Genomic DNA, 57,671 nt, shown 5'->3' with positions numbered 1-57,671 from the left:
ACACGGTGGCTTCATAACCCAATAGCCCCAGACCGTTAAGCGAGAACATCACCTCAATAAGCAGCGAACCGGTAAAAAACATACTGATGAACGTGGCAGGAAATCCGGCAATCACCAGCAGCATGGCGTTGCGGAACACGTGCTTCCACATGATCTGTTTTTCACCCACGCCCTTCGCGCGGGCGGTGACGACATACTGTTTGCGGATTTCATCAAGAAAGGCGTTTTTGGTCAGCATGGTCAGGGCGGCAAATCCGCCAATCACCGTTGCCAGCACCGGCAGCGTGATATGCCAGAGATAGTCGGTGATTTTCTGATACCACGGCAGGGTGCTGAAATCGGCGGATACCAGCCCCCGCAGCGGGAAGAGATCGAAATAGCTGCCGCCGGCAAAAAAGACAATCAGCAGCACAGCGAACAGAAACGCCGGAATGGCATAGCCGATGATAATGAACGTGCTGCTCCAGATATCAAAACGGCTGCCGTTGTAGACCGCTTTGCGGATCCCAAGCGGAATGGAAACCAGGTAGATAATCAGCGTTCCCCACAGTCCCAGGGTGATCGACACCGGCAGGCTTTGTTTGATCAGGGTTAAGACCGAGGCACTGCGGAACAGGCTATCACCAAAATCAAACCGGACGTAATCCCACAGCATTTTGAAATAGCGCTCGTGAATCGGTTTATCAAAACCATAGCGATGGGTGATCTCGGCAATCACCTCCGGATCCAGCCCGCGGCCGCCGCGATAATGGCTTTCGCTGATATTCCCCACGCCCGTTTTGGCATGGCTTGCGCCCATTCCTTCTCCGCCACCGCCGGGCATCCCGCCGCTGGTGCCAAATTCAATCGCCGCAATCGCCTGATCGACCGGCCCGCCGGGGGCGATTTGCACAATAAAAAAGTTAATAGTGATGATGGCCCACAGGGTTGGGATGATCAGCAGGAGACGGCGGATTAGATACGCACCCATGATGATTCCTTATCGCCGCTCAGCTGGGAGTCTGGCGGCTTTGTTAACGTCATACCACCAGGTATCGAAGCCCAGCGAATAGATCGGGCGCACGGCAGGCAGCGAAAATTTGTCCCAGCGGGCAAGACGATCTTCACCCATATACCACATGGGCAGCATGTAGTAGTTCCAGGTTAACACTCTGTCGAGGGCGCGTCCTAATGGCAGGAGCTTCTGTTTATCGCCCTGTGCCGCCACGATCTTTGCAATTAGCGCGTCAACGACCGGGCTTTTTACCCCCGGCGCATTGTACGAGGAGTCGATGTAACTGGACGCCCAGGAAATCTGCAGGTCGGAGCTTGGCCAGGGCTGCGCGGGCCACAGGCTCTGCATCATATCGTAATCCCGGCTGCGCTTGCGGTTGGTCAGCTGGGCGATATCCACCTGGCGTATGTTCATTGTGATCCCCAGCCGGGCCAGGTTGTGCTTAAACGGCAAAACCCACTGATCGTTTGCCCCTGACGCGATCAGTAGCTCGAAGCTCAACGGTTTTCCCGTTTGGGCATTGACCCGTTTTTGATTTTTCAGGACCCAACCGGCCTCATCCAGCAGTTTGCTGGCTTTCAGCAAATTGTCACGATCAAAGCCGTTGCCATCGGAGGTGGGGGGATCAAACACGGTGGTAAACACTTCCGGCGGCAATTGTGCTTTGAAGGGGGCCAGCAGCGTCAACTCGTCGGCATTGGGGTAAGCGCGCGCCGCGTATTCGGTATTCTGAAAATAGCTGTTAGCGCGGCTGTAGGCGCCATAAAACAGCGCCTTGTTCATCCACTCAAAGTCAAAGGCCAGGGTAATGGCCTGACGTACCCGGCGGTCGTTAAATACCGGACGCTGAATATTAAACGCCAGCCAGCGCGTGTCCTGGGCAGAGCTATTTTTTTGCTCGTCCTTGACGATGTAGCCTTTGGCAAAGTTTTTACCGATATAGCGCGTGGCCCAGTTTTTAGCGCTGCTCTCCAGGCGTAAATCGAAGGCTCCGGCCTTAAAGGCCTCAAAAGCCACGTTATCGTCCAGGTAGTAATCATAGCGAAGGGTGTCGAAATTCCAGCGCCCCCGGTTTACCGGCAGGTTGGCGGCCCAGTAGTCTTTTACACGGGAGTAGACCACATACTGCCCCATGCGCCAGTCGGTGATGCGGTACGGGCCGCCTGCCAGCGGCGGTGTGGAGAGAGGGTCGCTCAGCTTATGGGCTTTCCAGAACGATTCAGGCATTACGGGCAGGGAGAACAGGCTCAGCATATTCTCTTTATTCGGCTCGCTCAGCTCAATGCGCACGGTGAGCGGTGCGATGGCCCTGACCGACGCGCCTTTGTAGACAATACGGAACTGAGGAACGCCTTCAGTCATAAATTTATGAAACGTAAAGGCGACATCGCTTGCCCTGACCGGCGAACCGTCATGAAAACGCGCCCGCGGGTTAAGCGAAATTTCCGCCCAGGCAAAATTATCCGCATACCGCACGTTTTCGGCGATCAGCGGATAGTAGCTTCCGGGCTCATCATCAGACGTGACAAACAGGGTATCGTAGAGAGATTCTGTGCGCGCCGCGGCCACACCGCGCAGGGCAAAGCGGTTGAAGTTATCGAACGTGCCGGTGGCGGAGAGCGTCACATTCCCGCCTTTCGGCGCGGCAGGGTTGACGTAATCATAATGGGTGAAATTCACCGCGTATTTCGGTTCACCAATCACCGCAAACGCAACGTCTTCTTTGATGGTTTGCGCCTGGCTGGACAGGGCCGTCAGTGCCAACAGCAACAGTATGAAGCGCATAAACATCTCGCGACAGCTCCCTCTTTAACAGACCGGCTCAGTTAAGCTGAATAATAAGTGACGTCACGGGCAATGTGAAATTATTCGCCAGCGTGCGTCAGGTCGGGCCGCCACTCACGGAACTGCTCCAGCGGCATCGGACGGCTAATCCAGTATCCCTGCAGGAAGTTAACGCCATGTTCGCGCAGCCAGGCCGCCTGTTCCGGCGTTTCCACGCCCTCTGCGACGGTGGACATGTTCAGCCGTCTTGCCAGCATCAGTACGGCATCAAGCACCGGTGAGGTGACGGTTTCTGTCCCGATGGCGTTAACAAAACCCCGGTCGATTTTGATGTAATCCATGGTGAAATGTTCAAGATAGATCAGCGCACTGTGGCCGGTACCAAAATCATCGATCGCTATCTCAAACCCTTCGTTGTGCAGCCATTCGAACAGGTTGTTGGCTTCACGGTGGTTGAGCATGTCGCGCTCGGTAATTTCCAGCACCAGCTGGAAGTGATCCGGCGGCAGTAACTCTTTAAACGTGCGCATATCATCTTTAAAGCTGTCGGCGTGCAGATGCCCGGGCGCAATGTTGATACCGAGTTTTGCGCCCGGCGGCAGTTGGGTCTGTAATACCGGTGCATCGTGAATGATAAGGTCAAACAGATGTAGCGTGAGCGGAACAATCAGCTGCTGCGCTTCAGCAAAATTGATAAACGCATCAGGGGGGATCTCACCCATGGTGGGGTGCTTCCAGCGCATCAGGACCTCAACCCCCCGCATTTGCAGATCTTTTGCATCCACCACGGGCTGATAGACCACATAAAACTGGCCGCGTTTAATGGCGCTAAGGATCTCTTTGCCGGGATTAACGCGGATGGTGAGGATATAGAAATTCAGCGATCCTGCCGCAATGCCGCACACCAGCCCAAAGAAGAGGGCGTAAAGGATTTCGTCGCTTGTCCACTTTTCAGCGTACAGCTTAATGGTCAGCGGCACGGCCTTAAGCGTGGCGGTACGCTCGGGCACGGCATGTAAATCTTGCGCCCTGACCAGGGTACTGGACATGGTGGACAGCGCCATATCACCGATGATGATGGCAATCCCTGCGAAGTCGTCCTGGCGCGCGGTATAAAGCAGGTACGGGGTCAGATTGAGATTAACTGACGTAAACACCCCGCCGTCTTTAACCAGAGGGTTTCGGTACCAGATGGCAATGGCGGGCTTATTCGGCAGCATAGGCGTGCCCGGCAGTAATGCCATATCAATCTTCTTGTTGATGTGCAGCTCAGGTATTAGAGCTTCCATCGGCGTATCCATCGGCCCGGTGGCCGACGAGCAGAAGGCGATTTTGTCCCTGACCAGCAAGAACGCGCGCACATTGAGGCTGAAGGCCGCGCGCGACGTCAGCTCGGCATTGACGTCATGGCAGCTGTTCAGCGTGAGGGGCTGAAGAACATCGATAGAGGTTTTCAACTCTTCGAAATAGCTCTCCATGTAGAGGCTCACATCGGTAATAAGGGTGTCGAACCGGACTTCCCGCTTGTGGTAACTCCAGAAAAATTGCAATGAACCCAAAAGCAGGGCCGTGACCAGACCTGTAATAATACTGAGGAACAGTATCTTGCGATGACTGGAAAAGTAGCGGGTGAACATAGACGTCGTGATTCCTGAATTGCCGCTGGATGTATTCAGTGTAACGGGCAAAAAAAAACACCGCCGAAGCAGTGTCTTTTTTTCATCATATCGCCAGCCAAGGGATAACCAACGATACAATCATCATATTAACTGCGGGTCAGTACGCGACGCGCTTCGTTGTAGCGCTTCTTCCAGTATGGCTCGTTCATGCTGGAAATGGTCACACCGCTGCTGGTGGAGGCATGCACAAACTGGTCATTACCAATATAGATGCCGACATGTCGACCCGTTGAACCGGCACGGAACAGAACTAAATCACCGGTGCGCAGTTTTGTACGTGAAATCGACTTACCCACTTCCTGCTGTTCGTAAGTTGAACGCGGCAGGTCTAACCCAAACTGCTCACGGAAGGTACGCTGTACAAAGCTGGAACAATCGATACCTTTTTTGGTGCTGCCGCCCAGACGATAACGCACGCCTTTCCAGTCAGCATACTGGTCCATAATACGGGACTTCACGTCCAGATTACGTACCATATTTTCAAATTCATCCTGAGAGGCTTGCAGTGACGAGGAATCTTCCATTCCCACAACACGCGTCTCAGGATGCATATTCTTTGCGGTGTTCGATGTACTACATGCAGACAACAGTACCGCAACTGCTATCGCCGGGATCCCCCGCAAGATATATCTCAAAATCGGTTGAGATTTGACCATTTTGTTTATTTTCCCTTGAAGTCCTTAACGACAAATATCGTTATAAAAATGCCAAACGTGACGAGACTAATTATCTGTTCACAATGAGACAATTCTTTCTGGTCACATTTGTGGCGCAGTGCACAAATTTATTCACCAAGGAAATAATTATCTCTATGGGGCAAAACGAGTTCGAGATTAACCGATTGCCAGGGCTATTGCGAGTAAAAAAAGCCTTTTTTTTATAAGAAATTGTGATACAGAAAGTAAAAATCCGGCATTGCTTAAAATGCAGTCAGATCCGGCGCTTTATCACGCAATTGATTCATTTTTATCATGAAAGAGATGACGGGAAGATGACAGTGCGAAACGATCGTGGCGGGAGATCTATCAGGGATCGCAATGATCCCTGATAGCGGACGTTAATTTTGGTTAATTATTTGTTTAATGCTTGTTGCTTTTTACCCGGCAGATAGCGATCAAACAGGGCTATTATCCGGTCGCTCAGCGGTGTCATCAGGCACCACGGTAACGCGACCAGCGCAACAGAGAGCGAGCCCACGGCAATATCGGTGAACCAGTGTGCGCCAATCATTACGCGAGGGAAGGCGAAAACCACAAAAATAATCAGGGCTATGGCGAACGCCTTCCTGCCGAAATAGCGCAGCATGACTGCACAAAAAATAAGCAGCATCATGCCGTGATCGCCAGGGAAACTGGCCTTCGAGGCATCTTTCGTTGGAATATGCAGCAATTCGCTGACGCGATAAATATCGGTAAAGAACAGCGTTGGGCTTGAGCGCTTGACCGGAATAATCGCCGTAGCAAGTTGGTTAATGGCTACAGCCAGCAGCAGCATCATCAGACCAATAATCATAATGCGGCGACGCCCGGTTTTGTCCTCTTTCAGCCAGAAAGAGAGCATCAGGCAGCCCATCGCCACCAGCGAACAGCCGTCAAACGCGCGGTTGTTGGTAATCGCCACCAGCCACAGGAAGGCATCACTCTTCACCAGAGCCTGGTTAAAGAAATGGAAGATGGCAGAATCCAGCGGAAACCAGAAACCATGATCCACCGGGATATACCAGGAGAAAAAGAGCGCCAGTCCGGCGACATTGAGCAGCAAAATCAGGGGAATTCGAGTTGTCATAACATTCAGCATACAGGGAAATCAGGGGCAACGTTAGCCGCCCGAACTTAAACGAAGCTTCAACAGGCTGGACTGCAGGGCATTCCAGTCGGCGTTAACCGCACTAATTAACTCTATTCGGCTATCCGGGGGCGCAACATTCTGCGTTTCAATAAAGAAATCTTCACCCTGACGGTTGATGCGCACCAGGCCGTCGGGGGTGCGCATAATCCCCTTAACGCGATCGACCGGCGCCAGTCTTGCCCACTCAAGCACGCCTATGGTGTCGAATACGGTGTCGGCATCAAAGATCCACCCGCAGGCCTGATGACCCTGACCGCTGTTGAGATTACGTCGCCAGCGCTGGTGTTCCGGCAGGCTCAACGCCGCCAGACCCTGCTTTGCGGGATGACTATGCGCATGCTCCGCACTGGCTGGCAGCTCGGTGAGGTTCAGGCGAGGCAGGTCGAGCAGGGCGACATCTATCTTCCCCTGAGTGGTTTGTACCCGCTGACGGTTGCCCCCGAAATGTTGCCACCAGGCATCGAATGCCGCCTGGCTTTCAGCCGTGGCCCGATCTTCTTTATTTGCGACGATAATATCTGCGCAGGCGAGCTGATCGCGGAAGTTGTCGTTGGCCACCGCTTTTTCATCCAGCAGCTGTCGCGGGTCGAGCAGGCAAAGCGTGGCGCGTAAGTCTATCCACGGCTCGTAAACCGGCGCGGTGAGTAAATCAAGAATTTGCTTCGGGTGGCCAAGCCCCGTCGGTTCAATCAGCAGGCGGTCGGGTTTACCCTGACGCAGCAGCGTGTTCAGCCCCACCTGCATGGGCAGGCCATTCACACAGCACATGCATCCGCCCGGGATCTCTTTGATCATGGCGCCGCTGTCAGACAGTAACGCGCCATCAATACCCACTTCGCCGAATTCGTTGACCAGCACGGCCCATTTTTCTGCCGGATCTTTATTGGCCAGCAGGTGGAGAATTGAGGTGGTTTTCCCGCTACCGAGAAAACCGGTAATAAGGTTGGTCCTGGTCACGTGCGCTCCGGTAGATAATTGTGATGATGTAACAATTATCTCTCATCCTGACGAAAAAAGGGCGCAATGAGAAGAGGAAGGGCAAACGGAGCGCATGTCCGTTCGCCTTAAGCGCAATAAACGTTAAAGATTTAACGTTTCGATAACAGCCTGGCGCGCCCCGAGGCGGGCAATACGTTGGTATGCCTGGTTCACCGCCTCGACAAAAACGTGGTTTTGTGCGAGATCGTGACCAAAGACTTCGCTCAGCGTCAGCAGAGCGTTAACGCGGTTTGCGTCATTGGTGGCTTCAACCTTCGCATGGATTTTGTCGCTGAGCGGATCGCGGACATCAATCGTATTGCCTTGTTCATCTGTACCGCTGACGTAGCGGATCCAGCCCGCCACACCCAGCGCCAGCAGGGGCCACGCGCTTTGACGCTCCAGATGAATACGGATCCCATCCAGCATGCGTTGGGGCAACTTTTGACTGCCGTCCATCGCAATTTGCCAGGTACGGTGCTGCAGTGCCGGGTTGGCAAAACGGTCGAGCAGGCTGTCGGCGTAAGCCGTTAGATCAACGTCGGTGATACGCAGCGTAGGGGCCTGTTCATCCAGCATTAACCGCCGCGCGGCCTGACGAAACGCCTCATCCTCCATACATTCATTAATGTGCGCATACCCGGCGAGATAGCCCAGATACGCCAGGAAGGAGTGGCTGCCGTTCAGCATACGTAATTTCATCTGTTCCCACGGCAGAACGTCCTGCACCATCTGCACGCCTGCCACTTCCCACTCCGGGCGTCCGGCGACAAAGTTATCTTCCACGACCCACTGAATAAAGGGCTCGCAACTGATGGCGCAAGGATCTTCCACACCGAGTTCCTGCGCGACCTCCGCCAGCGAGGCATCGGTGGCGGCGGGCACAATCCTGTCAACCATTGTGCCCGGGAAACTCACATGGGTATCAATCCATCCGGCCAGGTCTTCAGAGCGTTTCTGCGCCATGCCGAGCACGGCATTTTTCACCACGTGGCCGTTATCCGGGATGTTATCGCAGGAAAGCACCGTAAAGGCGGGTAAGCCGCGTTCACGGCGGCGGTGGAGCGCTTCGACTATGATCCCTGGGGCGGAATGGGGCTCCGTCGGGTTTTCCAGATCGTGAACGATCCGGGTGTTTTGCAAATCGAGTTTCCCGGTTGCGGGGTCGATGCAATAGCCTTTTTCAGTAATGGTGAGGGAAACAATTGCCACCTGCGGCTCGCAAAATTTCTCAATGATGGCGGCCAGCGAGTCCAGTTTTGCGTTCAGGCATTCATGCACGGCTCCAGTGATAATCGGCTGGTTGCCCTCCGCGCCTTTCTCCAGCACGGTGAAGAGGTGATCCTGCGCCCGCAGCTGGCTCATCAACACGTCGCCGCTGAACAGGCTGATCTCACAAATGCCCCAGTCGCCTCCTTTGGCATTCAGCACCCGATGGGTTAATAACGCCTGATGCGCACGGTGAAAAGCACCAAAGCCGAAGTGGACGATGCGCGAGCGCAGAAGCGAGCGATCGTAGCGCGGTTGCTGAACATGGGCAGGAAGCGAGGTGGAGGCAATTGTCTTCATGAAATACACACCTGATTAACCATTAATTAACAATGCCAGTGTAAAGTTATATGACAGCAAAGAGAATTGGTAAGCCGTAAATATCGCCGTTCTGTGAGTTCGATCAATCAATCTGTGGCGCTGTGTTGACCCTCTTCATTAAACATGTATGGTAGTCGTCATCGCAGTAACACATATTGGTATAACAACTTTGGAGGGTGGGCAATGGAACAAACCTGGCGTTGGTACGGGCCGAACGATCCAGTTTCTCTAGATGATGTGCGTCAGGCTGGCGCAACGGGTGTCGTCACGGCGCTGCATCATATTCCGAATGGCCAGGTGTGGCCGGTAGAGGAGATTAAACAGCGTCAGGCGCTGCTGACAGAAAAAGGCTTAACCTGGTCTGTCGTGGAAAGTATTCCCGTTCACGAAGATATCAAAACCCATTCTGGGGAGTATCAGACCTGGATTGCTAACTATCAGCAGAGCATCCGCAACCTGGCGGCCTGCGGCATCGATACCGTTTGCTATAACTTCATGCCTGTTCTTGACTGGACGCGTACTGACCTTGAGTATCAGCTGCCAGACGGTTCCCGAGCGTTGCGTTTTGATCAGATCGCCTTCGCGGCATTTGAGTTACACATTCTGAAACGCCCTGGCGCGGAAGCCGATTACACGGCCGACGAGCAGCAGCAGGCGCGCGAATGGTTTAACGCAGCAAGCGAAGCAGACATTGAAAAGCTGACCCGCAATATCATCGCGGGCCTGCCGGGTGCAGAAGAGGGCTACACGCTGGATCAGTTCCGCGCCCGTCTGGCAGAGTACGGCGGCATTGATAAAAATCAGCTGCGCGAAAACATGGCGTACTTCCTGCGCGCGATTGTGCCGGTCGCGGAAGAGGCGGGCGTGCGTCTGGCCGTACACCCGGACGATCCTCCGCGTCCCATCCTCGGCCTGCCGCGTATCGTCTCAACCATTGAAGATATGCAGTGGCTGAAAGAGACGGTCGATAGCATCTATAACGGCTTTACCATGTGCACGGGCTCGTACGGCGTGCGTGCGGATAATGACCTGGTGCGGATGATTGAAACCTTTGGCGATCGTATTCATTTCACGCATCTGCGTGCAACCTGCCGTGAAGAGAACCCGAAAACCTTCCACGAAGCGGCGCACCTGAGCGGTGATGTGAATATGGTGGCGGTGGTGGATGCCATTCTGGCGGAAGAGGCACGTCGTAAACAGGCTGGCGATTTACGTCCTATTCCGTTCCGCCCGGATCACGGACACCAGATGCTGGACGATCTGCGTAAGAAAACGAACCCGGGCTATTCGGCGATTGGCCGCCTGAAAGGGATGGCAGAAGTGCGCGGCGTAGAGCTGGCGCTGAAGATGACGAAGTATCCTGAGCTTCTGTAAGTGCTGTTGCCCGGTGGCGCTACGCTTACCGGGCCTACAAAAAACCGGCCTGAGAGCCGGTTTTTGTGTTTTTGTAGATCGGGTAAGGCGAAGCCGCCACCCGACAAAAGCCGCACTCAGTCAGCACGACCCATATAGCGTTTTTCTTCGATATGGATGCGGATTTTCTCACCCGCGGACAGGTATTCAGGCACCTGTACCACCAGACCGGTGGTCAGCGTCGCGGGTTTGTTACGCGCACTGGCGGACGCGCCTTTGATGCCCGGTGCCGTTTCAACGATTTCCAGATCAACCGTCTGCGGCAGTTCCAGCGCCAGCAGCACGCCGTCCCAGGTCAGAACCTGCATATCCGGCATACCGCCTTCAGGAATGAACAGCAGCTCTTCTTCAATCTGATCTTTGGTGAAGATATACGGGGTGTAATCTTCTTTATCCATGAATACATACTCGTTGCCGTCGATATAGGAGAAATCAACATAGCGACGGGTCAGAGTGACGGTATCAACGATATCGTCACCTTTGAAACGTTCTTCCACTTTAAGGCCGGTACGTACATCGGCGAAACGCATTTTGTACAGCGTTGCTGCACCACGGGCGCTCGGGGCCTGAATATCGATATCTTTCACAATCAGCAGTTTGCCGTTGTAATTCAGTACCATACCTTTCTTAATTTCGTTCGCTCTTGGCATTGCAGTAATCCTGTCTACGGGAGGTAAAAAATATCGCGCCAAATTACTCGTGCGCGGCCTTTCAGGCAAGCGGAATTCGTGGCTTTTGCTATCAATACACAAAAGGTGTTACTGTGCGCCCGATACCCGACTGCGCGGGTCTTTCACCGATAGAGAGCATTTATGGATTGTCGTCCCGATTGCGGCGCGTGCTGTACCGCACCGTCCATTTCCAGCCCCATTCCAGGAATGCCGGAGGGCAAGCCTGCGAATACCCGCTGCGTTCAGCTCTCTGAAACCAACCTGTGCATGATCTTTGGCTCGCCTCTGCGCCCGAAGGTCTGCTCCGGGCTGCAGCCCTCCGCCGAGATGTGCGGCAACACGCGCGCGCAGGCGATGACGTACCTGCTTAATCTGGAAGCACTCACCGCACCTTAAACGTCTTTAATTCTTGTCAGGCACGCTATCGTCAGGGTGCACATCACCAGCGCAATCCAGAACACCGTGTGATAGTTCCAGATTTCAGCCACCACGCCTGCCATTGAGCCTGCGATGATCCAGCCCACGCGGGTGGTATTAGTATAAAGGGTGGTGGCGGAGCCTGCCTGGCCCGGCATCAGATCCTGGAAATAGAGCATGCCAATTCCGGCGAGTATGCCGATATAGATGGCGTTCAGCAGCTGTAAAGCCAGCAGCAGCCCCGGCGTATGAACCGTCAGCATTCCAACATAGAACAGTAGCCCGGCGACGGCGGCGATACGCATCAGAAAACGTTTCCCGAAACGCTTCGCGTAATAGCCAGCAATCAGCATGGTGGGGATTTCAAGCCCGGCCGCGGTCCCCATCATGATGCCAGCAAGCTTCTCGGGCAGATGCAGCTCATCAATAATAAACAGCGGCATATTAATGATATACAGGCTGTTTGTGCCCCACATCAGCGTACAGATAATAAAGAGGAGCAGGGCGTCACGACGGTTACGACGCGGTGCCTCCAGCACGCCTGTTGCAACTTTTGGCTCTTTACGCATCGACGGCAGAAAGAACCACACCATGGCGCCACACACCACAAAGGCCACTGCCGCACTCAGGTACATCACCGTAAAGCCAAACCCCATCGCCAGCGCGTAAGCCAGCGGCGGGCCAATAACCCACGCCAGCGATACTTGCGCACGCAGAATAGAGCTGAACATCACCGCTTCTCGCCCGGTATGGTCGGCATGCTCACGGGCAAGGGCGAACATCTGCGGATTCGCCGTTGAACCGAAACTGCTCAGAAACACCCCGATAAACAGCAGAACAAAATAGTTGCGGTTCCAGGCAAACAGGACGCAGGCGAACACCCCCAGCAGACAGCAAAAGACGATCAGGCTTTTACGATCGCCTTTTTTATCTGAACGCCCCGCCAGAAACTGGCTCACCAGAATGCCGATAATGGCGCTTCCGGTAAAGAAGAAGCCCACCATCGCCGGACGCGCATGGACTTCATTGGTCAGGAACAGGCTCAGCGTAGGGGTCTGCAGCGCACCGGCGATGCCGGTCAGGAAGGCAACAATTAAAAATGCCGTTGAGGTGAAATCAAAGGGCTTCGGCGAGACGGCGGCGGGCGTGTTATGCATGTTTCACAGTCGGTGAGTTTCCAGGAGACGCGGAGTGTACGTCGCGAGTCAGAAAATAAACAGAGGGTGAGGTCAATTTCGCCACGAATAATCAAAATGGCATTTCATATTCGCGTGCAGCTGACCTTAGCTGAAACTGATTTGCTGACCGTCAGCAAAATTCAGCTGAACGAGGAAGAAATGTGCTGCATCTCTAAATTCTGCAATCAGAAATGTAACTTTCCTTGCAACGTCTTGCAGAAAGCGCAAGACTTTTTGAAACGTTTCAGCGCTATCTTGTTTTAACAAACGGAGCAGGCTAGCGCATTTTTTCTCAGTGAAGCTGAAACGATTCACTTTCAGCAGGAGAGGAGAACCATGTTCCAGTTATCTGTACAGGATATCCACCCGGGCGCTCAGGCCGGGAACAAAGAAGAGGCCATTCGTCAGGTTGCCGCTGCCCTTGTGCAGGCCGGCAATGTGGCTGAAGGCTACGTCAACGGCATGCTGGCGCGTGAGCAGCAGACCTCGACCTTCCTCGGCAATGGCATCGCCATTCCGCACGGCACCACAGACACCCGCGATCAGGTGCTGAAAACCGGCGTTAAGGTTTATCAGTTCCCGCAGGGCGTTGTGTGGGGCGAGGGGCAGGTGGCTTACGTGGCCATCGGTATCGCGGCCAGCAGCGACGAGCACTTAGGTTTGCTGCGTCAGCTGACGCATGTGCTGAGCGATGACGCCGTGGCCGAGCAGTTGAAATCTGCCACCACCGCTGAAGAGCTGCGTGCTCTGCTGATGGGCGAAAAACAGAGCGAAGCGCTGAAACTGGATAACGACACGCTGACGCTGGACGTTGCCGCGACCGATCTGGTGACGCTGCAGGCCCTGAATGCCGGACGCCTGAAAGAAGCCGGGGCAGCAGACGCTACCTTTGTTACCCGCGTCATTAACGATAAGCCTCTCAATCTGGGCCAGGGTATCTGGCTGAACGACAGTGCTGAAGGCAACCTGCGGAGCGCTATCGCGGTGAGCCGTGCCGCAAACGCCTTTGACGTAGACGGTGAAAGCGCTGCACTGCTGGTGACCGTCGCCATGACCGATGACCAGCCGGTTGCCGTGCTGAAACGTCTGGGCGATCTGCTGCTGAACAACAAAGCTGAAAAACTGCTGAACGCGGATGCCGCCACCGTGCTGGCTCTGCTGACCAGTGATGATGCGCTGACGGATGACGTGCTGAGCGCAGAGTTCGTTGTACGTAACGAGCACGGCCTGCATGCCCGTCCGGGCACCATGCTGGTGAATACCATTAAACAATTTGAAAGTGAGATCACCGTGGCTAACCTGGATGGCACGGGCAAAGCGGCCAATGGTCGTAGTCTGATGAAAGTTGTCGCGCTGGGCGTGAAGAAGGGTCACCGTCTGCGTTTCACCGCGCAGGGTGCGGATGCTGAACAGGCGCTGAAAGCGATTGGCGATGCCATCGCGGCGGGTCTGGGGGAGGGCGCATAATGAGCAGACGTGTTGCGACTATTACGCTGAACCCGGCTTATGACCTGGTGGGGTTTTGCCCGGAGATTGAGCGCGGCGAAGTAAACCTCGTGCGTACCACTGGCCTGCATGCTGCGGGCAAAGGGATTAACGTCGCGAAAGTGCTCAAGGATCTCGGTATCGATGTCACCGTGGGGGGATTCCTCGGTAAAGATAACCAGGATGGTTTCCAGCAGCTGTTCAGCGAGCTGGGCATTGCTAACCGTTTCCAGGTCGTTCAGGGCCGTACCCGTATCAACGTCAAACTGACGGAGAAAGACGGGGAAGTGACCGATCTGAATTTCTCTGGCTTTGAAGTGACGCCGTCTGACTGGGAGCGTTTTGTTAACGATTCTCTGACCTGGCTGGGCCAGTTCGACATGGTGTGCGTCAGCGGCAGTCTGCCATCTGGCGTAAGCCCGGAAGCCTTCACCGACTGGATGACGCGCCTGCGCAGCCAGTGCCCGTGCATCATCTTTGACAGCAGCCGTGATGCGCTGGTCGCCGGCCTGAAAGCGTCCCCGTGGCTGGTGAAGCCTAATCGCCGTGAACTTGAGATCTGGGCTGGCCGGAAGCTGCCAGAATTAAAAGATGTGATTGACGCTGCCCATGCGCTGCGCGAGCAGGGTATCGCTCACGTGGTGATTTCGCTTGGTGCAGAAGGGGCGTTGTGGGTTAACGCGTCTGGCGAATGGATCGCCAAACCGCCGTCGGTTGACGTTGTCAGCACCGTTGGCGCCGGGGATTCGATGGTTGGCGGTCTGATCTATGGCCTGCTGATGCGCGAATCCAGTGAACATACTTTACGTCTTGCCACCGCCGTTGCAGCCCTGGCCGTGAGTCAGAGCAATGTCGGCATTACCGATCGTACCCAGTTAGCCGCGATGATGGCGCGCGTTGACTTAAAACCTTTTAACTAACAGCAGGAGAGGAATAATGAAAACGCTGCTGATTATTGACTCCGGTCTCGGACAGGCTCGCGCCTATATGGCGAAGACCCTGCTGGGAGCGGCGGCGAACAAAGCACATCTGGAAATGACCGATAACCCGGGCGACGCTGAACTGGCGATTGTGCTGGGTGATAAGGTCCCGGCTGACAGCGCACTGAACGGCAAAAAAGTGTGGCTGGGCGATATTAATCGCGCGGTGGCACATCCGGAACTGTTCCTGAGCGAAGCGAAAGGCCACGCGTCAGTCTACAGCGCACCGGCTGCGGCAGCACCGGTTGCTGCCACGGGCCCGAAACGCATTGTGGCGGTGACAGCTTGTCCGACGGGCGTCGCGCATACCTTTATGGCGGCTGAAGCGATTGAAACCGAAGCGAAAAAACGCGGCTGGTGGGTAAAAGTTGAAACCCGTGGCTCGGTGGGTGCGGGCAATGCCATCACCCCGGAAGAAGTGGCGGAAGCCGATCTGGTGATCGTTGCGGCGGATATCGAAGTGGATCTGGCGAAATTCGCGGGTAAACCGATGTACCGCACCTCTACCGGCCTGGCGCTGAAAAAGACCGCGCAGGAGTTTGATAAAGCGCTGGTGGAAGCCCAGCCTTATCAGGCAACCGGTGCGGCTAAACCGGCTACCGAAGGGAAAAAAGAATCTGCGGGCGCCTATCGTCACCTGCTGACCGGTGTGTCTTATATGCTGCCGATGGTGGTGGCCGGCGGTCTGTGTATCGCACTGTCATTCGCGTTTGGTATCACCGCATTTAAAGAAGAAGGGACGCTGGCTGCGGCGTTAATGCAGATTGGTGGCGGCTCCGCGTTCGCGCTGATGGTGCCGGTGCTGGCAGGCTTTATCGCCTTCTCCATCGCTGACCGTCCGGGTCTGACGCCGGGTCTTATCGGCGGTATGCTGGCCGTGAGCACCGGTTCCGGCTTTATTGGCGGTATCATCGCCGGTTTCCTGGCGGGTTACGTCGCGAAGCTTATCAGCTCGAAGCTGAAGCTGCCGCAAAGTATGGAAGCCCTGAAACCGATTCTGATCATCCCGCTGATTTCCAGCCTGGTGGTCGGTCTGGCGATGATTTACCTGATTGGTAAGCCGGTGGCGGGTATCCTGGCGGGTCTGACCCACTGGCTGCAAACCATGGGCACGGCAAACGCGGTGCTGTTGGGGGCTATCCTCGGTGGCATGATGTGTACCGACATGGGTGGTCCGGTAAACAAAGCGGCCTATGCATTCGGTGTTGGCCTGCTGAGTACCCAGACCTACGCGCCAATGGCAGCCATTATGGCAGCCGGTATGGTGCCACCGCTGGCGCTCGGCCTGGCAACGATTATTGCGCGTCGTAAATTCGACAAAGCGCAGCAGGAAGGCGGCAAAGCGGCGCTGGTACTGGGCCTGTGCTTTATCACCGAAGGGGCGATTCCGTTCGCTGCCCGTGACCCAATGCGTGTTCTGCCTTGCTGTATCGTTGGCGGCGCGGTGACCGGGGCTATCTCAATGGCGATTGGCGCGAAGCTGATGGCACCGCACGGTGGTCTGTTCGTTCTGCTGATCCCTGGCGCTATCACCCCGGTACTGGGTTACCTGCTGGCGATTGTTGCTGGTACGCTGGTGGCGGGGCTCTCTTACGCGGTGCTGAAACGCCCTGAAGCGGAAGCGGTGGCAAAAGCAGCCTAAAAGAGGTGTCGGGTGGCGGCTTCGCCTTACCCGACCTAAAAAAAAGCCGGACGCTTAACGCGATCCGGCTTTTTTTATGCCGCCTGTTCAGCGGTCTGCTGTGCCTTCAGCCAGGCGATCTCTTCCGCCCAGATATCCGGATTGATGGTTTCCAGCACCATGGGGATACCATCGAAACGGGCGTCCTGCATGATAAAGCGGAACGCATCATGGCCAATATTACCTTCACCCAGGCTGTGGTGACGGTCTACGCGGCTGCCAAAGGCGCTTTTGGCATCGTTTAAGTGCATTCCACGCAGATACTTAAAGCCTACCACGCGTTCGAACTCATCGAAGGTGTTTTTCGTGGCCTCGGTTGTACGCAGGTCGTAACCGGCTGCAAACGCGTGACAGGTATCGATACATACGCCCACGCGGGATTTATCTTCCACGCCGTCGATGATGGCAGCCAGATGTTCAAACTTAAAGCCGAGGTTGCTGCCCTGACCGGCGGTATTCTCGATCACCGCGGTAACCCCCTGGGTTTTATCCAGCGTGATGTTAATGGACTCCGCAATGCGTGCCAGGCAGGCCTCTTCGTCTATCTGCATCAGATGGCTACCCGGATGGAAATTCAGCAGCGTCAGCCCAAGCTGCTCGCAGCGCTGGACTTCATCCAGAAACGCTTCGCGGGACTTCTCCAGCGCTTCCTGAACCGGATGACCGAGGTTGATTAGATAGCTGTCGTGGGGAAGGATTTGACCCGGCCCGTAGTGGTACTTCTCACAGGCGGCTTTGAAATCATCTATGACATCAGCGGTAAGCGGCGCGGCGCGCCACTGGCGCTGGTTTTTGGTGAACAGGGCGAAAGCGGTCGCCTCAATTTCGGCGGCGCGAATGGCGGCATTCGCAAGGCCACCGGCAGCGCTGACGTGCGCTCCAACGTATTTCATAAAGGGACTCCTGTTAACCCGAAATGCGTATCATAACGGGTTAACAGGGGAAGGATGTAGTGGTTTATGCCATCAGGCTGTGAACCACGAGGTTAATCGCACCGCCACCCACAATCAGCCAGATGAAGAGCACCAGCGCCATCAGCAGCGGTTTCGCACCGGCTTTTTTCAGCGCGCTGACGTGCGTGGTCACCCCCAGCGCCGCCATCGCCATCGCCAGCAGCACGGTATCCAGCGTCACCAGCATATCGACCACCGCTTTTGGCAGCAGGTGGAAGGAGTTGAAAATCGCCACCACGATAAACAGGATCGCAAACCACGGTATGGTGATTTTACTCTTCTGATTACCACACGCGGGCGCAAGCTGTTTCACGCGGGCGGCCAGGATAATCAGGAAGGGTGCCAGCATCATGACGCGCAGCATTTTAGCAATCACCGCGGCGTTTTCTGCTTCCGGGTTAATGGCATGACCCGCCGCCACGACCTGCGCCACTTCATGCATGGTTGAGCCAATGTAGATGCCATAGGTTTCCGGGCTAAACCAGTGGGCAACCAGCGGATACATGGCCGGGTAGAGGAAAATAGCCAGCGTACCGAAGATCACCACGGTCGCGACCGCCACCGTAACTTTGCTGGATTCCGCCTTGACCACAGGTTCGGTTGCCAGTACCGCCGCCGCACCGCAAATACTGCTCCCGGCACCGATCAGCCAGCTGGTCTGTTTATCCAGGCCAAATATTTTCTGTCCGATAAAGCAGGCCAGTAAAAAGGTGCTGGTCAGGGTCAGAACGTCAATGGCGATACCGCTAATGCCAACATCCGCAATCTGTGAAAAGGTGAGGCGAAAGCCGTAAAGAATGATCCCGAGGCGCAGCAGATGCTGCTTGGCAAAAATAACGCCGCCATCACAGGACTTCCAGATGTGCGGGTAAACGGTGTTACCCACGACCATGCCGAGCAGGATCGCCAGCGTTAAGGCGCTAAAACCGGCACCGGCGACGGCGGGAATGCTGCCGCCCCATAATGCCACACCGGTGACGACCGCGCTGAGCGCAAGACCCGGCACGAAGTGCCACAATGTACGATGATGCTGTAAGGTGATTTCTGACATAACCTTCTCCTTTGTCTGGCTAAAGGTTACGGCGCGCTGGTTTAAAAATAAAATTGATTATATACTTATAATCAATCTATATAAGTGGTAAGCAACCATGCACATTACTTTGCGTCAGCTGGAAGTTTTTGCCGAAGTGCTGAAAAGCGGGTCGACGACCCAGGCCTCGCAGATGCTTTCGCTTTCCCAGTCTGCGGTCAGCGCCGCGTTAACCGATCTTGAGGGCCAGTTGGGCGTGCAGCTCTTCGACAGGGTAGGGAAGCGGCTGGTGGTTAACGAACATGGCCGCCTGCTTTATCCCCGCGCGCTGGCACTGCTGGAACAGGCAACGGAAATTGAACAACTCTTCCGGGAAGAGAACGGTGCCATCCGCGTGTATGCCAGCAGCACCATCGGAAACTATATCTTGCCGGAAGTGATCGCCCGCTATCGCCGGGATTTCCCGACCCTGCCGCTGGAGATGAGCGTGGGGAACAGTCAGGATGTGATTAACGCGGTAATCGATTTTCGCGTGGATATCGGTCTTATCGAAGGGCCATGCCATAACGTCGATATCATTGCGGAACCCTGGCTGGAAGATGAGCTGGTGGTCTTCGCTTCACCCGCCTCGTCGTTATTGCAGGGTGAAGTAACGCTGGAACGTCTGGCGCAGGCGCAGTGGATCCTGCGTGAGCAGGGCTCCGGCACGCGGGAAATTGTTGATTATCTGCTGCTCTCCCATTTGCCACATTTCCAGCTGGGGATGGAGCTGGGCAACTCAGAGGCGATCAAGCATGCGGTGCGACATGGCCTTGGGATCAGCTGCCTTTCACGACGGGTCATTATTGAACAGCTTGAGGCCGGAACGCTGGTTGAAGTTCCGCTTCCGCTGCCCAAACTGGTGCGCACGTTGTGGTGTATTCACCATCGTCAGAAACATCTTTCCAGCTCGCTGCAGCGTTTTCTGCGCTATTGCGCCATGTAAAAGCGCCCCTCACCCCAATGGGGAGAGGGAAAAATTATGCTTTACTTATAATCCTGGCCGAGTCATGAAGCTCTCTTATAACTCAGTATTTCTGCCGGAAGGAACGCGGATCGTCTGCTACAATCGCGCCTCATTTATTAGATGGACAGCATTTTCACATGGTTTCAGAAACTAAAACCACAGAAGCGCCCGCGCTACGCCGCGAACTCAAGGCGCGTCACCTGACGATGATCGCCATCGGCGGCTCAATCGGTACAGGTCTTTTCGTTGCCTCCGGGGCAACCATTTCGGCAGCCGGCCCGGGTGGGGCACTTTTCTCTTATATCCTGATTGGCCTGATGGTCTACTTCCTGATGACCAGCCTGGGCGAACTGGCCGCGTACATGCCGGTATCCGGTTCGTTTTCGACCTACGGTCAGAAATACGTTGAAGAAGGCTTTGGTTTCGCGCTGGGCTGGAACTACTGGTACAACTGGGCGGTCACCATCGCCGTTGACCTTGTCGCCGCACAGCTGGTTATGACCTGGTGGTTCCCGGACACGCCAGGCTGGATCTGGAGTGCGCTGTTCCTTGCGGTCATCTTCCTGCTGAACTACATCTCCGTTCGCGGCTTTGGCGAAGCGGAATACTGGTTCTCTTTGATCAAAGTGGCAACCGTCATCATCTTTATCGTCGTCGGTGTGGCGATGATCGTTGGTATTTTCAAAGGGGCGGAACCGGCCGGGTGGAGCAACTGGACGATTGGCGATGCGCCGTTTGCCGGTGGTTTCTCGGCGATGATTGGCGTGGCGATGATTGTTGGCTTCTCCTTCCAGGGCACCGAGCTGATTGGTATTGCTGCCGGTGAGTCTGAAAACCCGGAGAAGAACATTCCGCGCGCGGTGCGTCAGGTATTCTGGCGTATTCTGCTGTTCTATGTGTTCGCGATCCTGATTATCAGCCTGATTATCCCGTACACTGACCCAAGCCTGCTGCGCAACGATGTCAAAGACATCAGCGTCAGCCCGTTCACGCTGGTCTTCCAGCATGCCGGTCTGCTCTCTGCGGCGGCGGTAATGAACGCCGTTATCCTGACCGCGGTGCTCTCTGCGGGTAACTCCGGTATGTACGCCTCAACCCGTATGCTCTATACCCTGGCCTGTGACGGTAAAGCGCCGCGTATTTTCGCAAAACTGTCTCGTGGTGGTGTGCCGCGTAACGCGCTGTATGCCACAACGGTCATTGCTGGTCTGTGCTTCCTGACCTCCATGTTCGGTAACCAGACGGTCTACCTGTGGCTGCTCAACACCTCTGGTATGACGGGCTTTATTGCCTGGCTGGGGATTGCCATCAGCCACTACCGCTTCCGTCGCGGCTATGTTATGCAGGGACACGATCTGAACAACCTGCCGTACCGTTCCGGGTTCTTCCCGCTGGGGCCGATTTTCGCCTTCATTCTGTGTCTGATTATCACCCTGGGCCAGAACTATGAAGCGTTCCTGGCGGACACCATTGACTGGGGCGCCGTAACGGCCACCTACATTGGTATTCCGCTGTTCCTGGTGATCTGGTTTGGCTACAAGCTGATGAAAGGAACGCACTTCGTTCGCTACAGTGAAATGGAATTCCCTGAACGATTTAACAAATAAACCGCACTTCCTCTCTTTTAGCCCGCTCATTTGAGCGGGCTTTTTTATCTCCACATTATGCAGAACGGATATAATTTTTAACAATTTAATTGATAATAATAATCGTTTGCTTTATCGTTACGTCAAAATAAGCAGACCACCGACCCGCCGGAGATGCGGGCGGAGCAAAAGGCATTGTGGGCAATAATCTTTTGATTTAGTTGTATTTACCTCATGGAGATATGGAATGTTTAGGTTGAATCCCTTCGTCAGGGGAGGACTTTGTGCGTCCGCCATGTCCCTGGCACTGCCTGTCATCGCTGCGGAATCCAGCGACACACTGGTTGTCACGGCGTCAGCGACTGAGCAAAACCTGAAGGACGCACCGGCGAGCATCAGCGTCATCACCCAGGAAGACCTGCAGCGTAAACCCGTTCAGAACCTGAAAGATGTGTTGCAGGACGTACCGGGCGTGCAGCTCACTAATGAAGGGGACAACCGTAAAGGGGTAAGTATTCGCGGTCTGGACAGCAGCTATACGCTGATCCTGATCGACGGTAAGCGTGTTAACTCCCGCAACGCCGTCTTCCGCCATAACGATTTCGATCTGAACTGGGTTCCGGTCGATGCGATCGAGCGGATCGAAGTGGTGCGCGGGCCAATGTCCTCGCTCTACGGCTCAGATGCGCTGGGCGGCGTGGTGAACATCATCACCAAGAAAATCGGTCAGAAGTGGACGGGCACCCTGAGCGCCGACTCCACCATTCAGGAACACCGCGATCGCGGGGACACCAACAACGGCCAGTTCTACACCAGCGGCCCGCTGGTGGACGGCGTGCTGGGGCTGAAGGCCTACGGCAGCGTGTCTAAGCGTGAAAAAGACAAGCAGCAAGAATCGTCTACCACAACGAGCGGTGAAACGCCGCGTATTGAGGGCTTCACCAGCCGCGATGCCAACGTGGAATTCGCCTGGACGCCGACGGAAGATCATGACTTTACCGCAGGCTATGGTTTCGACCGCCAGGATCGTGATTCCGATTCCCTCGATAAAAATCGCCTTGAGCGCCAGAACTACTCCCTGAGCCACAACGGCCGATGGGGGACAGGCAACAGCGAACTGAAAGTTTACGGCGAGAAGGTGGACAACAAAAACCCGGGTAACAGCCATACCATCACTTCCGAGAGCAACGCCGTTGATGGTAAATACGTGCTGCCGCTGGGTGAAATCAATCAGCTGCTGACCTTCGGCGGCGAATGGCGTCACGACAAGCTGAAAGATCCGGTAAACCTGACCGGCGGCTCCGGCAGCGCGACCTCTACCAGCCAGTATGCTCTCTTCCTTGAAGATGAATGGCGGATATTTGAACCGCTGGCGCTGACTACCGGCATCCGTATGGACGACCACGACACCTACGGCGATCACTGGAGTCCTCGAGCGTATCTGGTCTATAACGCGACCGATACCGTCACGGTGAAAGGGGGCTGGGCAACCGCGTTTAAAGCGCCATCCCTGCTGCAACTGAGTCCGGACTGGATCACCGGATCGTGTCGCGGTGCCTGCGAGATTGTCGGTAACCCGAACCTGAAACCAGAAACCAGCGAAAGCTTTGAACTCGGGCTGTACTACAGCGGGGAAGAGGGATGGTTAGAGGGCGTGCAGGCCAGCATTACCACCTTCCAGAACAATGTTGATGACCGTATCAGCATCAGCCGTACGGCGAACGTTGACCAGGCTAAGAGCTACCCGAACTACGTGGGGCTGAATGCTGACGGTGAACCGATCTTCCGCTATTACAACGTCAACAAGGCGCGTATTCGTGGCGTGGAAACCGAGCTGAAGATCCCGGTGGCTGAGGACTGGAAGCTGACGCTGAACTATACCTACAACGACGGGCGTGATATCAGCAACGGCGGCAACAAACCGCTGTCCGAACTGCCGTTCCATACCGCCAACGGTACCGTGGACTGGAAGGCGACGCAGGACTGGTCGTTCTACGTCCAGGGCCACTACACCGGCGAGAAACGTGCGTTAACCAGCGCAGACGCAACGCCAGGCGGCTATGTCATCTGGAATACCGGCGCGGCATGGCAGGCAACGAAAAGCGTGAAGCTGCGCGCGGGCGTGCAGAACCTGCTGGATAAAGATCTGAGCCGCGACGATTACAGCTACACGGAAGATGGCCGCCGCTACTTTGTGGGTGTGGATTATAAGTTCTGATGTGGTTTTCATGCCCGGTGGCGCTGCGCCTTACCGGGCAAAAAAAACCGCACTTACCCGAACAAATGCTCCGCATGGAAGCGGAGGTGATCCTCAATAAAGGATGCAATGAAATAGTAGCTGTGGTCATATCCGGGCTGAATACGCAGCGTCAGCGGCCAGTCTTTCTGACGTGCGGCTTCAGCCAGCACGGCGGGCTGTAGCTGTCCGGCCAGGAACTGATCCGCATCACCTTGATCGACAAGCGTCGGGATCGCATTTCCAGGCTGGCTCGCCAGCATCAGGGCACAGCTGTCCCACTCCTGCCAGCGTTGTGCATCATCGCCCAGATAGTTCGTGAAGGCTTTCTGCCCCCACGGTACCTGGGTGGGGTTCACTATTGGCGCAAACGCGGAAACGCTGGTGTATCTGCCAGGATTCTTTAGCGCCATGATCAACGCGCCGTGCCCGCCCATGGAATGCCCGCTGATGGCACACCGGTTGCTTACTGCAAACTCACGCTGGATCAGGGTTGGCAGCTCGTCGGCAATATAGTCGTACATGCGGTAATGGCTCGCCCACGGCTGCTCTGTGGCGTTCAGATAGAACCCGGCCCCTTTGCCCAGATCATATCCGGCATCGTCCGCCACCTCATCGCCACGCGGGCTGGTGTCTGGCATCACCAGGGCGATACCCAGCTCGGCCGCCACACGCTGTGCACCCGCTTTGGTGGTGAAATTCTCATCGTTACAGGTTAATCCTGAGAGCCAGAACAGAACCGGGGGCTTAACACCCTCTTCAGTGGGCGGCAGGAAAATACTGAACGTCATGGCACAGTTCAGGACAGTGGAGTCGTGGCGCCAGCGCTGCTGTCGACCTTCAAAACAACGATGCTCTTCGAGCAGTTCCATGCAGGGCTCCTTAATGCGAATTGCTATTCATTCAGCCCATAATACAGAGTTTTCATTTACCTGTGAGCAACTTTCACTTTCGCAAGACAGCGAGATCCTGCATCATAAATTTACTTTTTATTAACAACTGGAGCGGTCATGGCGCTGCGAATTGCGCTCAGTGGATTTGTGGTTCTGGTGGTAGCGATGGGAATTGGGCGCTTCGCGTTTACCCCTCAGGTGCCGCTGATGATTGCCGCCGGGCAACTCACGCTCACCAGCGCAGGTCTGGTGGCGGCGATGAACTATCTGGGCTATCTGGTGGGCGCATGGGATGCGATGCGCGCCCATCGCTTCGTTGAAACCCGCCTTTGGCTGGGTATTACTGGCGCTGTGGCGCTGACGCTGCTTTCCGCCGCAGCGGATAACGCGCTGGTACATGGTCTGCTGCGCTTTGTGATTGGCTGCATGAGCGGCTGGTCGATGGTGCTGATTGCCGCCTGGACCAACGAGCGGCTGGGGCAACTGGGTAAACCGGGTTTGAGCGCGGCCGTGTTTGCCGGGCCGGGCGCAGGTATCGCCCTAAGCGGACTGCTTGCGGTCTGTATTCACGCAAAAGCGTTGTCGGCCGGGGCCGCATGGCAGATTTACGGCGTGCTGGCGCTGGTGCTTATCGCACTGGTTGCCCGCTATTTACCGCGTGCCGGGCAACTGCACCGGCCGGGCAGCGCGCCTGAACCCCTTATTCTGACGAAAGATCTGAAGTGCCTGGTCTGGAGCTACAGCCTGGCCGGATTTGGCTACATCCTGCCTGCAACATTTTTATCGCAAATGGCGGCCGTGCGTTTTCCCGGCAGCCTGTTTGCACAGTTTGTCTGGCCGATATTTGGCGCTGCCGCTGTTGTGGGCATCGTGCTCAGTATCGTTTTGCGTCACACCTCTACCTCGAACCGCAGGCTGGCTATCGTGCTGTGGTTACAGGGGGCGGGTGTGCTGGCGGCATGGCTACTGCCTGGAATTGGCGGCTTGCTGACGGGCGGCCTGCTGGTCGGCGGCGGATTCCTGTGTGCCGTTCAGCTCTCTTTACTCTACGGGCGCGAGCTGGCACCCGAACATACCCGCTATATGGCGGGGCTGCTGACTACCGGTTATGCCATTGGACAGCTGGTGGGGCCGATGACCTCGGCGTTATCCACCTGGCTTACCCACAAGCTTGAGCCTGCGCTGGGGCTGGCGGGCATTGCGCTGTTCATTGCGGGCGCGCTGGTGTGGAACCGTCAGGCCGAAAGGCAGCAGCAATTGCAATAATTATCGTCGTGAATACTGGATTATGTGCGCGGCCTCACGCACAATGAGCGCACACTTTTGCCACAACGAGGGCAAAAGACGCCACACCTGCAGGAGAAAAGAATGTCATCACTCAGTAAAGAAGCGGCCCTTGTCCACGAAGCCCTGGTTGCGCGCGGTCTTGAAACGCCACTGCGTCCACCCGTTCAGGAAGTGGATAATGAAACCCGTAAACGTCTGATTGCCGGGCACATGACCGAGATCATGCAACTGCTAAATCTCGATCTGAGCGACGACAGTCTGATGGAAACGCCGCATCGCATCGCAAAAATGTATGTCGACGAAATTTTCTCCGGCCTGGACTACGCCAACTTCCCGAAAATCACCGTCATTGAAAACAAAATGAAGGTGGATGAGATGGTGACGGTGCGCGATATCACGCTGACCAGCACCTGCGAGCACCACTTCGTGACCATCGACGGTAAAGCGACCGTGGCTTACATTCCAAAAGATACGGTGATTGGTCTGTCCAAAATCAACCGTATCGTGCAGTTCTTTGCCCAACGCCCACAGGTGCAGGAGCGTCTGACGCAGCAGATCCTGACCGCGCTGCAAACGCTGCTGGGCACCAATAACGTCGCGGTCTCCATTGACGCGGTTCACTACTGCGTGAAGGCGCGCGGTGTACGTGATGCCACCAGTGCGACCACCACCACGTCGCTGGGCGGTCTGTTTAAATCCAGCCAGAACACCCGCCAGGAGTTCCTGCGCGCCGTGCGTCACCACAACTAATCTGACAGGGCAGGGACCATGGAGCGAAACGTCACGCTCGATTTTGTTCGCGGCGTCGCCATTCTCGGTATCCTGCTGCTTAATATCAGCGCCTTCGGTCTGCCGAAGGCCGCTTATCTCAACCCCGCCTGGTATGGCGAGATTACCCGTCGCGATGCCTGGACGTGGGCAATCCTCGATCTCTTTGCTCAGGTGAAATTCCTCACCCTCTTTGCGCTGCTGTTTGGCGCCGGTCTGCAACTGCTGCTCAAACGCGGCACCCGCTGGATCCAGTCACGTCTGACCCTGCTGGTGCTCCTTGGCTTTATTCACGGCCTGTTCTTCTGGGACGGTGATATTCTTCTCGCCTATGGATTAGTCGGGCTAATTTGCTGGCGACTCATCCGTGATGCGCATAGCGTCAAAAGCCTGTTTAACACCGGCGTGATGCTCTATGTCATGGGGCTTGGGGTGCTGCTGTTGCTGGGTATGATCGCCGGCGACGCAACAAGCCGCTCATGGATACCGGACGCCGCCAACCTGCAGTATGAGCAGTTCTGGAAGCTAAAAGGCGGCGCGGAAGCGATAAGCAATCGCGCGGATATGCTGGGCGATAACCTGCTGGCACTGGGGGCGCAATACGGCTGGCAGCTGGCGGGGATGATGCTGATGGGCGCATCCCTGATGCGCACCGGCTGGCTGAAAGGGGAATTTAGCCTGCGCCACTATCGTCGCACAGGCGTCTTGCTGGTGCTGCTGGGCGTGGCGATCAATCTCCCAGCGGTGATTGCGCAGTGGCATCTACACTGGGATTACCGCTGGTGCGCTTTCCTGCTGCAGGTTCCGCGCGAGCTCGGTGCCCCGTTCCAGACCATCGGCTACGCCGCGCTCATCTATGGCTACTGGCCGCAGCTCTCCCGCCTCTGGATTGTCAGTGCCGTTGCCTGCGTTGGCCGCATGGCGTTAAGTAATTACATTTTGCAGACCCTCATCTGTACCACGCTGTTCTATCGATTTGGCCTGTTTATGAAATTCGACCGCCTTACGCTGGTGGCGTTTGTTCTTCCGGTCTGGACGATAAACCTGGCGTTTTCGGTTATCTGGCTGCGGTATTTCCGCCAGGGGCCGCTGGAGTGGGCGTGGCGTCAGTTAACCGCAAAAGCGTCAGGTGTTTCATTGAATAATACATCCAGATAACGATCTGGATCACAATCATTAACAAAATGGATGTAACCGTTTTCATCTGTGTGAGCTTCTTCACGTAGTCCCCTTTCTCTCGCTGCCAAAATAGCCACCTTGCTAAACACAGGGGGTGTCTGTGAGTTGCTGCAATCCTTTTAAGGATGGTGAATATGATCACCATTCGTGACGTCGCCCGTCAGGCGGGCGTTTCTGTGGCCACCGTCTCTCGCGTGCTGAACAACAGCGCGCTGGTCAGCCCTGAAACCCGTGAAACCGTAATGAAAGCCGTGACCCAACTGGGTTACCGCCCCAATGCTAACGCGCAGGCGCTGGCTACGCAGGTCAGTGACACCATTGGCGTGGTGGTGATGGACGTGTCGGATGCGTTTTTTGGCGCGCTGGTGAAAGCGGTGGACGTTGTTGCCCAGCAGCACCAAAAGTATGTGCTGATCGGCAACAGCTATCATGAAGCAGAAAAAGAGCGCTATGCCATCGAAGTGCTGATCCGCCAGCGTTGTAACGCGCTGATTGTGCATTCAAAAGCCCTGAGTGATGAGGAGCTTGCCGGATTTATGGAGCAAATCCCCGGCATGGTGCTCATCAACCGGATTGTGCCCGGCTATGCCCACCGTTGCGTGGGGCTGGATAACGTGAGTGGCGCCATGATGGCCACGCGCATGCTGATTAATAACGGGCACCAGCGAATCGGTTATCTGGCCTCCAGCCACGCGATTGAGGACGACGAACTGCGTCGCGAAGGCTGGCAAAATGCTCTGAAAGAGCACGGCATTGCGCCTGCTGAAAGCTGGGTAGGCACCGGTACCCCGGACATGCAGGGAGGGGAGGCGGCGATGGTCGAGCTGCTGGGCCGTAACCTGCAGCTCTCCGCGGTGTTTGCCTACAACGACAGCATGGCTGCCGGAGCACTGACGGCGTTAAAAGATAACGGCATTGCGGTGCCACAGCATTTGTCGTTGATCGGTTTTGACGATATTCCCATTGCCCGTTACACCGACCCGCAGCTGACAACGGTACGCTATCCCATTGTCTCGATGGCCAAACTGGCGACTGAGCTGGCGTTACAGGGCGCGGCAGGGCTGCTTGATACGGTAGCAACACACTGTTTCATGCCGACATTAGTGCGCCGCCATTCGGTCTCTGCCCGGCAAATTGTGGTTCCGATCACTAACTGATAAAGCCAGCTGATGTAACCGTTTTCAATCTGTGAGTAAATTCACAGTATCTTAACAAGGCGCTGACTATGATGTCAGCGTTTTAGGGGCTGAAACGCTATGTAACAGTGATTATTCACTTTCACTATAGCCAACGTGCCGCAAACAACGAATAAAACGCATTTCTGGAGCGTTACCGAACACGGAAGATAGAAATTTTATAAGTGAACTTCGGCTGTCAGTAACGTTTTATTAACACCTGCCCGCCGATCGTTATTCACAAGAACTACCCTGCATAAAAAAAACCGGAGATACCATGAATAAGAAGGTGTTGACTCTGTCTGCTGTAATGGCAAGCATGCTTTTTGGTGCAGCAGCGCACGCTGCGGATACCCGTATTGGTGTGACTATCTATAAATACGACGACAACTTCATGTCTGTTGTGCGTAAAGCGATCGAGAAAGATGCTAAAGCAGCGCCAGATGTTCAGCTGCTGATGAATGACTCCCAGAACGACCAGTCCAAACAGAACGATCAGATTGACGTCCTGCTGGCAAAAGGCGTGAAGGCACTGGCAATCAACCTGGTTGACCCGGCTGCTGCAGGCACAGTTATCGAGAAAGCGCGCGGCCAGAACGTGCCAATCGTCTTCTTCAACAAAGAACCTTCCCGTAAAGCGCTGGACAGCTATGACAAAGCGTATTACGTCGGTACTGACTCCAAAGAGTCCGGTATTATCCAGGGCGATCTGATCGCGAAACACTGGGCGGCCAACCCGAACTGGGATCTGAACAAAGACGGCCAGATCCAGTTTGTGCTGCTGAAAGGCGAGCCAGGCCACCCGGATGCTGAAGCGCGTACCACTTACGTTGTCAAAGAGCTGAACGACAAAGGTCTGAAAACCCAGCAGCTGGCTTTAGATACCGCGATGTGGGATACCGCTCAGGCGAAAGATAAAATGGACGCGTGGCTGTCTGGTCCTAACGCGAACAAAATTGAAGTGGTTATCGCTAACAACGACGCGATGGCAATGGGGGCGGTAGAAGCCCTGAAAGCACACAACAAATCCTCTATCCCTGTGTTCGGCGTGGATGCGCTGCCAGAAGCGCTGGCACTGGTGAAATCAGGTGCGATGGCCGGTACCGTGCTGAACGATGCCAACAACCAGGCGAAAGCCACCTTCGATCTGGCGAAAAACCTGGCCGACGGTAAAGGTGCGGCTGATGGCACCAACTGGAAAATCGACAATAAAATCGTTCGCGTACCTTACGTGGGCGTAGACCAGTCCAACCTGGCTGAGTTTATCGGTAAATAAGATAGTTAGTTATGTCTCCACAGGGCGCAACATGTTGCGCCCTTTTATAACGCGATATGCGAGGCCAACAAGGTATAATTATGGTCAGCACAACTACTCCGTCGTCCGGTGAATTCTTGTTGGAAATGAACGGCATCAACAAGTCGTTTCCCGGTGTTAAGGCACTCGATAATGTTAATTTAAAAGTTCGGCCTCATTCAATTCATGCCTTAATGGGTGAAAACGGTGCCGGTAAATCAACATTATTAAAATGTCTTTTTGGGATCTATCAAAAAGATTCTGGCAGCATTCTTTTTCAGGGGAAAGAGATCGATTTCCATTCAGCGAAAGAAGCGCTGGAAAACGGTATCTCTATGGTTCACCAGGAATTGAACCTGGTACTTCAACGCTCGGTAATGGATAATATGTGGTTGGGGCGTTATCCAACCAAAGGTGTTTTTGTCGATCAGGACAAAATGTACCGTGACACCAAAGCCATTTTCGATGAGCTGGATATTGATATCGATCCGCGCGCCCGCGTGGGAACATTATCCGTCTCGCAAATGCAGATGATCGAAATTGCCAAAGCGTTCTCCTATGATGCCAAAATTGTCATCATGGATGAACCGACATCGTCATTAACGGAAAAAGAGGTTAACCACCTTTTTACCATTATTCGTAAGCTAAAAGATCGCGGCTGCGGCATTGTTTATATCTCCCATAAAATGGAAGAGATCTTTCAGCTGTGTGATGAGATAACCATCCTGCGCGACGGCCAGTGGATTGCCACTCAGCCTCTCGAAGGGCTGGACATGGACAAGATCATCGCCATGATGGTGGGCCGTTCCCTGAACCAGCGTTTCCCGGACAAAGAGAACAAGCCGGGTGAGGTGATCCTTGAGGTGCGTAATCTGACCTCGCTGCGTCAGCCCTCTATTCGCGACGTCTCCTTCGACCTGCACAAGGGCGAAATTCTGGGCATTGCAGGCCTGGTCGGGGCAAAACGTACCGATATCGTCGAAACCCTGTTTGGTATTCGCGAGAAAGCCGAAGGCACCATCACGCTGCACGGTAAGAAAATTAACAACCACAACGCCAACGAAGCCATTAATAATGGTTTTGCACTGGTGACGGAAGAGCGGCGTTCGACCGGTATTTATGCCTATCTGGATATTAACTTTAACTCGTTAATTTCTAATATCCGCAACTATAAAAACAAAGTGGGTCTGCTGGATAACTCCCGCATGAAGAGTGATACCCAGTGGGTTATTGACTCTATGCGCGTAAAAACGCCGGGGCATCGTACGCAAATTGGTTCGTTGTCGGGCGGCAACCAGCAAAAAGTCATTATCGGTCGTTGGTTATTAACGCAGCCAGAAATTCTGATGCTGGATGAACCAACCCGCGGTATTGACGTCGGCGCGAAGTTTGAAATTTATCAGCTGATCGCTGAACTGGCGAAAAAGGATAAAGGGATCATTATTATCTCTTCCGAAATGCCGGAATTGTTAGGGATCACAGACCGTATTCTGGTTATGAGCAATGGTCTCGTTGCCGGTATTGTTGACACGAAAACGACAACGCAAAACGAAATCTTGCGTTTAGCGTCTTTGCACCTTTAAGATCAGGGGCTCCTCATGAGTGCGTTAAATAAAAAAAGTTTTCTCACTTATCTGAAAGAAGGCGGTATTTACGTTGTTCTTTTAGTATTGCTGGCCATTATCATTTTCCAGGACCCTACGTTCTTAAGTCTGCTGAACCTGAGTAACATTCTGACTCAGTCTTCCGTGCGTATTATCATCGCGCTGGGCGTGGCGGGGCTCATCGTCACCCAGGGGACTGACCTTTCCGCAGGGCGCCAGGTCGGCCTGGCGGCGGTGATCGCGGCAACCCTGTTGCAGTCGATGGAAAACGCCAACAAGGTGTTCCCGGAAATGGCGACCATGCCCATTTTCGTGGTGATCCTGATTGTCTGCGCCATCGGTGCGGTGATTGGTCTGATCAACGGTATCATCATCGCTTACCTGAACGTGACGCCATTTATCACCACCCTGGGTACGATGATCATCGTTTACGGTATCAACTCCCTGTACTACGACTTCGTCGGTGCGTCCCCCATCTCGGGCTTCGACAGCGGCTTCTCGACCTTCACGCAAGGGTTTATTGCGCTGGGCAGCTTCCGCCTGTCGTATATCACCTTCTACGCGTTGATTGCGGTGGCGTTCGTCTGGATCCTGTGGAACAAAACCCGCTTTGGTAAGAACATCTTCGCTATCGGGGGTAACCCGGAAGCAGCGAAAGTATCTGGCGTTAACGTGGCCCTGAACCTGCTGATGATTTATGCCCTGTCCGGTGTGTTCTATGCCTTCGGCGGGATGCTGGAAGCGGGCCGTATCGGCTCAGCCACCAACAACCTCGGCTTTATGTATGAACTGGATGCGATTGCTGCCTGCGTGGTGGGCGGGGTCTCCTTCAGCGGCGGTGTGGGTACTGTGCTTGGCGTGGTCACCGGTGTGATCATCTTTACGGTCATCAACTATGGTCTGACCTACATCGGCGTGAACCCGTACTGGCAGTACATCATCAAGGGCGCCATTATCATCTTCGCGGTTGCGCTGGATTCACTGAAATACGCGCGTAAGAAATAACCTTCCTGAAAACGTTAAACCCGCCGTATGGCGGGTTTATTTTTTCTTCTGCATGTCCAGCAGCTGCTCCGGCGTCACCGCCGGATAACCCTGCGCATCTTCCGGCACTTCATGCATGGCCGGAATTGGCACCAGGGGGCCTAAAAAGCGCGGTTCACGTTTGAAGATATAGAGATCGGCCAGCGCGCCAAAGCGAGCGCCAAACTCACGCACGCGCACGCTCAGCATATCTTTTGGCGAGGGCACCGCATAACACTGCGCCTGAATGCCCATGTGCAGCGCGATAAACAGCGCACGTTCGCAGTGGAAGCGCTGGGTGATGATGATGAAGTCGTTGGTGTCGAACACTTTGCGCGTGCGCACGATGGAGTCGAGCGTGCGGAACCCGGCGTAGTCGAGCACGATATCTGCCGGATCAACGCCTGCGGCAATCAGGTCTTTGCGCATGGTGACCGGTTCGTTGTAGCTTTGCAGCGCGTTATCGCCGCTTAACAGCAGGTAATTGACCTTGCCGCTGTTGTAGGCGTTGAGCGCGCCCTGAATGCGGTAGCGGTAATACTGATTGATGACACCGGTGCGGTAATACTTTGCGGTGCCGAGCACCACACCCACCTGGCGATAGGGCAGATCCTGCAGGTCATCAAAAATGTAGGGGGCCGTTTTCCAGCTCATCCAGCGGTCGAGACCCAGCACGATCAACAGCAGTATGCCGACCAGGACAGACAGGCTGTAAAAAACGCGCTTTAACATGCAGATGGCTCGTACCGAAGGTGAATTTAACTCAGGCTACTGTACCCGCCTGGTTAGCGCAAGAAACAGCGCATCAACTGAAGGCTTTTTCAGCAAAACGGGCGGGCATGTCTGCCCGCCAGAAGGATCACGCCAGCAATACACGCTCGATTGACGTGCAGCCCAGCGCTTTCAGGGTGGCGGCGGTGGCATCCCATTGAATCAGCGGTGCATCGGCAATTTCTGCCAGAATGGCGCGCTGAATATCCGGGTAGTCATAGCCGTTCAGGCTCAGCAGGTTCAGTGCGCCCTGCAGCGGTGGCAGCGTTGGGTTAAACGCGGCGTTTTCGGCATAGCTGCCGCTAAAGATACGCCCATCGCGGCATTGCAGTGCCACGCCGCTCGGGGATTTGCTGTACGGCGTATGGCTCTTGTTGGCAGCGCGAATGGCCGCCTGGGTCAGGTCATCACCGGACAGCGTGTAACCGTGGTCCTGCTCGTCCATCAGCAGAGTTTTGATTTCAAGATCTTTCGGACCGAAGGCGTCAGGCAGGTAGTCGCCCAGCGTGTGCGGCGCGCGACCCGGCAGATTGATGCGCAGCTGCAGCCCGCTGTTCAGTTCATTCATAAACTGACGGCAGTGCCCGCACGGGGTGTAGTTTACGGTAATGGCGCTCAGGGCCTTTTCGCCGCGCAGCCAGGCGTGACTGATGGCGCTCTGTTCCGCATGAACGGTCTGCTGCATGGTTGCGCCCAGGAACTCCATGTTTCCGCCGAAGTACCAGGTTCCGCTGACGCCGCGCGCAATGGCGCCAACGTTAAAGTGGGAAAGATCGGCACGTGCACAGGCGGCAGCCAGCGGCAGCAATGCGAAAGCCAGCGCGTCTTCGTCAAGATCCGTGGCCTGTTTCAGCGTGGTGATCTGCTCAGTGGTGAGCAGGGCGGGGAAATGCTCATCCGCCAGAATCGGGGCCAGAGCTGATTGCAAATTCTCTGCAAGCCGGGCGAAAGCCGCTTGAAAACGTGGATGCATGGCGTTTGCCTCATAAAGGTTAATGGATCGGTAGTGTACGGAGCCGTCGGGGCTTTATATGTGATCCATATCTCATTATGTATGCAACTTATGAAAACAAAATGAAATTTGCGCGACGCATCGCAAATTTTAGCCCATCACCGCCAGAATCACGGGGAAAATGAACGGCGCCATCAGCGAGGTCATGATTCCGCAGATCACCAGTGCCAGCGAGCTGAACGCCCCCTCCTGATAATCCAGCTCCGCACAGCGGGCGGTGCCCAGCGCGTGCGACGCGGTGCCCATCGCCAGACCGCGTGCGGCTTTGGTATGAATGCGCATGACATTGAGCAGGGTATGGCCAAACACGGCGCCCAGTATGCCAACAAAGATCACGCACATGGCGCTGATGGCAGGAATGCCGCCGAGGCTGCCGCCCACGGCCATGGCGATAGGCGTGGTCACCGATTTCGGCAGAATAGAGGCGGCAATTTGCGCAGAGGCCCCCATCAGCAGTGCGACTGAAGTACCGGTGATCATCGCCACCAGGCTCCCCACAAAACAGATGGTAATAATGGATTTCCAGCGGGCGCGGATCTGGTGCAGCTGTTCATATAAAGGAAACGCGAGGGCGACCACGGCGGGTTGCAGCAGGTCGTTTAAAATTTTGCTGCCGGCAAAGTAGCGTTCGTAAGGGATACCGGTAAGCAGCAGGAACGGGATAATCACCACCATCGCCACCAGCAACGGGTTAAGCAGCGGCATCTTGAACCGGGCGGCAAGTTTGCGTGCCGCGAAGAATACCGCCAGGGTTAATGGCAGCGACCACCAGATATTGGCCATCATTGTTTTGTTCCTTTCTGTCCAACCACTTTACGTTCGCCATGTACCAGATGCGAACTCCAGCTCACCACAAGGAAAACCACCAGCGTACTGACCGCGCAGGAGACGACAATCGGGCCGAACTGGGCTTTAAGCAGATCGAAGTACTGCATGACCCCGACGCCAATCGGCACGAACAGCAGCGCCATATAGCGAATAAGAACGAAGCAGCCGGGGTTGACCCACTTAGCGGGCAGAATTTGCAACGCCAGCAGAACAAAGAGGATCAGCATGCCGATAATGCTGCCGGGAATGGTGATAGGAAGCAGGGAAGCGATGAAAATCCCGGCGTACAGGCAGGCGTAAATCAGGACGAATGCGCGCAGATATTGCCAGATAATGTTCAATGATTTTCTCATGGTTAAAATCCTTGCTGAAACGCATTCATCATACAATTAAACCAGAAAGTGTGCCATGGATCACATCATGAATTTTAAGCATACCCGTCATTCCAGAATAGAACGTCGTGCTTTCAACATACATACAGAGCGATTACTATAGCGCGTCTTTTTTCACAGGTACTGCTATGCGTGTTTTACTGGCCCCAATGGAAGGCGTGCTCGACTCCCTTGTGCGCGAACTTCTGACCGAGGTGAACGATTACGATCTCTGCGTGACGGAGTTTTTGCGCGTGGTCGATATGTTGTTGCCGGTAAAATCGTTCTACAGACTCTGCCCGGAGCTGCACCGCCAGAGCCGGACCACCTCCGGCACGCTGGTGCGTATTCAGCTGCTGGGCCAGTATCCTGAATGGCTGGCCGAGAACGCCGCCCGTGCCGTCGAGCTCGGCTCTTACGGGGTCGATCTCAACTGTGGCTGCCCGTCGAAGCTGGTGAACGGCAGCGGCGGCGGGGCGACGCTGCTGAAAGATCCTGAGCTGATTTACCGTGGCGCGAAAGCGATGCGTGAAGCCGTGCCTGCCCATTTGCCGGTGACGGTGAAAGTGCGCCTGGGCTGGGACAGCGACGCGCGGCAGTTTGAAATTGCCGATGCGGTGCAGCAGGCCGGGGCTACTGAACTGGTGGTGCATGGCCGCACCAAAGAAGATGGTTATAAAGCCGAGCGCATTAACTGGCAGGCAATTGGTGAGATCCGCAAACGCCTCAGCATTCCGGTGATCGCCAACGGTGAAATCTGGGATTACCAGAGCGCGCAGGCCTGTCTCAAGGCCACCGGCTGCGAGGCGGTGATGATCGGCCGCGGGGCATTGAATGTGCCTAACCTCAGCCGGGTGATTAAATATAACGAGCCGCGTATGCCGTGGGCTGATGTTGTGACGCTGCTGCAAAAATATAGCCGTCTGGAAAAGCAGGGCGACACCGGGCTATATCACGTGGCGCGCATCAAACAGTGGCTCAGCTATTTACGCAAAGAGTACGATGAAGCGCTGGGGTTATTTCAGGAGATTCGGACATTACAGACTTCTGCGGATATTGCGCGGGTGATTCAGGCAAAATAATAAGCGTGTGACCGCAATTATCGCTGTGAAGCGCTGGACCAGACGCATGGGCTGGCTGACCTTTGCCCGGCGCGGTGCCGGGCAAATGAATCAGAAAATCATCTTGAACACACCCGTTACCACCAGCAGTCCTATCAGAAATATAATTAAAATGACCCACAATAATATTTTCATCCCCTTCTCCTGCGTATGTATGTCAACAGTAAGTGTAGCAGGCAATTTATAATTAAGATGAATTTGTTAATTTGACTTATTCTCGGCATGTATAATTTTCTAATTACAAAAATGTATGACAATTTGCGCATTGCCAAGCATTACTAAAAAAAAGAGAGGCATCAGGCGTACTTTGCGCCTTTATTTTTTGGCGTGAATGGCGTAATGAAACGTTTTCTTATTTTATCTCTGAGTGCTCCCTTTGCCGTTATTCTGGCCGGCTGTGCGCCGCAACATGCCACGGTAACTCCCCTTAATACCCAGTCACTCACGGCGTCGGTTAATACGGTGCTGCCTCATCAGGACTGGCCGAAAAATGCATGGTGGAAAGCGTATAACGATCCGCAGCTTGATAAGCTAATTGCCAAAGCATTAAGCGATGCGCCCGATATGCAGATTGCCCGTCAGCGTATTACCCTTGCCGAAGCCCAGGCCAAAGCAGCCCTGGCGGCCGACGGCCCGCAAGTTGATTTTTCGGCCGATGCCGAACGTCAGAAAATGTCCGCTGAAGGGCTGATGGGGCCCTTTGCCATAACCGACCCGGCTGCGGGCACCACCGGCCCCTGGTATACCAACGGTACCTTTGGCTTGACCGCGGGCTGGGATCTGGATTTGTGGGGCAAAAATCGCGCCCGGTTGGAGGCCCGGATAGGCAAGGTGAATGCGCAAAAAGCGGAGCTTGAGCAGACCCGTCAACTGCTTGCCAGCAGCGTGGCGCGGCTCTACTGGGACTGGCAAACTCAGGCGGCCGTGGAGGAGGTCCTCACGCAGATCAAATCCCAACAGGACAATATCATCGGTGCCGATCGCGAGCTGTATCAGCACGGGATCACCTCCTCTGTAGAAGGTGTCGAAACCGACATCAGTGCCAGCAAAACCGAAGAGCAGATCGCAGAGGTTCACGGCAAAATGAAAGCCATCGAGGCGCGTCTGAACGCGTTGACTAATACCCCCGCGCTGGCGCTCACACGGCATGCCCTACCGACGGTTGAAGCGTCGTTACCGTCGACGCTGGGATATGAACTGCTGGCCCGACGACCGGATCTGCAGGCGGCGCACTGGTATATCGAAGCGTCAATGAGCGAGGTCGAAGCCGCCAGAGCGGCGTTTTATCCTGATGTGAATCTGATGGCGTTTTTACAACAGGATGCCCTGCACCTGAGCGATCTGTTCCGTTCTTCAGCCCAGCAAATGGGTGTGACCGCCGGGCTGACTCTGCCCATTTTTGACAGCGGCAGGCTGAACGCGCAGCTGGATATTGCCCAGGCGCAGAACAATCTGTCGGTGGCGAACTACAACAAGGCGGTGGTGGATGCCGTGAACCAGGTGGCGCGCACGGCCAGCGAAGTGGAAATGCTGACGGCGAAAAATCAGCATCAGCAGCAGGTAGAAAAAGATGCGGCGCGCGTGGTGGCGCTGGCGCAGGCACGTTTTAGCGCCGGAATTATTGCCGGCTCGCGCGTCAGTGAAGCCAGAATTCCAGCGCTGAAGGAACATCTCGCCGGATTGATGCTGCAGGGCGAGTATATCGACGCCACGCTACAGCTCACCTCCGCGCTGGGTGGTGGTTATCATCATGGCTAATCAGGGTCATTATCTATACTTACCTCTTTGCCGTTCTTCAGGAGGTGAGTATGACCAAAGTAGCGATTGTTACCGCATCGGATTCCGGGATTGGTAAAACCACAGCCCTGATGCTGGCTGAACGTGGGTTTGATATTGGCGTCACCTGGCACTCTGATGAACAAGGGGCCCGGGATACCTGCCGCGAAGTGGAGGCGCAGGGACGGCGGGCTGAAGCTATCCACCTTGATCTAAGCACCCTTCCACGGGGCGCGCAGGCGATAGAAACGTTAATTGCCCGTTTTGGTCGCCTGGACGTGCTGGTTAACAATGCGGGTGCGATGACCAAAGCGCCCTTCCTGGATATGCCGTTTGACGACTGGCGAAACATTTTCACCGTCGACGTGGACGGTGCGTTTCTCTGTTCGCAGATTGCCGCACGTAAAATGGTGGAGCAGGGGGAAGGAGGGCGAATCGTCAATATCACCTCGGTGCACGAACATACGCCACTGCCGGAAGCCAGCGCCTATACCGCCGCAAAACATGCGCTGGGAGGATTAACCAAATCGATGGCGCTGGAACTGGTGCAGCACAACATTCTGGTGAATGCCGTTGCGCCGGGGGCGATTGCCACACCGATGAATGATATGGACGAGAGTGAAGTGAAGGAAGGGTCGATGCCAGCGATCCCGCTCGCAAGACCGGGATATACCAAAGAGATCGCCAGTCTGGTGGCGTGGTTATGCGACAGCGACGCCAGCTACACCACCGGGCAGTCGTTTATCGTCGATGGCGGGTTTATGCTGGCGAATCCGCAATTTAAGCCGGCGGGGTAGCTTCCCCTCACCCCGTGGGAGAGGGCGTTTTAAGTTCCCTCTCCACGTGGGAGAGGGTTAGGGTGAGGGCAACAGACCGCACTCACTCCTCATCCTGCTTCTTCTCTCTGTGCCGCATCCACAGCCTGACTCCAATCACCGCCACCACCACCAGAATCAGCCACGCCCAGTGCTTCAGATGCTGGTCAAGGTTATGCAGCCACGGGCCAATCACTTCTCCACCCACGTAACCGAGCGTGGTAAAGATCAGCGCCCAGGCGCACGCGCCAATCACGTTCAGCGGCAGGAAAATTTTCGGCGGCAGGCGGCTGGCGCCAATCAATATCGGCCCGATAATCCGAAAGCCGTACATAAAGCGGGTGCCAATCACAAACAGGTAAGGGTGGCGCTGGATCAGCCGCTGCGCGCGGTTAATTTTCTTCTTGTGCTTAGCGAAACGCTTAAGCAGCGTTGGCCCAAAACGCAGCCCCAGAAAGTAGAGCAGCTGATCGCCAATCATCCCGCCCAGCGCAACCGCGGCGACAACCAGCGGGAATTTAAGTAATCCCTGATGCGCGGCGACGCCGCCTAACAGGGTGATGGTTTCACCTTCTGCCACGCTTCCGACAACCAGCGCAGCGTATCCGTATTGTTCAATAACTCCGTTGATATCCATTACGTAAATATCATCTCCCTCAGCGTGCCTCGGTTAATCATATACCCCTTGTGACAACCGCGGGGCAATCAACGGAAATTTCCCACTGTACATAAAATAATCTAAACCCTGCATTATACTTAAGGTATCGATGACGGGCCGACAACAAGGGGGCGCTATGAACCATGTCTGGGGACTTTTTTCCCATCCCGATCGTGAAATGCATGTCATCAAAAGTGAGAACGAAACGGTCTCGCATCATTACACGCACCACGTGCTGCTGATGGCGGCGGTGCCGGTGATATGCGCGTTTATTGGTACAACGCAAATCGGCTGGAACTTTGGTGATGGCACCGTAGTACAGCTTTCCTGGTTTACCGGGCTTTATCTTGCCATTCTCTTTTATGGCCTGATGCTGGCAGGGGTGGCGGTTATGGGACGCGTCATTCACTGGATGGCACGTAACTATCCGCAGCGTCCTTCCCTGGCACACTGTATGGTCTTTGCCGGATACGTCGCAACCCCGCTGTTCTTAAGCGGTATTGTTGCGCTCTATCCCCTGGTCTGGCTGTGCGCGCTGATCGGGACCATTGCGCTCTTTTACACCGGCTATCTGCTGTATCTGGGCGTACCTACCTTCCTGAATATCAATAAAGAAGAAGGCCTGAGCTTTTCCAGCTCTACGCTCGCCATCGGCGTGCTGGTACTGGAAGCGTTACTGGCGCTGACGGTGATTCTTTGGGGTTATGGTTACCGTCTCTTCTGAGTTAATTGCATTGCTGGCGTAAATGCCAGCAATGCAGCATCTGTTCACGATTATCCGCTGGCGACAATGCACGGTGACCGCTATGATGCCGAAGCCAGCCTGTGTTTCTCCGTCGACGCAGGCGGTGTACGTCATAACGTGCGTGAATAATTATCAGAAGTCTCACCATGCTGAAATTCCGAGTTTCTTTACTTAGCCTGGCACTGTTGCTGGGGGCGTCCGCTGGCGTGCCAGCTCTCGCCAAAACGCCCGCGGTGACCACCGCTGCTGCTCAACCGCAAATCGCTTCCGGCAGCGCGATGATTGTTGATCTCAACACTAATAAGGTGATCTACGCCAGCCATCCGGATCTGGTGCGCCCGATCGCCTCGATAACCAAATTAATGACCGCGATGGTAGTGCTGGATGCACATCTGCCGCTGGATGAAAAACTGAAAGTGGATATCAGCCACACGCCGGAGATGAAAGGGGTTTACTCCCGCGTACGCCTGAACAGTGAAATCAGTCGTAAAAATATGCTCTTGCTGGCGCTGATGTCGTCTGAAAACCGCGCCGCGGCGAGCCTCGCCCACCATTATCCGGGCGGCTACGATGCCTTCATTCGAGCGATGAATGCCAAAGCCAAAGCGCTGGGAATGAATAACACCCGTTTTGTTGAGCCGACAGGTCTGTCGATTCACAACGTCTCTACGGCGCGCGATCTGACCAAACTGCTGATTGCCAGCAAACAGTACCCGCTGATTGGGCAGCTCAGTACCACCCGTGAAGAGATGGCGACCTTTGCGAACCCGGCCTATACGCTGCCGTTTCGCAATACGAACCACCTAGTGTACCGCGAGAACTGGAACATTCAGTTAACGAAAACCGGCTTTACCAACGCGGCGGGGCACTGTCTGGTGATGCGTACCGTGTTCAACGGTAAACCGGTGGCGCTGGTGGTGATGGATGCCTTCGGCAAATATACTCACTTCGCCGATGCCAGCCGACTGCGCACCTGGATTGAAACCGGGAAAGTGCAGCCTGTTCCGGCTGCGGCATTGACGTATAAAAAGCAGAAAGCCGAGCAGATGGCGACGGCGCAGAACGATTAGGTAAAAGCAAAACGGTAACTGTGTTACCGTTTTTTATGTTTTCTCCCTCTCCCGGTGGAAGAGGGCGGGGGTGAGGGCACCAGACCGAACTGGGCCTATTCCGGCAGGGTCCAGTCTCCGTCGTTGAGCGGGCGCTGCATAATCACCGTATCCCGCCAGTCGCCTTTTTTGTAGCCCACGCTGCGCAGCTGACCGACCACTTCAAAACCGTGCTTTTTATGCAGCCGCAATGACCCGGCGTTATTATGACCATCCCCCACAACGGCAATCATCTGACGCCAGGGACCTTGTTCGCAGCGTTCAATCAGCGCGTCCATTAGTGCACTGCCAAAACCGCGTCCGGTGGTGCTGGCATCCACGTAGATTGACTCTTCCAGCGTGAAGCGATACGCGTGTCGTGGACGGTATGGCGTGGCGTAGCAATAGCCCACCACAATGCCGCGATACAGCGCCACCAGCCAGGGCAAACCGTTATCGGTCACGTTTTTCAACCGCTTACGCATTTCATCAACGGTGGGGGGGATTTCCTCAAACGACGCACGTCCGTGAAGTACATGCCATGCATAAATAGCCGAAATGGCATGCACATCGTCGGGAAGGGCATCGCGCACTTCCACTTCGGTTACGGATAAAATATCAACAGCCGACATGATGTGCCTGCTCCTCGTCAAAGAATGCCGGAGAAACGTTTCTCCGGCGAGTGCAGGTACTCTAGTACGATTGAGCTGTGCTTAACAATCTCTTAAATATGGCTGTATGAATTAATCAGATGCTTGCGTAATGGCCTGCTCTGCGTTATCGCTCTCTTTCCAGTATTTATTCCGCGTTGTTTTACCAATGCCGGGATTCATACTGTTTGTAGGGTCATTCTCGCGATAAAACTGCTTAAGTGTCTCAGGGGCTTTGTAAAGATGCCCAACGTTGTGTTCCGCAGGATATTGTGCGCCACGTTCGCGCAGAAGGGCGAGCATCTCCTCTTTCAACGCGTGCGCGTCGACCCCTTTTTTAACGATGTAATCCTGGTGGAAGACGTAGCACATAAAGTGGCCGTAGTAGAGCTTATGCACCAGCTTGCTGTCGATTTCCGGCGGCAGGTGTTCAAACCACTCGGTATCGTTGCGTCGCAGGGCAATATCCAGCGCCAGAATATCCTCTACTTCTTCTGAGTGTACGGCCTGGTAACGGATGGCGGCCCCCGCAGCGGCAAAACGGTGCAGGAACGCTTTGCTCCCCTCCTCAGGTGTACAGGCGAAGAAATCTCCCTCGGCGGTTTTGAAGAATTCGCTCAGCCAGTTTTGTGCTTCGGCGATCCCGTCCCCGGCCATTTTCAGCAGCAGGTGATGTTCATACTTGTCGCGCCAGGTTTTCATTCGCTCCGGCAGGTGGGCCGGGAAAACGTTACCCAGCTTCTGCATAAAGCGGTCGGTGAAGTGGGGTTTAAACAGCGGCACTTTCTCCAGCATTGCATCAGTGCGGCCCTTCATGGTGAAGAAGAACGGCATCTTGTCGGTGCCGAGCTTGTCGATCATCAGGAACGTATCTTTGCCGTAGCGTTCGGCGATGTCGTAAATATCCCGATGCATATACTCGCCCGCCACCGGCAGATGCGTGAATTCGCCCAGAATATGACGACGGATTTCGGTCAGCACGTCAGGCTGATTGGTGCCGATGTAAAACACCTGCTGTTTTTTCTCGGCCGGGAAGGTGTCGAGCCGGACCGCGAAAACGGCCAGTTTGCCCGCGCAGCCGGAGGATTCGAACAGGCGATCCGGGTCGGCGTTGTAACGCGCTGGCGTATCCGCGTTGATATCCCGTACGCGGGTGATGTAATCGTGATCGTGGGCATGACGCCCATCGTGCTGTACGTCTTCATCTTTCACGCGATCGTCGTCGAGCTTACTCAGGATCTGCTCCGGCGTGACGCCCAGATCGATTCCCAGATGGTTCACCAGCGTCAGCTTGCCGTTTTCATCAATACGGGCATAGAGCGACATTTCGGTATAAGCCGGGCCGCGCTGCACCAGCGAACCGCCGGAATTATTACAAATCCCACCAATGACGGAGGCGCCGATGCAGGATGAACCAATCACCGAATGCGGTTCGCGCCCAAGCGGCTTAAGCGCTTTTTCCAGCGAGTAGAGGGTGGTACCGGGGAAGGCCAGTACCTGCTCGCCTTTATCGAGCAGGTGAAGTTTGTCGAGGCGCAGGGTGCTGATAATCACGATGTCGCGATCGTAATCGTTGCCGTTCGGCGTCGAACCTTCGGTCAGGCCGGTATTAGCCGCCTGCATTAAAATAATCTTGTCCGCGGCGACGCAGGCGCTCAGGACGCGCCACAGCTCCAGCAGCGTGCCGGGAAAAACCACCGCCAGCGCATCGCCCTGTCCGGAACGAAAGCCCTTACGGTAGCGGGCAGTTTTGGCCGGGTCGGTAAGCAGGTGAGAGTGACCAACCAGGCGCGACAGTTCGTTAATAAAAGTCGTGTTATCGGCAGTTCGAACAGAAGACATCTTCCACTCCTTGTGGTGGGGCAAATTTCTCGCTGTAAAGCATAGCGCGATTAGCTGTTTAGAGGGCGCGTATTTGTGAGAAAAATCAGAGAATAACCCTGCAACGTTCTGAGGGTTTGTGGCACACTGCGCTTTTCGCACGCCCTGGCCGAGATCTTCCGGCGGAAATTGATGAGAGAGTAAAACGACATGAAATGGCTATGTTCTGTAGGTGTCGCCGTCAGCCTGGCACTGCAACCTGCGCTGGCAGATGAACTGTTTGGCAATCACCCGCTTACGCCTGAAGCACGGGACGCGTTTGTCACGGAATTGCTCAAGAAAATGACGGTCGATGAGAAGATCGGCCAGCTGCGTCTTATCAGCGTCGGCCCGGATAACCCGAAAGAGGCGATCCGCGAAATGATTAAAGAGAGCCAGGTAGGGGCGATTTTTAACACCGTGACCCGTCAGGATATCCGCAAAATGCAGGATCAGGTGATGGAACTTAGCCGCCTGAAAATTCCGCTGTTCTTCGCCTATGACGTGGTACACGGACAGCGTACCGTTTTTCCTATCAGCCTCGGTCTGGCCTCCTCCTTTAACCTCGACGCGGTGAAAACCGTCGGGCGCGTCTCGGCATATGAAGCCGCAGACGACGGCCTGAACATGACCTGGGCCCCGATGGTTGACGTCTCCCGCGATCCGCGCTGGGGCCGCGCGTCAGAGGGCTTTGGTGAAGATACTTATTTGACCGCCACGATGGGGAAAACCATGGTGGAAGCGATGCAGGGTAAAAGCCCGGCAGATCGCTATTCGGTCATGACCAGCGTCAAGCACTTCGCCGCCTATGGTGCCGTGGAAGGCGGTAAAGAGTACAACACCGTCGACATGAGCCCGCAGCGTCTGTTTAACGATTACATGCCGCCGTACAAAGCAGGCCTGTATGCCGGTAGCGGCGCGGTGATGGTCGCCCTGAACTCGCTCAACGGCACGCCTGCCACCTCTGACTCCTGGCTGCTGAAAGACGTGCTGCGCGACCAGTGGGGCTTCAAGGGCATCACCGTCTCTGACCATGGCGCCATTAAAGAGCTCATCAAACACGGTACGGCCTCCGACCCGGAAGATGCGGTGCGCGTGGCGCTCAAATCCGGCATCAACATGAGCATGAGCGACGAATATTACAGCAAATACCTGCCGGGGCTGGTGAAGAGCGGCAAGGTGACGATGGCGGAGCTGGACGATGCCACGCGTCACGTGCTGAACGTGAAATATGACATGGGGCTGTTTAACGATCCGTACAGCCACCTGGGTCCGAAAGAGTCAGACCCGGCGGACACCAATGCCGAAAGCCGTCTGCACCGTAAAGAGGCCCGAGAAGTGGCCCGTGAAAGCCTGGTGCTGCTGAAAAACCGCCTCGACACGCTGCCGCTGAAAAAATCCGGCACCATTGCGGTGGTCGGCCCGCTGGCCGACAGCAAGCGCGACGTGATGGGGAGCTGGTCTGCTGCGGGCGTGGCCGATCAGTCCGTGACCGTGCTCACTGGTATTAAAAATGCGGTCGGTGAAAACGCTAAGGTGGTGTACGCCAAAGGGGCGAACGTCACTGATGATAAAGATATCGTGACCTTCCTCAATCAGTATGAAGAGGCGGTGAAGGTGGATCCGCGCTCGCCGAAAGAGATGATTGACGAAGCGGTAAACGCCGCGAAACAGTCTGACGTGGTGGTTGCCGTGGTGGGTGAAGCACAGGGGATGGCACACGAAGCCTCCAGCCGAACGGACATCACGATCCCGCAAAGCCAGCGCGATCTGATCGCCGCCCTGAAAGCCACCGGCAAGCCGCTGGTGCTGGTGCTGATGAACGGTCGTCCACTGGCGCTGGTGAAAGAAGATCAGCAGGCTGACGCTATTCTGGAAACCTGGTTCGCCGGTACGGAAGGGGGCAACGCCATCGCCGACGTGCTGTTTGGCGATTACAACCCGTCGGGCAAACTGCCGATGTCCTTCCCGCGCTCTGTCGGGCAGATCCCGGTGTACTACAGCCACCTGAATACCGGCCGTCCGTATAACGCCGATAAGCCAAACAAGTACACCTCCCGTTACTTCGATGAAGCGAACGGCCCGCTGTATCCGTTTGGTTACGGTTTGAGCTACACCACCTTTAAGGTCTCTGATGTGAAAATGTCGGCCCCGAGCCTGAAGCGTGACGGTAAGGTGACAGCCAGCGTTGACGTGACGAACACCGGTAAACGTGAAGGTGCGACGGTGATCCAGATGTATGTTCAGGATGTAACCGCCTCCATGAGCCGTCCGGTGAAACAGCTGCGCGGCTTTGAGAAGGTCAACCTGAAACCTGGTGAAACCAAAACCATCAGCTTCCCGATTGACGTGGATGCCCTGAAGTTCTGGAACCAGCAGATGAAATACGATGCGGAACCGGGCAAGTTCAATGTCTACATTGGTGTGGATTCCGCCCGCGTCAATAAAGGCGAGTTCGAGCTGCTGTAACCTTTCCCTCCTTTGCATCCCCCGTCCACCGGGGGATGCGTCTTACCTTATGCTAAAAAGGCATTTTGCCGGGTAAATCCGCCGTTTTAAGCTACGCTTTTCTCTCAAGCCTCTGAAAAAGGCAGCAAAAAAATGAGGATAGTGGAATGACGATTAAAACGGGGATGGTAGTTTCTGCGGCGTTATTCGCGGCGCTAAGCCTGCCGTTACAGGCGGCAGAACCGGTAAAAGTGGGCTCAAAGATCGACACTGAAGGCGCGCTGCTCGGGAATATTATTTTGCAGGTGCTGGAAAGCCACGGCGTGAAAACCGTGAATAAAGTTCAGCTGGGTACCACGCCCGTGGTACGCGGGGCCATCACCTCCGGCGAGCTGGATATCTACCCGGAATACACCGGCAACGGGGCATTTTTCTTCAAAGATGAAAACGATCCGGCATGGAAAAACGCCAAAGCCGGGTATGAAAAAGTCAAAAAACTCGATGCAGAACAGAACAAGCTGGTCTGGCTGACTCCGGCTCCGGCCAACAACACCTGGACCATCGCGGTGCGTAAAGACGTGGCGGAGAAAGGCAAACTGACGTCACTTGCGGATCTCAGCCGCTATCTGAAAGAGAAGGGCGACTTCAAGCTTGCGGCCTCGGCGGAGTTTATCGAGCGTCCGGACGCGCTGCCTGCTTTCGAAAAAGCCTACGACTTCAAGCTCGACCAGGCACAGTTGCTCTCGCTCGCGGGCGGTGACACCGCGGTGACCATCAAAGCGGCGGCGCAGCAGACCTCTGGCGTCAATGCGGCGATGGCCTACGGTACGGACGGCCCGGTCGCGGCGCTTGGTCTGCAGACCTTAACCGATCCAAAAGGCGTTCAGCCTATTTATGCCCCCACGCCGGTGGTGCGTGAGGCGGTGCTGAAAGCCTACCCGGATATCGCCGACTGGCTCAAACCGGTCTTTGAAAAACTGGATGCAAAAACGCTGCAACAGCTCAATGCGAGCATTGCCGTAGAGGGACTGGATGCCAAAAAAGTGGCCGCCGATTTCCTGAAACAACAAGGGCTTGTGAAGTAACAGGACAGGGCTGTGCCAATAAAATGTCATAACCGCGTACTGCTGCTGTTGGCCTGTGTGGCCGTTGCGGCGGTCGCGCTACCGTTTGTCAATGTGGCGCCAAACCGCCTGATGTCGGGGGAAGGGCGCGCGCTCTGGCAGGTCTGGCCGTTTACGCCGCTGCTGCTGGTTGTGGCGCTGGGTGCACTGGTTGTGCTCTCGCTCAGCCGTGGGCGGGTTGCACAGTGGCTGACGTTACTCCTCAGTGAAGGTCTCTTCATCACCTTGTTCTGGAGTGCCGGGCTTGCCGCCACGCACATGACCTCGGCGGAAAGTCCACTGGCGCGAACCACCGTGGGCAGTGGACTGTGGCTGTGGCTGGCGCTGTGTCTGCTGGCCTGCAGCGATGCGATCCGCCGCCTGATCCCGTCGTCTGCCTGGCGCTGGGTGCTCAATGCCCAGATCTGGTGTATTCCGTTGCTGCTGCTGTTCAGCGGTGAGCTGAATAATCTCTCGCTGTTAAAAGAGTACGCCAACCGTCAGGAGGTGTTTGATGATGCGCTGGCGCAACACCTGACGATCCTCTTCGGCACGCTGTTCCCGGCGTTACTGCTGGGGGTACCGCTGGGCATGTGGTGTTATCGTCATCCCTCCCGCCAGGGCGGGGTTTTTGCCGTGCTCAACGTGATCCAGACCATCCCTTCCGTGGCCCTGTTTGGCCTGCTGATTGCGCCGCTGGCGGGGCTGGTGAAGTCATTTCCGGCGTTAGCCTCGGTCGGTATCGCCGGAACCGGATTAACCCCCGCGCTTATTGCCCTGGTGCTGTACGCGCTGCTGCCGCTGGTCCGCGGCGTGGTGGCGGGCTTAAGCCAGGTCGCGCCGGATGTACTGGAGAGCGCCCACGCGATGGGGATGAGCCGGCGACAGTGCTTCTGGCAGATCCAGCTGCCGCTCGCCTTGCCCCTGCTGCTGCGCAGCCTGCGGGTGGTGGCGGTCCAGACCGTCGGGATGGCGGTTATCGCCGCGCTGATTGGCGCAGGCGGTTTTGGCGCGCTGGTGTTCCAGGGGCTGCTGAGCAGCGCGCTGGATCTGGTGTTACTGGGCGTGGTGCCCACGATTGCACTGGCGGTCGTCATCGATGCGCTGTTTGCCTTATGGCTCGCGTTGCTCGGGAGAAGAGCCAATGATTGAATTTCACGATGTCAGTAAAACATTTGCCGGTCGTCCGGCAGCAAGTCACCTGAACCTGAATTTTGCCGAGGGGGCGTTTTCGGTACTGATTGGCACCTCGGGGTCGGGGAAATCCACCACGCTGAAGATGATCAACCGCCTGGTGGAGCACGACAGCGGTGTAATACGTTTTGCCGGGGAAGAGATCCGCAGTCTGCCGGTGCTGGAGCTGCGTCGTCGCATGGGCTACGCCATCCAGTCCATCGGCCTGTTTCCCCACTGGACGGTCGCGCAGAACATTGCCACCGTGCTGCAGCTGGAAAAATGGTCGCGGGCAAAGAGTGACGAGAGGGTGGACGAGCTTATGTCGCTGCTGGGGTTAGAGCCTGGGCTGCGTGGCCGCTATCCGCATCAGCTTTCAGGTGGACAACAGCAGCGTGTGGGAGTGGCGCGCGCGCTGGCGGCGAACCCGCAGGTATTGCTGATGGATGAGCCTTTTGGCGCGCTCGATCCCGTTACGCGCGGGGCACTGCAGACCGAGATGACCCGCATTCACCGCATCCTTGGCCGGACGATCGTCCTCGTGACCCACGATATTGATGAGGCGCTGCGGCTTGCCGATCATCTGGTGTTGATGGACCACGGGGAAGTGATCCAGCAAGGTACGCCGCTTGAACTGCTGACCCATCCGCAGAACGATTTTGTGCGCGAGTTTTTTGGGCGCAGCGAACTGGGCGTCAGACTGCTCTCCCTGCGAACCGTCAGCGATTATATGCGTCGGCAGGATGTGGCGATGGGCGGTGAACCGTTACAGGAACAGATGAGCCTGCGGGACGCGCTCTCCGCGTTTGTGGCGCGCCAGTGCGAGGTACTGCCGGTTACGGATGCCGCTGGGGCACCGTGCGGCACCCTGCATTTTCGCGATCTGCTGGCCGGGGAGGTGACGCGTGAAGGTCATGCGTGATCCGCTCCTCTGGCTGACGGGGCTTTTTGTTGCACTGCTGTTTCTGATGCCACACAGTGGGGCGCTGTTCAGCTCGCTTTTTCCCGGCCTGCCGCGCCCCGTCTATCAGCAGGAGAGTTTTATCAATCTTGCCCTGGCGCACCTGTGGCTGGTGGCGCTCTCCAGCGCGATTGCCGTGGTGCTGGGCGTGGGGGCGGGGATTGTGGTCACCCGGCCCTGGGGAAGAGAGTTTCGCCCGCTGGTAGAGACGATTGCGGCTATCGGACAGACATTTCCGCCGGTGGCGGTACTGGCGATTGCGGTGCCGGTGATCGGGTTTGGTCAGCAACCGGCTATCATTGCGCTGATCCTTTACGGCGTGTTGCCTGTTCTTCAGGGGACGCTGGCGGGCATTGCGTCGGTACCGGCATCGGTACTGAGCGTGGCCGAAGGGATGGGCATGAGCAGCGGTCAGCGGCTGTGCAAGGTTGAGCTGCCGCTTGCGGCACCGGTGATTATCGCGGGGATCCGTACGTCGGTGATTATTAACATCGGCACGGCGACCATCGCGTCTACGGTGGGGGCCAATACGCTGGGAACGCCGATCATTATCGGCTTAAGCGGGTTCAATACGGCCTATATCGTTCAGGGTGCGGTACTGGTGGCGCTGGCGGCCATTGTTATCGATCGCCTGTTTGAACGACTGGCCCGGCTTCTCAGCCGACACCGCCACGAACAATAAATGAGTACCCGGCCAGCATCACGCCGCCGATGCCGCTTACGGCCATCAGTACAAAAAGGGTAATTACGGCCAGTTTGGTTGCCTTCATCATCTGCTCCTGTTGTTAACGGAACAATTATACGGTGAAGCGCAGCTGTTAATGAACCATTAAATGCCGTTACGTTTCATCGGGGCCCAGGGCGTAAACCGGATAGCCGTGCTCCCGCCATTCCGTCAGCCGCTGTTGCTGCGAGGCGGTGGGCACTTCCCCGCACCAGACCAGCAGAGTCTGGCCGTCGAAGAATTCGGGCCGTAGCTGAGCCAGCGAATGCGCCAGCACCTCCACGCGCCAGCCCTGCTGGGTGGCGATCCAGGCTTCGAGCCACAGCCGCGTGGTATCGTGCACGTTCCAGCCAACAACCAGCGCGTCTTTTCCGCCCTTGTTTCGCGCCGAGGCCAGACAGACGGCGATATAATTGATCAGCACCCCGTCGAGCATACTCAGCAGCGCCTGCAGGGTAGAGTGCTGGCATTGCAGCCGTCGACGAAGCGGGATGAAAAGATGGTTGATTAAGGTTTGCGCCGGATAATCGCGGCCTTGCTCTTTGATCCACGCGCGCAGACGTTGAACGTTGCCCGCCTGCAGAAGCCGGAGCAGGGTTTCCTGCTGTTCGCGCCAGCGGTGTTGGGTACCGGGATCGTCATGGCAGAGCAGCGACTTTACCTTGCTCACCTGCACACCGTTATCTATCCAGCTTTTGATCTCGCGGATCCGATCGATGTCGGCATCATTGAAAAGGCGGTGACCGCCGTCCGTGCGCTGCGGTTTGAGTAAACCATACCGTCGCTGCCAAGCCCGTAGCGTGACGGGATTGATATCACAAAGGAGTGCCACTTCACCGATCGTGTAAAGCGCCATATTCGCCCCCTGGCTAACGCGTCCCCAGCTTAACTGTAGACCCAGTTTGTCGAACCAGGAAGGATTGCCTTTTTTTTGTACAAATAATGCGAAGCAGCCGTTATGTTCGGCAAAAGATGTGATGACGGACACGATTTATCGCTTTTTTGGACTGCTTCAAAGAAACTTCGGCGCCTTCAGTGTATGTTACGCGTTTTCAGAAGGTGCGGTTCCTGAGTATGTACGAGTTTAATCTGGTGCTGCTGTTGCTTCAGCAGATGTGCGTGTTTCTTGTCATCGCCTGGTTGATGAGTAAGACGCGTCTGTTTATCCCGCTGATGCAAGTCACCGTCCGCCTGCCGCACAAGCTCCTCTGTTATGTGACTTTCTCCATTTTCTGCATCATGGGGACCTATTTTGGCCTCCATATTGAAGACTCCATTGCCAATACGCGCGCCATCGGCGCGGTGATGGGCGGGCTGCTCGGCGGCCCCGTTGTGGGTGGCCTTGTCGGTTTAACCGGTGGGCTGCACCGCTATTCCATGGGCGGGATGACGGCGCTGAGCTGCATGATCTCGACCATCGTAGAAGGGCTGCTTGGTGGCCTGGTGCACAGCTACATGATCAAACGTGGCCGCCCGGATAAAGTCTTCAGCCCGCTTACCGCTGGCGCGATCACCTTTGTGGCCGAAATGGCGCAAATGGCGATCATTCTGCTTATCGCCCGACCTTTTGAGGACGCACTGCATCTGGTGAACAGTATTGCCGCCCCGATGATGGTCACCAACACCGTGGGCGCGGCGCTGTTTATGCGCATTCTGCTCGACAAGCGCGCCATGTTTGAGAAATACACCTCGGCGTTCTCTGCCACGGCACTGAAAGTCGCCGCTTCAACCGAGGGGATCCTGCGTCAGGGCTTTAACGAAGAAAACAGCATGAAGGTGGCACAGGTGCTCTATCAGGAGCTGGATATCGGTGCCGTTGCGATTACCGATCGTGAAAAGCTGCTGGCCTTTACCGGTACCGGCGACGATCACCACCTTCCCGGCAGACCGATTTCGTCCGCGTATACGCTTCGTGCGATAGAGACCGGTGAGGTAGTCTATGCCGACGGTAACGAAGTGCCTTACCGCTGTTCGCTGCATCCGCAGTGTAAGCTCGGCTCTACGCTGGTCATTCCGCTGCGGGGGGAAAACCAGCGGGTGATGGGAACCATTAAGCTCTACGAAGCGAAGAACCGCTTGTTCAGCTCGATCAACCGGACGTTGGGGGAGGGGATTGCGCAGCTGCTTTCCGCGCAGATCCTGGCGGGGCAATATGAGCGGCAAAAAGCCCTGTTAACGCAGTCGGAGATTAAGCTCCTGCACGCTCAGGTGAACCCGCATTTCCTGTTTAATGCCCTCAACACCCTGAAAGCGGTGATCCGCCGCGACAGCGATCAGGCCGCGCAGCTGGTGCAGTTTCTGTCGACGTTTTTCCGCAAAAACCTGAAACGGCCGTCTGAGATTGTGACCCTGGCCGATGAGATTGAACATGTTAACGCCTACCTGCAGATTGAGCAGGCGCGCTTCCAGTCTCGTCTGCAGGTGTCGTTATCCGTGCCGGATGAGCTGGCGTATCAGCATCTCCCGGCCTTTACGCTGCAGCCTATTGTGGAAAATGCCATTAAACACGGGACATCGCAGCTTCTGGGCACCGGGGAGATCACTATTTCTGCCAGCCGTTTTAATCATCATCTGGTGCTGAATATTGAAGACAATGCCGGGCTTTACGTCCCGTCCGCTTCCGGCGGGCTGGGGATGAGCCTGGTGGATAAACGCCTGCGCGCTCACTTTGGGGATGGATGTGGCATCACCGTGGCCTGTGAGCCGGACCGATTTACCCGTATTACGTTACGATTGCCGCTGGAGGAGACCGCATGTTAAGAGTGCTGATAGTCGATGATGAACCGTTGGCACGGGAAAACCTGCGCGTGCTGTTGCAGGAGCAGAGTGACATTGAGATTGTGGGAGAGTGCGCCAATGCCATTGAAGCCATTGGTGCTGTGCATAAACTGCGCCCGGATGTGCTATTCCTCGACATCCAGATGCCTCGTATCAGCGGGCTGGAGATGGTCGGCATGCTTGATCCGGAGCATCGCCCGTATATCGTGTTTCTGACGGCGTTTGACGAATATGCCGTGAAGGCATTTGAAGAACACGCGTTCGATTACCTGCTGAAGCCGATTGAAGAGAAGCGGCTCGAAAAGACCCTGACGCGTTTACGCCAGGAGCGTACGGTACAGGACGTCACGCTGCTGCCGGAAAACCAGCAGCCGCTGAAGTTTATCCCGTGTACCGGGCATAGCCGAATTTACCTGCTGCAAATGGATGATGTGGCATTTGTCAGCAGTCGCCTGAGCGGGGTGTTTGTCACCAGCGCCGAGGGCAATGAAGGCTTCACCGAGCTGACGCTGCGCACGCTGGAAAGCCGCACGCCGCTTGTCCGCTGCCATCGGCAGTATCTGGTTAACATGGCGCACCTGAAAGAGATCCGTCTGGAAGATAACGGTCAGGCAGAGCTGGTACTGCGGGCCGGTCAAACGGTACCCGTCAGTCGTCGCTACCTGAAAAGTTTGAAAGAGGCGATTGGGCTGTAAAACTGGTACACTGCGCGCCATTGCATCATCGACAGTTAAAGGCACTCATGCTTAGTAATGATATTCTTCGTAGCCTGCGCTACACCCTGAAAGCAAACAACAACGACATGGTGCGCATTCTTGCGCTGTCTGCCATGGAATCCACCTCTGCTGGTTTTGACACCTGGATGACCAAAGAGGACGAAGAGGGGTTTATTCGCTGCCCTGACATTATCCTGTCAGGCTTCCTGAACGGCCTGATCTACGATAAGCGTGGCAAAGATGATTCTGCACCTGAACTGGCGCTGGAGCGTCGGGTGGACAACAACACGGTGCTGAAAAAGCTGCGTATCGCGTTCTCGCTGAAAACGGATGATATTGTGGCGATCATGACGGAGCAAAAATACCGCGTATCCGTGCCGGAAGTGACCGCCATGATGCGTGCGCCGGGCCACAAAAATTACCGCGAGTGCGGCGACCAGTTTCTGCGTAACTTCCTGCGTGGGCTGACCCACCGGGTGCATAATACGAAGGCGTGATTGCGGAATGGGTGCGGCCTGATGCCCTCATCCCGGCCCTCTCCCTGTGCGAGAGGGAGAACAAAAAAAGCCGGAGATAATCTCCGGCTTTTTTTGTTATTTCACCTGCTGACCCGGCTTCGCGCCTTCGTCAGGGCTTAACAGGAAGATATCTTTCCCGCCAGGGCCTGCGGCCATCACCATCCCCTCAGAGATGCCGAAGCGCATTTTACGCGGTGCCAGGTTCGCGACCATGACGGTCTGACGGCCAATCAGTACCTGCGGATCAGGATAGGCAGAACGGATGCCGGAGAAGACGTTACGCTTCTCACCGCCCAGATCCAGCGTCAGGCGCAGCAGCTTGTCAGAGCCTTCCACGAATTCCGCGTTTTCAATCAGCGCCACGCGCAGGTCAACTTTAGCGAAATCGTCAAAGGTGATGGTCTCCTGAATCGGATCGTCTGCCAGCGGGCCGGTCACCGGTGCGGCAGCTGCTTTCACCTCTTCTTTCGAGGCTTCCACCAGGGCTTCAACCTGTTTCATTTCGATGCGATTGTAGAGCGCCTTGAAGGTATTCACCTTGTGGCCGAGCAGCGGTTGCTGGATTGCATCCCAGCTTAGTTCGGTGTTCAGGAATGCTTCTGCACGCGCTGCCAGCTGTGGCAGTACAGGCTTCAGCCAGGTCATCAGCACGCGGAACATGTTCAGACCCATGGTGCAGATCGCCTGCAGGTCAGCGTCACGGCCTTCCTGTTTCGCGACAACCCACGGGGCCTGCTCGTCCACATAGCGGTTGGCAACATCGGCCAGCGCCATGATTTCACGAATTGCTTTACCGAATTCACGGCTTTCCCAGGCTTCGCCAACCGCAGCGGCGGCATCGGTGAAGGTTTTATACAGCTCAGGATCGGCCAGCTCGGCAGAAAGCACGCCGTCAAAACGCTTGGCGATAAAGCCCGCGTTTCGGGACGCCAGGTTCACCACCTTGTTCACGATGTCCGCGTTCACGCGCTGCACGAAATCTTCCAGGTTCAGGTCGATATCGTCGATGCGGGAAGAGAGCTTCGCCGCGTAATAATAACGCAGGCTGTCCGCATCAAAGTGGTTCAGCCAGGTGCTGGCTTTGATGAACGTCCCACGCGATTTGGACATCTTCGCGCCGTTCACCGTCACGTAGCCGTGAACAAACAGGTTGGTTGGCTTGCGGAAGTTGCTGCCTTCCAGCATTGCCGGCCAGAACAGGCTGTGGAAGTAAACGATGTCTTTGCCGATGAAGTGATACAGCTCGGCGGTGGAATCTTTCTTCCAGTATTCCTCGAAGCTGACGGTGTCGCCACGCTTGTCGCACAGGTTCTTGAAGGAGCCCATGTAGCCGATTGGCGCGTCCAGCCAGACGTAGAAATATTTGCCTGGTGCATTTGGAATTTCGAAACCAAAGTAGGGCGCATCGCGGGAGATATCCCACTGCTGCAGGCCGGATTCGAACCACTCCTGCATTTTGTTCGCTACCTGCTCCTGCAGCGCGCCGCTGCGGGTCCACGCCTGCAGCATTTCGCTAAAGGATGGCAGGTCGAAGAAGAAGTGCTCGGAGTCACGCATCACAGGCGTGGCGCCGGAGACCACCGATTTCGGGTCGATCAGCTCTGTCGGGCTATAGGTAGCGCCGCACACTTCGCAGTTATCGCCGTACTGATCCGGTGATTTACATTTCGGGCAGGTGCCTTTGACGAAACGGTCCGGCAGGAACATGCCTTTTTCCGGATCGTACAGCTGAGAAATAGTGCGGTTTTTAATAAAACCGTTCTCTTTCAGACGGGTGTAGATAAGCGTTGACAGCTCGCGGTTCTCCTCGCTGTGCGTGGAGTGGTAGTTGTCATAGCTGATGTCAAAGCCAGCAAAATCGGTCTGATGCTCCTGACTCATTTCGGCAATCATCTGCTCCGGGGAAACTCCCAGCTGCTGGGCTTTCAGCATGATCGGCGTGCCGTGGGCATCGTCCGCGCAGATGAAGTTAACCTCGTGGCCGCGCATTCGCTGGTAACGGACCCAGACATCAGCCTGGATATGCTCCAGCATGTGGCCGAGGTGGATTGAGCCGTTGGCGTACGGCAGTGCGCACGTTACCAGAATTTTTTTCGCGACTTGAGTCATAGTAGGCATTACTTCTTTTAACTGTGAAAAGGGTTTTTGATATTACCAAAAGGGGCATTATTAAGTAAGCACAAACCACGGCCTTTCAGGTAAACTTGTTCATCTAAGGTCTTATTCACAAGAACAAAGGAGTCGGGATGAGTTCGCAATCCCAGGCCAAATCACCGGAAGCCTTACGAGCAATGGTCGCCGGGACGCTGGCTAACTTTCAGCATCCAACCCTGAAGCACAATCTCACTACGCTGAAAGCGTTGCACCATGTCGCATGGCTGGACGATACGCTGCACATCGAGCTGCAGATGCCGTTCGTCTGGACCAGCGCCTTCGACGCGCTGAAAGAGCAAACCAGCTCAGAGCTGCTGCGCATTACCGGTGCAAAAGCGATTGACTGGAAGCTGAGCCACAGTATCGCCACCCTCAAGCGGGTGAAAAACCAGCCCGGCGTTAACGGTGTGAAAAACATCATCGCCGTCAGCTCCGGCAAGGGCGGGGTGGGGAAATCGTCTACCGCCGTCAACCTGGCGCTCGCGCTGGCGGCCGAAGGGGCGAAGGTTGGTATTCTGGATGCGGATATCTACGGGCCGTCAATTCCCAACATGCTGGGCGCAGAAAACCAGCGTCCAACCTCGCCAGATGGAACCCACATGGCGCCAATCATGGCGCACGGTCTGGCAACGAATTCCATCGGTTATCTGGTGACTGATGACAATGCG

Annotated in this window: 51 protein-coding genes (2 of these 51 only partly in view); 29 read left to right on the top strand and 22 right to left on the bottom strand. The window is 55.6% G+C overall.

The genetic code is table 11. The annotated features are described in order from the left end of the window. The 7 genes from VF709_RS03730 to VF709_RS03700 form a co-directional block, all read right to left on the bottom strand. Positions 1-970: the 5' portion of a microcin C ABC transporter permease YejB gene (locus VF709_RS03730; protein ID WP_038420221.1), read on the bottom strand. 125 nt of this gene lie to the left of the window's left edge; 970 of the gene's 1,095 nt are visible here — the first part of the coding sequence; the start codon lies at positions 968-970; its stop codon lies beyond the left edge, outside the window. Between the two features lie 9 nt (positions 971-979). Continuing rightward, positions 980-2,785 (bottom strand): extracellular solute-binding protein, encoded by a 1,806-nt coding sequence (locus VF709_RS03725; RefSeq protein ID WP_013097984.1) that lies wholly within the window; start codon positions 2,783-2,785, stop codon positions 980-982. Positions 2,786-2,859: 74 nt separating this feature from the next. After that, positions 2,860-4,416, bottom strand: coding sequence for a cyclic di-GMP phosphodiesterase (locus VF709_RS03720; protein WP_013097983.1), 1,557 nt, complete (start codon positions 4,414-4,416; stop codon positions 2,860-2,862). 128 nt (positions 4,417-4,544) lie between these two features. Next, on the bottom strand, positions 4,545-5,114 hold the full coding sequence (gene mepS / locus VF709_RS03715) for a bifunctional murein DD-endopeptidase/murein LD-carboxypeptidase (protein WP_023619753.1): 570 nt from the start codon (positions 5,112-5,114) through the stop codon (positions 4,545-4,547). Positions 5,115-5,529: 415 nt separating this feature from the next. Beyond that, a complete protein-coding gene (locus VF709_RS03710; protein WP_029883087.1) occupies positions 5,530-6,243 on the bottom strand; it encodes a phosphatase PAP2 family protein in 714 nt (237 codons plus the stop codon). Positions 6,244-6,276: 33 nt separating this feature from the next. Beyond that, positions 6,277-7,263, bottom strand: coding sequence for a CobW family GTP-binding protein (locus VF709_RS03705; RefSeq protein WP_023619754.1), 987 nt, complete (start codon positions 7,261-7,263; stop codon positions 6,277-6,279). 123 nt (positions 7,264-7,386) lie between these two features. After that, a complete protein-coding gene (locus tag VF709_RS03700) occupies positions 7,387-8,853 on the bottom strand; it encodes a mannitol dehydrogenase family protein (protein ID WP_139936154.1) in 1,467 nt (488 codons plus the stop codon). A 204-nt stretch (positions 8,854-9,057) separates the two neighbouring features. Here VF709_RS03700 and uxuA point away from each other — a divergent pair, with 204 nt between their 5' ends. Continuing rightward, a complete protein-coding gene (gene uxuA / locus VF709_RS03695) occupies positions 9,058-10,248 on the top strand; it encodes a mannonate dehydratase (protein WP_045292117.1) in 1,191 nt (396 codons plus the stop codon). Between the two features lie 116 nt (positions 10,249-10,364). On the opposite strand, the gene yeiP is transcribed toward uxuA, so the two are convergent. After that, positions 10,365-10,937: an elongation factor P-like protein YeiP gene (gene yeiP / locus VF709_RS03690; protein WP_008500940.1), complete on the bottom strand. Its 573-nt coding sequence runs from the start codon at positions 10,935-10,937 to the stop codon at positions 10,365-10,367. 162 nt (positions 10,938-11,099) lie between these two features. On the opposite strand from yeiP, the gene VF709_RS03685 reads away from it, so the two are divergent. Next, positions 11,100-11,354, top strand: coding sequence for a YkgJ family cysteine cluster protein (locus VF709_RS03685; RefSeq protein ID WP_038420213.1), 255 nt, complete (start codon positions 11,100-11,102; stop codon positions 11,352-11,354). On the opposite strand, the gene setB is transcribed toward VF709_RS03685, so the two are convergent. After that, positions 11,351-12,532 (bottom strand): sugar efflux transporter SetB, encoded by a 1,182-nt coding sequence (setB, locus tag VF709_RS03680; RefSeq protein WP_013097970.1) that lies wholly within the window; start codon positions 12,530-12,532, stop codon positions 11,351-11,353. The genes VF709_RS03685 and setB overlap by 4 nt on opposite strands. Positions 12,533-12,889: 357 nt before the next feature. On the opposite strand from setB, the gene fruB reads away from it, so the two are divergent. Genes fruB through fruA form a run of 3 tightly spaced genes read left to right on the top strand, consistent with a single transcriptional unit; the run spans position 12,890 to position 16,660 of the window. Continuing rightward, entirely contained in the window at positions 12,890-14,020 is a 1,131-nt protein-coding gene (gene fruB / locus VF709_RS03675) for a fused PTS fructose transporter subunit IIA/HPr protein (protein WP_020690121.1), read from the top strand. Next, positions 14,020-14,958: a 1-phosphofructokinase gene (gene fruK / locus VF709_RS03670; protein ID WP_014170919.1), complete on the top strand. Its 939-nt coding sequence runs from the start codon at positions 14,020-14,022 to the stop codon at positions 14,956-14,958. Before fruB ends, fruK begins: the two co-directional genes overlap by 1 nt. Positions 14,959-14,974: 16 nt before the next feature. Further along, positions 14,975-16,660, top strand: a complete 1,686-nt coding sequence (gene fruA, locus VF709_RS03665; protein WP_023619758.1) for a PTS fructose transporter subunit IIBC — start codon at positions 14,975-14,977, stop codon at positions 16,658-16,660. A 74-nt stretch (positions 16,661-16,734) separates the two neighbouring features. On the opposite strand, the gene nfo is transcribed toward fruA, so the two are convergent. Together nfo and VF709_RS03655 are read right to left on the bottom strand one after the other, a co-directional pair. Next, on the bottom strand, positions 16,735-17,592 hold the full coding sequence (gene nfo, locus VF709_RS03660) for a deoxyribonuclease IV (RefSeq protein WP_013097964.1): 858 nt from the start codon (positions 17,590-17,592) through the stop codon (positions 16,735-16,737). A 64-nt stretch (positions 17,593-17,656) separates the two neighbouring features. Next, positions 17,657-18,703, bottom strand: a complete 1,047-nt coding sequence (locus VF709_RS03655; RefSeq protein WP_029883080.1) for a YeiH family protein — start codon at positions 18,701-18,703, stop codon at positions 17,657-17,659. Positions 18,704-18,800: 97 nt separating this feature from the next. Here VF709_RS03655 and yieE point away from each other — a divergent pair, with 97 nt between their 5' ends. From yieE to cirA, 3 genes are all read left to right on the top strand, one after another. Further along, entirely contained in the window at positions 18,801-19,667 is an 867-nt protein-coding gene (gene yieE, locus VF709_RS03650; RefSeq protein WP_029883079.1) for a DNA-binding transcriptional regulator YeiE, read from the top strand. A 158-nt stretch (positions 19,668-19,825) separates the two neighbouring features. Then, positions 19,826-21,295 (top strand): amino acid permease, encoded by a 1,470-nt coding sequence (locus tag VF709_RS03645; RefSeq protein ID WP_013097961.1) that lies wholly within the window; start codon positions 19,826-19,828, stop codon positions 21,293-21,295. Between the two features lie 226 nt (positions 21,296-21,521). After that, positions 21,522-23,492 carry a catecholate siderophore receptor CirA gene (gene cirA, locus VF709_RS03640; protein ID WP_045292103.1) on the top strand — a complete coding sequence of 657 codons (1,971 nt, stop codon included), beginning with the start codon at positions 21,522-21,524 and terminating at the stop codon, positions 23,490-23,492. Between the two features lie 53 nt (positions 23,493-23,545). Here cirA and fghA read toward each other — a convergent pair whose 3' ends face one another. Further along, entirely contained in the window at positions 23,546-24,382 is an 837-nt protein-coding gene (gene fghA / locus VF709_RS03635) for an S-formylglutathione hydrolase (protein ID WP_094916095.1), read from the bottom strand. Positions 24,383-24,520: 138 nt separating this feature from the next. On the opposite strand from fghA, the gene VF709_RS03630 reads away from it, so the two are divergent. From VF709_RS03630 to mglC, 7 genes are all read left to right on the top strand, one after another. Further along, a complete protein-coding gene (locus VF709_RS03630; RefSeq protein ID WP_149896209.1) occupies positions 24,521-25,669 on the top strand; it encodes a YbfB/YjiJ family MFS transporter in 1,149 nt (382 codons plus the stop codon). A gap of 102 nt (positions 25,670-25,771) precedes the next feature. Beyond that, entirely contained in the window at positions 25,772-26,440 is a 669-nt protein-coding gene (folE, locus tag VF709_RS03625; RefSeq protein ID WP_013097957.1) for a GTP cyclohydrolase I FolE, read from the top strand. Between the two features lie 18 nt (positions 26,441-26,458). After that, positions 26,459-27,616 (top strand): DUF418 domain-containing protein YeiB, encoded by a 1,158-nt coding sequence (yeiB, locus tag VF709_RS03620; RefSeq protein WP_020690129.1) that lies wholly within the window; start codon positions 26,459-26,461, stop codon positions 27,614-27,616. Positions 27,617-27,771: 155 nt separating this feature from the next. Then, positions 27,772-28,794, top strand: a complete 1,023-nt coding sequence (galS, locus tag VF709_RS03615; RefSeq protein WP_038420198.1) for an HTH-type transcriptional regulator GalS — start codon at positions 27,772-27,774, stop codon at positions 28,792-28,794. A 295-nt stretch (positions 28,795-29,089) separates the two neighbouring features. Further along, positions 29,090-30,088: a galactose/glucose ABC transporter substrate-binding protein MglB gene (mglB, locus tag VF709_RS03610; protein ID WP_014832691.1), complete on the top strand. Its 999-nt coding sequence runs from the start codon at positions 29,090-29,092 to the stop codon at positions 30,086-30,088. 80 nt (positions 30,089-30,168) lie between these two features. Beyond that, positions 30,169-31,689 carry a galactose/methyl galactoside ABC transporter ATP-binding protein MglA gene (mglA, locus tag VF709_RS03605; RefSeq protein WP_029883073.1) on the top strand — a complete coding sequence of 507 codons (1,521 nt, stop codon included), beginning with the start codon at positions 30,169-30,171 and terminating at the stop codon, positions 31,687-31,689. Between the two features lie 15 nt (positions 31,690-31,704). Then, positions 31,705-32,715: a galactose/methyl galactoside ABC transporter permease MglC gene (gene mglC / locus VF709_RS03600; RefSeq protein ID WP_013097952.1), complete on the top strand. Its 1,011-nt coding sequence runs from the start codon at positions 31,705-31,707 to the stop codon at positions 32,713-32,715. A 36-nt stretch (positions 32,716-32,751) separates the two neighbouring features. Here the strand turns inward: mglC and sanA are convergent, their stop codons facing one another. From sanA to VF709_RS03580, 4 genes are all read right to left on the bottom strand, one after another. Then, the gene (sanA, locus tag VF709_RS03595) at positions 32,752-33,465 is read right to left on the bottom strand and encodes an outer membrane permeability protein SanA (protein WP_023619764.1); all 714 of its coding nucleotides are present in this window, start codon (positions 33,463-33,465) and stop codon (positions 32,752-32,754) included. 127 nt (positions 33,466-33,592) lie between these two features. Next, a complete protein-coding gene (gene cdd / locus VF709_RS03590; RefSeq protein WP_038420196.1) occupies positions 33,593-34,477 on the bottom strand; it encodes a cytidine deaminase in 885 nt (294 codons plus the stop codon). A gap of 129 nt (positions 34,478-34,606) precedes the next feature. Beyond that, positions 34,607-35,302 (bottom strand): CidB/LrgB family autolysis modulator, encoded by a 696-nt coding sequence (locus VF709_RS03585; RefSeq protein ID WP_013097948.1) that lies wholly within the window; start codon positions 35,300-35,302, stop codon positions 34,607-34,609. Next, positions 35,299-35,697, bottom strand: a complete 399-nt coding sequence (locus tag VF709_RS03580) for a CidA/LrgA family protein (protein WP_023619766.1) — start codon at positions 35,695-35,697, stop codon at positions 35,299-35,301. The genes VF709_RS03585 and VF709_RS03580 overlap by 4 nt, the downstream gene beginning before the upstream one ends. A 167-nt stretch (positions 35,698-35,864) precedes the next feature. Between VF709_RS03580 and dusC the strand changes: the two genes are divergently transcribed. The 3 genes from dusC to VF709_RS03565 all read left to right on the top strand — a co-directional run bounded on the left by dusC (position 35,865) and on the right by VF709_RS03565 (position 39,409). Then, positions 35,865-36,797, top strand: coding sequence for a tRNA dihydrouridine(16) synthase DusC (gene dusC / locus VF709_RS03575; RefSeq protein WP_013097946.1), 933 nt, complete (start codon positions 35,865-35,867; stop codon positions 36,795-36,797). Positions 36,798-37,175: 378 nt separating this feature from the next. Then, positions 37,176-38,594 carry a multidrug resistance outer membrane protein MdtQ gene (gene mdtQ, locus VF709_RS03570; protein WP_038420194.1) on the top strand — a complete coding sequence of 473 codons (1,419 nt, stop codon included), beginning with the start codon at positions 37,176-37,178 and terminating at the stop codon, positions 38,592-38,594. A 50-nt stretch (positions 38,595-38,644) separates the two neighbouring features. Beyond that, positions 38,645-39,409 carry an SDR family oxidoreductase gene (locus VF709_RS03565; RefSeq protein WP_149896210.1) on the top strand — a complete coding sequence of 255 codons (765 nt, stop codon included), beginning with the start codon at positions 38,645-38,647 and terminating at the stop codon, positions 39,407-39,409. Positions 39,410-39,491: 82 nt separating this feature from the next. Here VF709_RS03565 and VF709_RS03560 read toward each other — a convergent pair whose 3' ends face one another. Then, positions 39,492-40,064 (bottom strand): DedA family protein, encoded by a 573-nt coding sequence (locus VF709_RS03560; RefSeq protein WP_013097943.1) that lies wholly within the window; start codon positions 40,062-40,064, stop codon positions 39,492-39,494. A 157-nt stretch (positions 40,065-40,221) separates the two neighbouring features. Between VF709_RS03560 and VF709_RS03555 the strand changes: the two genes are divergently transcribed. Both VF709_RS03555 and pbpG read left to right on the top strand, forming a co-directional pair. Further along, positions 40,222-40,809, top strand: coding sequence for a Yip1 family protein (locus tag VF709_RS03555; protein ID WP_013097942.1), 588 nt, complete (start codon positions 40,222-40,224; stop codon positions 40,807-40,809). A gap of 167 nt (positions 40,810-40,976) precedes the next feature. Continuing rightward, on the top strand, positions 40,977-41,900 hold the full coding sequence (gene pbpG, locus VF709_RS03550) for a D-alanyl-D-alanine endopeptidase (RefSeq protein ID WP_013097940.1): 924 nt from the start codon (positions 40,977-40,979) through the stop codon (positions 41,898-41,900). A gap of 95 nt (positions 41,901-41,995) precedes the next feature. On the opposite strand, the gene VF709_RS03545 is transcribed toward pbpG, so the two are convergent. Together VF709_RS03545 and dld are read right to left on the bottom strand one after the other, a co-directional pair. Beyond that, positions 41,996-42,550: a GNAT family N-acetyltransferase gene (locus VF709_RS03545; RefSeq protein WP_020690140.1), complete on the bottom strand. Its 555-nt coding sequence runs from the start codon at positions 42,548-42,550 to the stop codon at positions 41,996-41,998. A gap of 111 nt (positions 42,551-42,661) precedes the next feature. Beyond that, complete coding sequence (gene dld / locus VF709_RS03540) at positions 42,662-44,410, bottom strand: D-lactate dehydrogenase (protein WP_013097938.1); 1,749 nt, start codon at positions 44,408-44,410, stop codon at positions 42,662-42,664. A 189-nt stretch (positions 44,411-44,599) separates the two neighbouring features. Here dld and bglX point away from each other — a divergent pair, with 189 nt between their 5' ends. The 5 genes from bglX (at position 44,600) to VF709_RS03515 (ending at position 50,795) form a co-directional block, all read left to right on the top strand. After that, on the top strand, positions 44,600-46,897 hold the full coding sequence (gene bglX / locus VF709_RS03535; RefSeq protein ID WP_149896211.1) for a beta-glucosidase BglX: 2,298 nt from the start codon (positions 44,600-44,602) through the stop codon (positions 46,895-46,897). A gap of 146 nt (positions 46,898-47,043) precedes the next feature. Continuing rightward, positions 47,044-47,961, top strand: coding sequence for a glycine betaine ABC transporter substrate-binding protein OsmF (gene osmF / locus VF709_RS03530; protein ID WP_013097936.1), 918 nt, complete (start codon positions 47,044-47,046; stop codon positions 47,959-47,961). Between the two features lie 12 nt (positions 47,962-47,973). Further along, positions 47,974-49,131 carry an ABC transporter permease gene (locus VF709_RS03525; protein WP_440230902.1) on the top strand — a complete coding sequence of 386 codons (1,158 nt, stop codon included), beginning with the start codon at positions 47,974-47,976 and terminating at the stop codon, positions 49,129-49,131. Next, positions 49,124-50,074, top strand: coding sequence for an ABC transporter ATP-binding protein (locus VF709_RS03520; protein WP_020690144.1), 951 nt, complete (start codon positions 49,124-49,126; stop codon positions 50,072-50,074). The genes VF709_RS03525 and VF709_RS03520 overlap by 8 nt, the downstream gene beginning before the upstream one ends. Then, positions 50,058-50,795, top strand: coding sequence for an ABC transporter permease (locus VF709_RS03515; protein WP_013097933.1), 738 nt, complete (start codon positions 50,058-50,060; stop codon positions 50,793-50,795). Before VF709_RS03520 ends, VF709_RS03515 begins: the two co-directional genes overlap by 17 nt. Here VF709_RS03515 and VF709_RS03510 read toward each other — a convergent pair. Continuing rightward, entirely contained in the window at positions 50,770-50,883 is a 114-nt protein-coding gene (locus VF709_RS03510) for a protein YohO (RefSeq protein ID WP_010433613.1), read from the bottom strand. The genes VF709_RS03515 and VF709_RS03510 overlap by 26 nt on opposite strands. Before the next feature lie 69 nt (positions 50,884-50,952). Further along, positions 50,953-51,693, bottom strand: a complete 741-nt coding sequence (gene mlrA, locus VF709_RS03505) for an HTH-type transcriptional regulator MlrA (RefSeq protein WP_095428161.1) — start codon at positions 51,691-51,693, stop codon at positions 50,953-50,955. A 218-nt stretch (positions 51,694-51,911) separates the two neighbouring features. Here mlrA and VF709_RS03500 point away from each other — a divergent pair, with 218 nt between their 5' ends. From VF709_RS03500 to VF709_RS03490, 3 genes are read left to right on the top strand one after another with little or no spacing between them, the layout of a single operon-like run. Beyond that, on the top strand, positions 51,912-53,597 hold the full coding sequence (locus VF709_RS03500) for a sensor histidine kinase (RefSeq protein WP_013097931.1): 1,686 nt from the start codon (positions 51,912-51,914) through the stop codon (positions 53,595-53,597). Then, positions 53,591-54,310 (top strand): two-component system response regulator BtsR, encoded by a 720-nt coding sequence (gene btsR / locus VF709_RS03495; RefSeq protein WP_014832665.1) that lies wholly within the window; start codon positions 53,591-53,593, stop codon positions 54,308-54,310. Before VF709_RS03500 ends, btsR begins: the two co-directional genes overlap by 7 nt. A 47-nt stretch (positions 54,311-54,357) precedes the next feature. Further along, positions 54,358-54,828 (top strand): DUF1456 family protein, encoded by a 471-nt coding sequence (locus VF709_RS03490; RefSeq protein ID WP_038420182.1) that lies wholly within the window; start codon positions 54,358-54,360, stop codon positions 54,826-54,828. Between the two features lie 96 nt (positions 54,829-54,924). Here the strand turns inward: VF709_RS03490 and metG are convergent, their stop codons facing one another. Continuing rightward, a complete protein-coding gene (gene metG, locus VF709_RS03485; protein WP_038420180.1) occupies positions 54,925-56,958 on the bottom strand; it encodes a methionine--tRNA ligase in 2,034 nt (677 codons plus the stop codon). Positions 56,959-57,095: 137 nt separating this feature from the next. Between metG and apbC the strand changes: the two genes are divergently transcribed. After that, positions 57,096-57,671, top strand: partial view of an iron-sulfur cluster carrier protein ApbC gene (gene apbC / locus VF709_RS03480; RefSeq protein WP_013097927.1) — the 5' portion only. Its footprint extends 534 nt past the window's final position; only the first 576 of its 1,110 coding nucleotides appear in the window; its start codon is at positions 57,096-57,098; the stop codon falls past the right edge of the window.

This window comes from Enterobacter sp. Lyrl_3 (assembly GCF_051948675.1).
Taxonomy (GTDB): domain Bacteria; phylum Pseudomonadota; class Gammaproteobacteria; order Enterobacterales; family Enterobacteriaceae; genus Enterobacter; species Enterobacter cloacae.
Note: the sequence above shows the minus strand (reverse complement) of the source record. Positions and strands in the feature narration are given on the sequence as shown.

What these genes read in the sequence shown, in the direction of transcription:
- metG (WP_038420180.1), bottom strand. Translation starts at nt 56,958, where the DNA reads ATGACTCAAGTCGCGAAAAAAATTCTGGTAACGTGCGCACTGCCGTAC.
- mdtQ (WP_038420194.1), top strand. Translation starts at nt 37,176, where the DNA reads ATGAAACGTTTTCTTATTTTATCTCTGAGTGCTCCCTTTGCCGTTATT.
- VF709_RS03500 (WP_013097931.1), top strand. Translation starts at nt 51,912, where the DNA reads ATGTACGAGTTTAATCTGGTGCTGCTGTTGCTTCAGCAGATGTGCGTG.
- VF709_RS03565 (WP_149896210.1), top strand. Translation starts at nt 38,645, where the DNA reads ATGACCAAAGTAGCGATTGTTACCGCATCGGATTCCGGGATTGGTAAA.
- fruA (WP_023619758.1), top strand. Translation starts at nt 14,975, where the DNA reads ATGAAAACGCTGCTGATTATTGACTCCGGTCTCGGACAGGCTCGCGCC.
- setB (WP_013097970.1), bottom strand. Translation starts at nt 12,532, where the DNA reads ATGCATAACACGCCCGCCGCCGTCTCGCCGAAGCCCTTTGATTTCACC.
- VF709_RS03725 (WP_013097984.1), bottom strand. Translation starts at nt 2,785, where the DNA reads ATGTTTATGCGCTTCATACTGTTGCTGTTGGCACTGACGGCCCTGTCC.
- VF709_RS03545 (WP_020690140.1), bottom strand. Translation starts at nt 42,550, where the DNA reads ATGTCGGCTGTTGATATTTTATCCGTAACCGAAGTGGAAGTGCGCGAT.
- VF709_RS03655 (WP_029883080.1), bottom strand. Translation starts at nt 18,703, where the DNA reads ATGTCAGAAATCACCTTACAGCATCATCGTACATTGTGGCACTTCGTG.
- mglB (WP_014832691.1), top strand. Translation starts at nt 29,090, where the DNA reads ATGAATAAGAAGGTGTTGACTCTGTCTGCTGTAATGGCAAGCATGCTT.
- fruB (WP_020690121.1), top strand. Translation starts at nt 12,890, where the DNA reads ATGTTCCAGTTATCTGTACAGGATATCCACCCGGGCGCTCAGGCCGGG.
- VF709_RS03560 (WP_013097943.1), bottom strand. Translation starts at nt 40,064, where the DNA reads ATGGATATCAACGGAGTTATTGAACAATACGGATACGCTGCGCTGGTT.
- fruK (WP_014170919.1), top strand. Translation starts at nt 14,020, where the DNA reads ATGAGCAGACGTGTTGCGACTATTACGCTGAACCCGGCTTATGACCTG.
- VF709_RS03585 (WP_013097948.1), bottom strand. Translation starts at nt 35,302, where the DNA reads ATGATGGCCAATATCTGGTGGTCGCTGCCATTAACCCTGGCGGTATTC.
- VF709_RS03490 (WP_038420182.1), top strand. Translation starts at nt 54,358, where the DNA reads ATGCTTAGTAATGATATTCTTCGTAGCCTGCGCTACACCCTGAAAGCA.
- VF709_RS03510 (WP_010433613.1), bottom strand. Translation starts at nt 50,883, where the DNA reads ATGAAGGCAACCAAACTGGCCGTAATTACCCTTTTTGTACTGATGGCC.
- VF709_RS03555 (WP_013097942.1), top strand. Translation starts at nt 40,222, where the DNA reads ATGAACCATGTCTGGGGACTTTTTTCCCATCCCGATCGTGAAATGCAT.
- VF709_RS03720 (WP_013097983.1), bottom strand. Translation starts at nt 4,416, where the DNA reads ATGTTCACCCGCTACTTTTCCAGTCATCGCAAGATACTGTTCCTCAGT.
- osmF (WP_013097936.1), top strand. Translation starts at nt 47,044, where the DNA reads ATGACGATTAAAACGGGGATGGTAGTTTCTGCGGCGTTATTCGCGGCG.
- mglA (WP_029883073.1), top strand. Translation starts at nt 30,169, where the DNA reads ATGGTCAGCACAACTACTCCGTCGTCCGGTGAATTCTTGTTGGAAATG.
- sanA (WP_023619764.1), bottom strand. Translation starts at nt 33,465, where the DNA reads ATGTTAAAGCGCGTTTTTTACAGCCTGTCTGTCCTGGTCGGCATACTG.
- yeiP (WP_008500940.1), bottom strand. Translation starts at nt 10,937, where the DNA reads ATGCCAAGAGCGAACGAAATTAAGAAAGGTATGGTACTGAATTACAAC.
- dld (WP_013097938.1), bottom strand. Translation starts at nt 44,410, where the DNA reads ATGTCTTCTGTTCGAACTGCCGATAACACGACTTTTATTAACGAACTG.
- VF709_RS03580 (WP_023619766.1), bottom strand. Translation starts at nt 35,697, where the DNA reads ATGAGAAAATCATTGAACATTATCTGGCAATATCTGCGCGCATTCGTC.
- mepS (WP_023619753.1), bottom strand. Translation starts at nt 5,114, where the DNA reads ATGGTCAAATCTCAACCGATTTTGAGATATATCTTGCGGGGGATCCCG.
- nfo (WP_013097964.1), bottom strand. Translation starts at nt 17,592, where the DNA reads ATGAAATACGTTGGAGCGCACGTCAGCGCTGCCGGTGGCCTTGCGAAT.
- yeiB (WP_020690129.1), top strand. Translation starts at nt 26,459, where the DNA reads ATGGAGCGAAACGTCACGCTCGATTTTGTTCGCGGCGTCGCCATTCTC.
- cirA (WP_045292103.1), top strand. Translation starts at nt 21,522, where the DNA reads ATGTTTAGGTTGAATCCCTTCGTCAGGGGAGGACTTTGTGCGTCCGCC.
- yieE (WP_029883079.1), top strand. Translation starts at nt 18,801, where the DNA reads ATGCACATTACTTTGCGTCAGCTGGAAGTTTTTGCCGAAGTGCTGAAA.
- mglC (WP_013097952.1), top strand. Translation starts at nt 31,705, where the DNA reads ATGAGTGCGTTAAATAAAAAAAGTTTTCTCACTTATCTGAAAGAAGGC.
- fghA (WP_094916095.1), bottom strand. Translation starts at nt 24,382, where the DNA reads ATGGAACTGCTCGAAGAGCATCGTTGTTTTGAAGGTCGACAGCAGCGC.
- VF709_RS03520 (WP_020690144.1), top strand. Translation starts at nt 49,124, where the DNA reads ATGATTGAATTTCACGATGTCAGTAAAACATTTGCCGGTCGTCCGGCA.
- VF709_RS03710 (WP_029883087.1), bottom strand. Translation starts at nt 6,243, where the DNA reads ATGACAACTCGAATTCCCCTGATTTTGCTGCTCAATGTCGCCGGACTG.
- cdd (WP_038420196.1), bottom strand. Translation starts at nt 34,477, where the DNA reads ATGCATCCACGTTTTCAAGCGGCTTTCGCCCGGCTTGCAGAGAATTTG.
- VF709_RS03630 (WP_149896209.1), top strand. Translation starts at nt 24,521, where the DNA reads ATGGCGCTGCGAATTGCGCTCAGTGGATTTGTGGTTCTGGTGGTAGCG.
- VF709_RS03685 (WP_038420213.1), top strand. Translation starts at nt 11,100, where the DNA reads ATGGATTGTCGTCCCGATTGCGGCGCGTGCTGTACCGCACCGTCCATT.
- mlrA (WP_095428161.1), bottom strand. Translation starts at nt 51,693, where the DNA reads ATGGCGCTTTACACGATCGGTGAAGTGGCACTCCTTTGTGATATCAAT.
- bglX (WP_149896211.1), top strand. Translation starts at nt 44,600, where the DNA reads ATGAAATGGCTATGTTCTGTAGGTGTCGCCGTCAGCCTGGCACTGCAA.
- uxuA (WP_045292117.1), top strand. Translation starts at nt 9,058, where the DNA reads ATGGAACAAACCTGGCGTTGGTACGGGCCGAACGATCCAGTTTCTCTA.
- pbpG (WP_013097940.1), top strand. Translation starts at nt 40,977, where the DNA reads ATGCTGAAATTCCGAGTTTCTTTACTTAGCCTGGCACTGTTGCTGGGG.
- dusC (WP_013097946.1), top strand. Translation starts at nt 35,865, where the DNA reads ATGCGTGTTTTACTGGCCCCAATGGAAGGCGTGCTCGACTCCCTTGTG.
- galS (WP_038420198.1), top strand. Translation starts at nt 27,772, where the DNA reads ATGATCACCATTCGTGACGTCGCCCGTCAGGCGGGCGTTTCTGTGGCC.
- btsR (WP_014832665.1), top strand. Translation starts at nt 53,591, where the DNA reads ATGTTAAGAGTGCTGATAGTCGATGATGAACCGTTGGCACGGGAAAAC.
- VF709_RS03700 (WP_139936154.1), bottom strand. Translation starts at nt 8,853, where the DNA reads ATGAAGACAATTGCCTCCACCTCGCTTCCTGCCCATGTTCAGCAACCG.
- folE (WP_013097957.1), top strand. Translation starts at nt 25,772, where the DNA reads ATGTCATCACTCAGTAAAGAAGCGGCCCTTGTCCACGAAGCCCTGGTT.
- VF709_RS03645 (WP_013097961.1), top strand. Translation starts at nt 19,826, where the DNA reads ATGGTTTCAGAAACTAAAACCACAGAAGCGCCCGCGCTACGCCGCGAA.